The following is a 53,660-nucleotide window of genomic DNA, read 5'->3' on the forward strand; positions in this document are numbered from 1 at the left end:
TTCAACCCTTGCAACCCCTTTTTTTCAATTTTTTGAAAAATATTTTTTAATTGATTATTTTTTAACTGCTCCTAGATAGTCTAGATAGTAAAGTGCGGTCGAAAACCAACCTATTTCCGACCGTACTTTAACTTGCTAAACCTGAGTGAATTAAATTATTTGCCCACCTGGCTTCCGATTAAGCCACCTAATGCCGCGCCACCTAGTGTTGCTCCGGTTGAGCCACCAATCATGTTACCGGCAACCCCGCCTACCGCCGCACCGATAGCCGTGTTTTTCTGGGTTTTACTTAAATTACTACAAGCACTTAATGCTACTGCTAGTGTCACAATACCTAAAAATTTAACTGTCTCTTTCATATGTAACCTCATGAGTTATAAGTTAAACAAGTAATATCTTCACGATTACTCACAAGATTAGACGCATTTTTTTCTCGAAAGTTTTACTTTTTCCGTAACGAAACTTCGCCTGCATTAAAATATTGCACACCCTTTTCTGTCATGAGACATAAATGACCTTGTGCATTAATCCCCTGTTCAATACCTGAAATGGTGTTTTTTTCGCTTATCACATTCACTTCTGTGCCTAAATAGGCATCATATTCCAGCCACTGTTGTTGCATTTCCGCATCAATGCCGTGCTGTTCAAAACGCGCTAAATAACGATAAATAGTATTGACCATTTGTATAATCAGTCTCTCACGATCAATATGTGGGAAAAATTCCGCCAACTCTGCCCAGGGTTGATCGATTTGTTTTTCTTGTCCAAGAGAAACATTCATGCCAATGCCAACAACCAAATTGAGTTTACCGTTAGGGCGATTAACAATTTCCACCAAAATACCGGCAAGTTTTCGCTCATTGACCAAAATATCATTCGGCCATTTGACTTGAAATCCGTACATGTCCAATTCAACTAACGCCTGCACAATCGCCAAGCCAATCACGGTACTCAACCCATCTAAAGGTTTACGAGGATCTAATTGCCAGTAAAAACTCATGATAATTTGCCCGGCAAAAGGCGAAATCCATTGCCGCCCACGACGGCCACGCCCGGCGGTTTGATATTCAGCCAAGCAAAGGGCCCCTTTTTGAAGGTGAGCAACATTCTCTAATAAATATTGATTGGTTGAAGAAATGACCGGTTTAACCACCACATGATAAGGCTTTAACGCCTCCGCCAGACGTTTTTCATTTAATAAAGGTAATTTGGGGATCAAATAAAGATGATCATTTTCTAACGTAAAATACAGTCCTTGTTGCTCCATCTGGCGCACTTCTGCGAATAATTCCTCTTTGCTGCAAGCTAAAAGTGCGGTCAAATTTTCCAACGAATTTTCTACATCGCTTGTCAGTAATTCTAATAATTTCGCCATAAATTTTCCTGTTTTTCAGCGTTTAAACGGTGGTTATCATACGCTAAAAACGCAAATTTTTTATCATTTTTTCTTTTCAAAGACAGGATGGATCTGTATAATCCGCTCGCAATATTTTTTCATCATTTTAACTTAAAGAGAGATATTGCAATGGCATTACGCATCTTAAAAGAAGCCCTCACATTTGACGATGTTCTTCTTGTTCCAGCTCACTCCACTGTGTTACCTAACACAGCTAACCTTTCTACTCAATTAACCTCAACGATTCGCCTAAACATTCCTATGTTGTCAGCTGCAATGGATACGGTAACCGAAACGAAATTGGCGATTTCCCTTGCACAAGAAGGCGGTATTGGCTTTATTCATAAAAATATGTCCATTGAACGCCAAGTGGATCGTGTGCGTAAAGTGAAAAAATTTGAAAGTGGTGTGGTTTCCGATCCCATTACGGTAACGCCAACATTAACCATCAGCGAATTAAAAGCCATTGCACAGAAAAATGGCTTTGCCGGCTATCCGGTTGTCGATGCTGAAGGTAATTTGGTCGGTATTATCACCGGTCGTGATACCCGCTTTATTTCAGATTTAAACAAAACCGTTGCCGATTTCATGACACCGAAGTCTCGCCTTGTCACCGCCAAAGAAGGGGCAAAACGTGAAGAGATTTTCCAATTAATGCACGAACATCGAGTAGAGAAAGTGTTAATTGTTGATGATAACTTCAAATTAAAAGGCATGATTACCTTAAAGGACTATCAAAAAGCAGAACAAAAACCGAATGCCTGTAAAGACGAATTCGGCCGTTTACGTGTAGGCGCAGCGGTTGGCGCAGGCCCAGGCAACGAAGAACGGATTGATGCCTTAGTCAAAGCGGGCGTCGATGTCTTATTAATCGACTCTTCTCACGGTCACTCCGAAGGCGTATTACAACGTGTACGTGAAACACGCGCAAAATACCCGAATCTACCGATTGTTGCCGGTAACGTCGCCACTGCAGAAGGCGCGCTCGCCTTGGCAGACGCAGGTGCTAGCGCAGTCAAAGTGGGAATTGGCCCAGGCTCTATTTGTACCACCCGTATCGTCACCGGCGTGGGTGTGCCACAAATTACCGCCATTTCTGATGCGGCTGAGGCCTTAAAAGATCGCGGTATTCCGGTCATTGCCGATGGCGGTATCCGTTACTCCGGCGACATTGCGAAAGCGCTTGCGGCAGGTGCAAGCTGCGTCATGGTCGGTTCTATGTTTGCCGGTACAGAAGAAGCGCCGGGCGAAATTGAATTGTATCAAGGTCGTGCGTTCAAATCTTATCGCGGCATGGGCTCTCTTGGTGCCATGGCGAAAGGCTCAAGCGACCGTTATTTCCAATCCGATAATGCTGCCGACAAATTAGTGCCAGAAGGCATTGAAGGCCGTATTCCTTATAAAGGTTTACTCAAAGAAATTATTCACCAACAAATGGGCGGATTGCGTTCTTGCATGGGCTTAACCGGCTGCGCCACCATTGATGAATTACGTACAAAAGCACAATTCGTGCGTATCAGTGGCGCGGGTATTCAAGAAAGCCACGTACATGATGTCACCATCACCAAAGAAGCCCCGAACTATCGTATGAGCTAATTGGGTTTCATTTTTAACAAGAAGTGCGGTCGATTTAAAAAACGTTTTGAAAATCGACCGCACTTTTTATTTTCTCTTCTACTCCTTTTTAATAAACATAAAATATTTTTTCTCAACATAAAAGCAATCGTTTGCGCAGCATCATAAAATTCACTAAAATACCGCCCTCTTATTCTCCTAACCCCAGCGTATCTAAGGATCATTTTATGGAACACGCTCAACACCAAACAGAGGAAGCGGATTTAGTCTATCGTCTCGAAGATAAACCGCCCTTTTTCAACGCACTAATTAGTGCAATTACCCATTTATTAGCCATTTTTGTGCCGATGGTTACCCCTGCCCTGATTGTCGGGGGCGCGCTCAATTTACCGGTACACATGACTGCCTACTTAGTGTCCATGGCCATGGTGGCATCCGGTATCGGTACCTATATTCAAGTACATCGTTTCGGTTTTATTGGCTCCGGCATGCTTTCCATTCAATCGGTCAATTTCTCTTTTGTCAGCGTCATGATTGCGGTGGGTTTAAGCATGAAAGACAATGGCATTGACGAACACACTATGATTTCAACCTTGCTTGGTATTTCTTTCGTCGGTGCTTTTTTAGTTTGTGGTGCGGCTTGGATTTTGCCTTATTTAAAACGTGTCATTACCCCAACTGTAAGCGGTGTCGTCGTATTGCTCATCGGTTTAAGTTTGATCGATATCGGCATTACCGATTTTGGCGGTGGTTTCGGTGCCAAAGGAACAGAAGCCTTTGGCTCACTACAAAACATCGGTTTAGCGGGTTTAGTGCTGGTTGTTGTGTTAATTTTTAACTGCATGCGCAATCCGTTTTTACGCATGAGCGGTATTGCCGTCGGCTTAATCGCAGGCTATATCGTTGCGTTATGCTTAGGCATGGTCGATTTTTCTCCATTAAAAGACGTGGACATCTTTACCATTCCGGTGCCATTTAAGTATGGTTTTGCTTTTGACTGGTCAGCATTTTGGGTCGCCGCCATCATCTATTTATTAAGTGTTTTTGAAGCGGTGGGCGACTTAACGGCAACAGCAATGGTTTCCGGTCAACCTTATGAAGGTGAAGAATTCCGCCAACGTTTACGCGGCGGCGTGTTTGCCGATGGCTTGGTGTCTGTGATTGCCACTGCTTTAGGTTCTTTACCGCTCACCACCTTTGCACAAAATAACGGCGTCATTCAAATGACCGGCGTGGCTTCCCGTCATGTTGGCAAATTTATCGCGGCCATTTTAGTCTTATTTGGTTTATTCCCAATTGTAGGTCGCGCTTTCACCACAATTCCAAGCCCGGTACTCGGTGGCGCAATGGTATTAATGTTCGGCTTAATCGCCATCGCCGGTGTGCGTATCATCATGACTCACGGAATCAATCGCCGTGAAGCGGTTATCGCGGCCACAGCGGTCGGCGTGGGCTTAGGAGTCGCTTTTGAGCCGGAAGTGTTCAAAATGCTGCCGGATGTTTTCCGCAATGCCATTGCGGCTGGAGGGATTACGGCTGTGGTATTAAACTTAATCTTGCCAAGAGATGCGCAAGATAAAAGCATTTACTTAAGCGAAAAATAAAAAGGATCGCAAGAAAAGGCGGTGTAAGAAAAACACCTGTAAAAAACACCGCACTTTTTATGATCAACCTCAAAATTTCAAATTAAAGCCGTTTACAACGGCTTTAATTTTTCGCTACATTCAGGCATCTATAAAATACAACCTAAGGAGATATTATGGATTTAATTATCGGTCTAATAGCAATCGTGCTCGTTGCGTATTACATCGTAAAAGGCTATTCCGCCACGGGCGTGTTAATGTTCGGCGGTTTGGTGTTGTTACTACTTTCCGTGCTAATGGGGCATTCCATTTTGCCTGAAAATGTAAAAAGCACAGGTTCAACCTATTTAGACATTATTGAGTATGTAAAATACTTGCTGTCTAACCGTAGCGGCGGCTTAGGGTTAATGATCATGGTGTTATGCGGTTTCTCCGCTTACATGACGCATTTAGGCGCAAACGATATGGTGGTGAAACTTGTTTCCAAACCACTCAAAAATGTACGTTCCCCTTACGTTTTAATGATCTTTGCTTACTTTCTCGCTTGCTTAATGTCTTTTGCTGTGTCTTCAGCAACAGGCTTAGGCGTGCTATTAATGGCGACGTTGTTCCCTGTGATGGTCAACGTGGGTATTTCCCGCGGCGCGGCGGCGGCAATCTGCGCCTCACCGATTTCCATCATTTTATCCCCGACCTCCGGTGATGTGGTGTTGTCTGCGGAAATCTCTAAAATTCCACTGAGCGAATTTGCCTTTTCTACCAGCTTGCCGGTTTCCCTCTTTGCCATTTGCGGTATCGCCATTGCGCATTTCTTTTGGCAACGTTATTTAGATCGCAAAGAAGGCGTGGTAACCACCACATTAGATGTAGCCGACATCAAAACCGATGTGCCAACCTTCTATGCAATTTTACCTTTACTGCCAATTATCGGCGTATTGCTCTTCGACGGCCAATGGGGCTTACCAAAATTACACATTGTCACCATTATCATTCTTTGTTTCATCATCACGGCGATAATTGACTTTGCCCGTAATTTCAGCGCGAAAAAAACCTTCGATAACCTAATCGTTGCTTATCGTGGTATGGCAGATGCCTTTGCCGGCGTGGTGATGTTATTGGTAGCCGCCGGTGTCTTTGCACAAAGCTTAAGTACAATCGGCTTTATTACGAACCTCATTGATTCTGCCCAAGCATTTGGTGGCAGTGGACTTATCATGATGTTGGTACTCGCCGTCATTACGATTTTGGCAACGATGGCAACAGGTTCCGGCAACGCAGCCTTCTACGCGTTTGCCGAATTAATTCCGAAACTTGCCACTCAAATGGGCGCTAACCCGGCTTACTTAACCATCCCGATGTTACAAGCGTCTAACCTAGGTCGTGGTTTATCACCGGTCTCCGGCGTTGTAGTTGCCGTATCCGGCATGGCAAAAATTTCACCATTTGAAATCGTAAAACGTATGTCTGTGCCAATGATCGTCGGCTTTATTTGCGTCATCATCGCCACTGAATTCTTCATTCCAGCCGTTTAATACGACATAAAGTGCGGTCGGTTTTCAACGCGTTTTAAAACGCAGAAAAAATCCACCGCACTTTTGTTATAATCTCGCCCCTTATTCTTTTTAATCAGTTATAACATCTATGCAATCAAATCGTTTTGCCGCCACCATGTTGGTTATCGGCTGTATCTTATTTGGACTCGGTAGCCTTATCGTTAAATTTGTTCCCGTTGGAGCCTATGCTATCGCCTTTTGGCGGTTGCTAATTGCATCAGGAGTTTTTTGGGTTTTAATGAAGCTTTATCGCAACCCCTTGCCAAAACAACCTAAAGCTTTATTTTGGGCAATCGCTTCAGGCGTATTTCTCGCATTTGATTTAGCCTTTTGGCATGAAAGCATTTACGCTGTCGGACCGGGTATTTCCACCCTATTAAACAGCTTACAAATCTTCTTTTTAGCATTTATTGGTTGGCTATTTTTTAAAGAACACCAAAGTAAATTACAGCTTGTAAGCCTGCTTATCGCGACTGTTGGTGTAATACTCATTGCTAGCCCCGAATTACAAAATAACATCGAAGCGAGCTACGGTATCCTTATCGGATTACTTTCCGGCGCCTGCCTCGCCGCATCTATGGCATCGATTCGCCAAGCTCACAGCATTGAACCAATTTCTATTTTTCCGCTCATGTGGCTTATCAGTATTAGCGGTGCCTCCGCATTAATTCTACCGGCACTGATATTCAACGGCGACTCCCTTTATCCAATGACTCTCACAGACATCGGTTTAATTCTGATCTACGGCGTTGTTATGCAATGCATCGCCTGGGGCATGATTGCCTACACAATCCCTTTGCTCAGTCTAGGCTTAACCGGATTATTGTTACTTTCCGAACCTGTCGCTGCACTCGTTATCGACGCATTTTTATTACACAAACCCATCAACGCATGGCAATGGCTCGGCGCCTTTTTAACCTTAGTCGCAATTTATTTGGGATCGTTAAAAAACAAATAAAAAAACGACCGCACTTTATGCCACAAAACGCTGCAATCGTTTACGTTAGATAGGGGAAATGGTAGAATGCGCCACAGTTTGGGCGCGCGATACAATACAAATTTATTGTCATGACAGTGCGACCGAAATTCAATCTATCCCAGCATACATAGAAATTGTTAGAGAAAACTATGACCAACATCCACAATCATAAAATCCTCATCCTCGACTTTGGTTCCCAATATACCCAACTTATCGCCCGTCGTGTACGTGAAATCGGTGTTTATTGCGAACTTTGGGCGTGGGATGTGACTGAACAACAAATCCGTGATTTCAACCCAACCGGGATTATTCTTTCCGGCGGTCCAGAAAGCACCACGGAAGAAAACAGCCCACGTGCCCCGGAATACGTTTTTAACGCGGGTGTGCCGGTGTTAGGTATTTGCTACGGCATGCAAACCATGGCAATGCAACTTGGCGGTTTAACAGAAACCTCTGATCACCGCGAGTTCGGCTATGCTTCCGTTTTAATGGAAAATACCACCGCACTTTTCGCCGATCTCAATGACAGCGATAACAAATTGGATGTGTGGATGAGCCATGGTGATAAAGTCACCCGCTTGCCACAAAACTTCCAAGTGACCGGTACAACACCAACTTGTCCGATTGCCGCAATGTCTGATGAAAGCCGTCATTTCTACGGTGTGCAATTCCACCCGGAAGTTACCCACACTAAAAAAGGCTTGGAATTACTAACCAATTTCGTGGTAAACATTTGCGGTTGCGAAACCAAATGGACCGCCGAAAACATCATTGAAGACGCCGTTGCCCGCATTAAAGAGCAAGTAGGCGATGACGAAGTGATTTTAGGTTTATCCGGCGGCGTGGACTCTTCTGTAGTCGCGTTGTTACTACATCGCGCCATCGGCAAAAACTTACATTGCGTGTTTGTCGATAACGGTTTATTGCGTTTAAACGAAGGCGATCAAGTCATGGAAATGTTCGGCAATAAATTCGGTTTGAACATCACCCGTGTAGATGCAGAAAGCCGTTTTTTAGGCGAACTTGCCAGCGTATCTGATCCTGAAGCGAAACGTAAAATTATCGGTAAAGTATTCGTGGACGTATTCGATGATGAGTCGAAAAAACTAACAAAAGTAAAATGGTTGGCACAGGGCACCATTTACCCTGACGTTATCGAGTCTGCTGCGAGCAAAACAGGCAAAGCACACGTGATTAAATCCCACCACAACGTAGGTGGCTTGCCGGATTATATGAAACTTGGCTTAGTCGAACCGTTGCGTGAATTGTTCAAAGACGAAGTGCGTAAAATCGGTCTAGCCTTAGGTTTACCGGCTGAAATGATCAACCGTCACCCATTCCCTGGCCCGGGTTTAGGCGTGCGTGTACTCGGTGAAGTGAAAAAAGAATACTGCGATTTATTACGCCGTGCCGATGCCATCTTTATCGAAGAATTACGCAACAGCGGTTGGTATGAAAAAACCAGCCAAGCCTTCAGCGTGTTCCTGCCGGTGAAATCTGTCGGCGTGATGGGAGACGGACGTAAATATGACTGGGTGATTTCCTTGCGTGCCGTAGAAACAATTGATTTTATGACCGCACATTGGGCACATTTGCCTTATGATTTACTCGGCAAAGTTTCCAACCGTATCATCAACGAAGTGAACGGCATTTCCCGCGTCGTATATGACATTAGCGGCAAGCCACCAGCAACGATTGAGTGGGAATAAAAAACCTGCTTTTCATAAAATAACATATCATTTCAAAAATAGCCTTAAGCCCTGTAAATACAGGGCTTTTCTATTTCATCTTATTTCATTGTATTTCGTAGTAGTTTGTTTTTCTATCGGTAAATTTGACGGTAAAACCTTGAGCTCGTCAGAAAAAAGATCGAAAATACCGTCAAATTCATGACGGTAAAAGTGACGTAAAATGCTAACAGATACAAAAATCAAATCTCTTAAACCTAAAGACAAAGTTTATAAAGTGGCAGACCGTGACGGGCTTTATGTGTCCGTCTCCACCGCCGGCACTATAACCTTTCGCTATGACTACCGAATCAACGGCAGACGGGAAACGCTAACCATCGGTAAATATGGTGCTGACGGTATAAATCTTGCAGAAGCCCGTGAGCGTTTAATGATCGCCCGCAAGCAAGTAAGCGAAGGAATATCCCCCGCCACTGAAAAACGTGCAGAACGTAATAAAATTCGCAATGCAGATCGCTTTTGCGTATTTGCTGAAAAGTATCTTGCCGATGTTCAGTTAGCTGATAGCACAAAAGCTTTACGTGTAGCAACTTATGAACGAGATATTAAAGATACATTTGGTAACCGCTTAATGACAGAAATCACAGCAGATGAAATTCGTAGTCACTGTGAAAAAATTAAAGAACGTGGTGCGCCATCTACAGCAATTTTTGTGCGTGATTTAATTGCTAACGTTTACCGCTATGCGATTCAGCGCGGCCATAAGTTCGCAAATCCTGCGGACGAAATAGCAAATTCATCTATTGCTACATTCAAAAAGCGGGAACGCGTTCTAACTCCAAGGGAAATAAAACTCTTCTTTAATACACTTGAAGAAACACAGTCGGATTTTGCGTTGAAAAAAGCAGTGAAATTTATCTTGCTCACCATGGTTCGTAAAGGCGAATTGGTTAATGCTACATGGAATGAAGTGGACTTCAAAAATAAAGTGTGGACGATCCCAGCCGAGCGCATGAAAGCCAAACGTGCGCACAATGTGTATTTGTCAGAACAGGCACTTGATTTAATTATTGCATTTCAAATTTATTCGGAAGGCTCACCGTATCTTTTGCCAGGTAGGATTAATCGCAGACAGCCAATAGCAAATAGTTCATTAAACCGCGTGATTGCTAACTGTATTAAATTTATCAATAAGGACGAACAGCGCATTGATGAATTTACGGTCCATGATTTAAGACGTACAGGCTCAACGCTTTTACACGAGATGGGCTTTAATAGTGATTGGATTGAGAAGAGTTTAGCACATGAGCAACAAGGCGTGCGTGCTGTTTACAATAAAGCGGAATATGCCGAACAACGAAAAGAAATGATGCAACGGTGGGCAGATCAGGTTGATGAATGGATAAATGATAATAGTCTCTAAAAAAGACGGCGGAATTACCCGCCGTTTTTGCTGACAATCACAAACCGTCCACCTTTGATGCTTAGCTTACTGATTGCTGCTGAATCGTTTGATATCCTTACATATTTTGCTTGCTCCGGCACTTTGTCGTATGTTTGAGACACCATCGTGCCAAGTGGATTTTTATCGGCATCGTAATAACATGAGTACGATGTTGAGCCGTTAATCATACTCAGATAATCAAAGCCCTGAACATCTACATAGTTTGTGATGCTCCAACCGCGGTATGGTATGTCTTTACCACTGACTCCTGTATAGATATCCGGTATTAGCTCATAACTTAATGCAATCTCTTGTTTGTCAACTCTAAAGATGTCATTAGGCTCAACATCTTTTGCCGTCTTAATTTGCGCAATATCATCGGGCAAATTGGCAATATTGCCCGATGAATCAACGCCTTTTGCTTTTAATGCTTGGATAATTGCCGGCATAAAGGGCTTGGATTTATCCACCGTAATTATTTTTTGCTCTGCGTTGCCAGGAGGGATTAATTTAACATGATGCACTGGTTTAGCGCGTAATTTTACGTTGATAACACTCATCATTAATCCACCACTGTTACATCCGGGATTAACGTAAACTCACCACCGCAAATTGTGCGCACTTTTTTATCGTTATCTGTAAGTTGTAGATCCCATTGCGCAGATTGCCACTTAACGTTTTCCGTTTTGTCGTGCGATACCGATACGTAGATAATATTACCTTTTATTTTAATCTCGCCTGTTGTGCTTGACAGCTTAATAACCTCGCCTTTAGCCGGCTTAATATGTAAATCAATACGATAACCGTCAAGATCTACTATGCCGTCGTCATCGGAGACATCAAACGCCCAGCCGTCATCATCTCCGCGCACAATCTCTAAATCAATTTGTTCCATTATCACTCCAATAAAAAAGCCCCATAAAGGGGCTTAGTTGATTGCTCAATATTATTTAGCTCTATTCCTGAATCATTAAAACACTTCCGATGAAATCGGCGTCTCCGGCAAAATAAAGAAAAGGAGATTGATTTTTATCTAAAACTCCTATGTCGGATCCGCCCTCTCTTTCTTCATCTGTGGTTAATTTTCTTGTTCGTATGCTTCCATTGAGAATCTCAATACATCTCCCTTCGTACGATTTTTTAGGAAAATAAAATGCTAATAATTTAAAACCGGAAATAGACATTTCTTTATCTTCTCGCATGTCAAAATCTAGTTTAATTAGTTGTTTTGGCGCAGCGGTTAGTACCTTCCCGCTTATGTTTACTCCATAATTCGATGTGGCTGGCGGATCTTCCATTCTTAAAATGTTAAACCCGATCTTTGTTCCACCTCCGCGCGGATTCCAGTTAAGAAACGTTTCACCAAAGACGACGTCATTCTCATTTTGGTAGAAGGTAATTGAATCGGTAACATAGTCATCATTTCTATCATCATATCTCGTCCATGATAAGACAGTTCCCGATGCACTCCACCCTTCTTGCGTTGGTTCCGTTATGCTGTTTGGCGAATAAGGCGAATAAACAGATAATAAATACTCATTAGGCGCAAGAGTAAAGCATTTCGTGATTCCGTAATTAAAAGGCTTCTCGATCTCTCTTTTAACAAGTGAGTAATGATACAATCCGTCTAACCCTTTGCCATCAACAACTACAGAGTAGTTACTGCTAGCACCATTAATCTTTTCAGTGATTAATGCCTTTGTTTTTTTGTTGCTAAATGCGATGTCTCGCATAGTGTTGCCTGTTATTTTTACAGCATTATCATTAACCCGTAACTCATCACCAAACACCTTAACGCCGTATGACATATTTCACCCCTTAAATGTGGACTTTTTTGATAAAAATGCTTTAATCTTGATTAACAACTTCATTAGTTTGTTTCCCTTCTGTTATTAATGACAAGATTTCCTCTCCGCGGAAAATTGAGTCTTGATTAATTGATAGTAATTGCATTGCGGATAAAACAATAGCGCTGTTTTGGGGCAATGACACATCATCAATCAATAATCCTGTTATTAACCCGTTTTTCATATTGATAAAATCTGATTCGGTTTCAAAACTTGCGATCTGCACCTCCAGTTCGTTATTGATAAAATCAACCCTTATTTGCGATATAGTATGATATTTGCGCACATTTGATGTGATACCACTCAACATACTGATTTCTTTTTTAAAAAAATAAATCATGATAATTTACCTAGCCTTACCCTTAGATTTCCTGATTCGTCATATACATCAATTCGATCATTTGTGATAACCATTCCGACATTCCCGCTGTTAGCTCGTATAGTCACGCCACCAGACCCATTAACAATAAATCTATTATTAATATTTAGAGATCCTCCATTAATAACAGGAGATTGGATAGTCTGGTTAGATTTGATATGTTGACCAAGGATTGTGCCATCTGCGATTAAGTCACCGCTCAACGCTAACTGATTATTAGCAACAGTAAACACATTGCGAACAGTGCCATCGGTAGCGCTTTTAACAACGCCGAATTTGTCAGCCATCACAATGACAGATGATTCATTTTCGTTGGCACCCAATGAGATTCCGGCTATCGCCGTTTTTCCACCATTGATAGCCTGCGTGCGGATAGTGTGCATTGAACTAACCTTGTCGTTAAGACCTGCAACCGTACTGCTCATTTGCGTTACGGTAGACTCTGCCCCATCAATACGCGCGGTTAATGCGCTAATTTGCTGAGCGTTAGCATTATCACTATTAGCCTGCGCTTGTTGTACGGCAGTTATGCCGGATAATGCGGATTCCGCCTTGGCCGTTGCAGTTGTAATGCGTTGCGCTTGTTGCGTATCAACTTTTTTAAGCTCGTTAATTTGCGCTCCACGCGTTTTTGCCTCTTGCTGTATTTGCGCAATAGCTTTTTTCGCAATGTCTTTCGCCGCTTCCGCCGCTTCGGATTTACCGCTGATCTCATCGATTAACTCTTGCGTCAATGCGCTTTTGTTAATTTGTCCGTGGATATAATCAACAATCTTTGTTGCATCACGCTCAGTTACGCCCTCGATGGCATCCGTAAATTTACCCGCGACACCTTTACTCACCATGCGCGCCCAAAAATAGAATGTTTCAGAGACACCCAAACCGGTGTAACTGTAACTATTTGTAGGGTATGCGAGAGTGATTAATTTACGGGCATTTGCAAAGTTATTATCTTTACTTACCCAAATTTCGATTGCCGCATTCGTGTTCGCAAAAATCGGGTTCCGCCAATTCAGGTCGATGCCCATTACCTTGCTTACGGTGACAAGCTCTTTAATATCAAAATTAACACTGAAACTCTTTGTAATCGGCTCGGATAACTGCCCCACTAGATTTTTCGCGCGAATTTCAGCGATATAGTCGCCGTCCGGCAAGTCGCTAAACGCGATAGACGGCTGATCCAAATCGTCGTAAACGTTAAATAAATTACTGTTACGATAGAGTTTTACTTGATATTTAAGACCTTGACCGACAAAGTTTGCCGGCGGCTTAAAACTCAATGAGATTCCGCTGCCGTCCGCGTTTACTTCGGCGTCGCTTACTGCCGACACCCCGGCTTGATGTAACGTTGTATTACGAGACTCAAAACTTGCTGAGTTATCAACAATCGCTTGTTTTTGCGGTTCATGTTGTAACGCCGTGATCGTATAATTGCCGTCGTTTTCAGAGATGCCGATAGCACGGTATAATTCCGTGCGCACTAACGGCGTTTGTAGTGCCCAGTTGTCGTCAGGGTTTAAGTTTTCCGGTACGCTCTCCAAATTAACAACATTTCCAGCGACACTTAGGATTTTAACCCGTTCTGTGCGCTGTCCGTTGTTATCTCTTACAACGTAAGACAGATAACTGCCACCCTCAATCTTGATTTCGCGGTCTAATTCGACCGCACTTTTATTGATTCCGACAACGCGCCCGCCGAGGTTTGTTTTAGCCCAACTATTGTCCGCAACTTCGATTATATCGCCTGGCAAGTGGTGTAACCCCTCGCGCCCAACGGTAAATGTAATAGTGCATTGCTCCAATTTAGAGGTGACAAGTACCCATTTCCCGTAACGGCGCGCCTGCCCGCGTGAGGTACAAGCGAACGCAGTGATTTTTTTAACGTTATAGCCGTAACGTGCCACCATCTCATCATCGACAACATACTCGATAGCTTTTTGATACATGTTGTTTTTGTCGGCGTATTCCACTTCCACGGCAGTATAAATGGATTTCAATGGTACATATTGACGAGCAAATTTACCGTCAATTACGTTTGCTTGAGAGTAAGTGCAGACTGGATCTGTTGGTCTATCTTGGATTGCCAACATCTGCATTCCGTTCCACGCCACGATCGCGCGGAAAACGGATGACATATCGTTTAATACTTCGTATGCCGAGCGCTGCTCCGTAATCCAAATTCCCGCCGTCATTCTCGGTTCTTTGCCACCGTAGCCATCCGGCACAAGCTCGTCACAATACTGCGCAATTTGATAAAGCTGAAATTTATTAAGCCCATATTCGCTTATGCGTTTCCCAATTCCTACATCGGGATTTGTCGCTAAGTCGTAAAAAATCCAAGCTGGGTTTTCTGTCCATTCTTTTTTAAAATCCCCGCGCCAAATTCCCGGCGCATAAGCGCGTGTTTCAGGATCGTAAGTGGACGGCACGCTGATAATACGGCCATCCAGGAGCGAATTTACATTCGGGAAATTGGGGGTGTGTCGGGAGTCAGTTTTAATGCCGATCATTGCAATGTTTGGATATGACAGTTTGGCGTCAATAATCTCCGTGTAACTGCTCCAAACGATAGCATTTTGTAAGCGTTGGCTTTTTGAGTCCGCTGTAACCCGTCTAACGGTGACATTAAACGGCTTAGGAGGTAGCTCATCGATAATATAGCTACGGTAAAAACGTGAGGATGACTTGCCGTTGATAGAGTAACTTTTGTAAAGGTTACTGTTTATTAAAATTTCAAACTCTACAGATGTTCCGCTTGTGTCGCCTTGATCATTTTGGCTAAATAATGCATTAACACCAATTGTCACGCGTAATCGATCAACATCAGGATCGATAATCGAACGAGTGATCGGAAGTTCTTTTTTTACTTCAATACCAATAGGCACTTCACGTTGGCTGCTATCAAACCCAGTCATTGGCAACTGATCTTGAGTTCCCAGCGTGTACTGGATTTCCATGTTTGTAAAATTAAAACTATCTACGTCATCATCATCCTTACCGCTCGCGTTTTGGATTGGTGTATTGTCTAAATAAGTTGATTTCCACTTATTCACCGGCCCCTTGATTGGTCCGAGTGATATAATCCCAATTGCGCTCAATCGCTGTGATGATAGCAGGGAATCCGGCGCTTCCACCGGAGTATGTCCGCCGCCACCGCCTTTTTTACCGCCCATATTTACCCCATAAAAAACCGCACATAAAAGTGCGGTCTGTTAATTACGTTTTAATCTTCTTCTTTTCCCGGTTACGTCAGCTTGCGTGTTATCAGCCTCAGGTGCATCGTCGTACGCTTCCGCGCCTTGCGATACTAAAACAAGACTTGTCATCATACGCCCATAAAGTAACGGTATTGGTCGCCCTTGTGGGGTTAGATTTTTCAGATTGCTAAATGAGGTGCTTTGATTTTTTTCGCCCTCTTTTATTTTCTGATCACCCATGCTTGGCGTAGGTGTCAAAAGCGAAATTGCACCACTAACGATTAGCGATGCGCCAACGGTAAAAGCCATCGTAGCACCTGCAAAACCCTGCGCCCCCAAATAAGACCAACCGGCAGCACCGCCCGCATACCACGACGCGGCAATCAACACCACGCCTACAATGATTTGACCAATGCCAATACCTTTTCCGGCACCAGCAATTACCGGGGTAAAATGGATAGTGCAATCAGCCTTAAAGTCTATGTCGGCTTTAACTTGGCTTTCCTCAAGATAAGTGTTTTTCCCGATTCTAACTTTATAGCAACCTTTTTTGAGATGCTCGCGCAACCCCTTAATTTGGGTTAAAAGCCCGCTCATTAACTCAGAAAAAGAATCAACCTCAAGTTCTACCGGCTCACGCACAAATCGTTTAAGATCGCCGTAAAATTTAACTTGTACCATTCTTTGTGTCTCCAAACAGAGTGTGTGTTATTAAGCCAAAAACCATCATAAGGCACGCGGGCGGATAGCCTATCTTGGCTATGATGTAACATCATTTGATTGCCAAGATACACCCCGGCATGATTCGCCACTTTACTGCCGACTTGAATTAAGACAACATCGCCGATCTGTATATCTGCTTCATGCATCACCCTGTAAAAACCACACCGTAACAGCCCTTCTTCATAAAGATTCTCTGTTTCAAACCACTCAAACGGATACTTTGAGTTGTCCGGCAGATCAATCCCTGCAAGCATATAACTGTCTAATACAATATTCCGGCAGTCTTGTTTGTTGTTTTCAAACTGCCGCCCGATTAATGGCGGGACATTGCGAAAACACTTAATGTCACCGTCAACCACGAGCCAAAAATCCAAACCTAATCGCACTTGGCAGGCGCGATCTGATGCAGATAAATAAGGCAATCCGCGCATATAGTCGCTGTCTGGGTGGGAGTGCACCAGCGCAACAATCTCGCCTTGCTCCTCGGCTTTGATAAATTCTTCCGGTGCAATTTCGAAAAAATTTACCGGGTCGGAAGCAACATTAGTACACGGGTAATAATACAAATCCCCACGCACAGATAAAACAAACCCGCAAGATTCCTGCGGGTGACATTTCGTGGCGTGGGCTAATATTGCCCGTTTTAACTCAAAATCAATCATATTAATTACCAAATTGGGTTGTGCTTGGGAAACCACCGAACGGCAATACCGCATTCTTCCCCCAACGCAATTTACATCCGCGCAAACAGTGTGAGCATTTATCTTTTTTAGGGTCGGTTGTCGGCTCGTCGTATTCATCCGCCACCGGACCGCCCGTGTAACCGCACTGCGAGGATCTGTATTGCCAGATACAAGTGTCAGATGTAATCATCAATAAAGGAATTCGGGCGCCGTCTGTTTCAATCGGCAATGCCAGCTCAAATGTTGCAGTGACATCATCAAGCGACTTTAACTGCTCAATAACATACAAACTGACTGCTTCCTGCATCGGGTCGGCATTTGGATTTCCTCCAGCAAAATTTACCGCATCTAAAAACTTGGCGTAAACTTGGCGCCGCACGACTTTACCGCCGATACCTTGCCCAAAATCCGCAACAATACCCGTAACCAGCCCGTAAAGATTGGATAGCGTTAGCGTAGGGCGGTTGCTTGGACCACTGCTTGATAACTCAAATCCCTCGGCGTTAATGGGGTATGCAGCGTATTCATTACCTTGCCAGATAAGGTTTTTGCCCCCCTGCGTTAATCCGTTATGAAAACGGTATATTTCGCCTTTTTTATCGGGCGAGCTATTAGATGGGATTTTACTTAAATCAATTTCCCATAATTCAATCAGTGCGCCTTGCTCGAGTTTGGATAATTCCGACAACATTTTATTCGGGGTATCTTTTGGCATTACATCACCTCTTCAAAAGTGCAGCTAATTTCGGTGTATTTTTTATCTACAGTTTTAGACCATTTAGGACAAACCGCCTTGATTAATGCACCGCCCTCATACTCTTTAAATAAAAACGGAGTTACCCCGCTATGCTCCACAAAAAAGCGGTCTAATTCGACCGCACTTTTATGATTGAGCTTGTAAGTCAGGCTAAATTTACGCAATAGCGGACTCAGCCCGTCAACCATCCTCTGTTCGTAGCCGTCGCCAAATTTATTTACTTTTCGGCGAGGTTCGCTTTCCACGGTGTATCCGGGTTTCGGACAAAAATTAATTGTTCTTAACGCCACAATTTACCCCTAGTTCAAAAGACCGCCATCGCGCCCACGTTGTTTTCGCATTACTTCCAGCACTTTTACCGTGATTGCGTCGGATAACGCCTTACTTTGCGCAATCTGCTGCTCTACCGTAACATCCTCTTTACCATCTTTAGCAATATTGATTGTGATGCTGATCTCATTGTGATCCCCCTCACCACCATTGCTGCTAATTCCTGGATAACTCGGCGAACTACCACCGCCCACGCGCCCACCACTAGCAAAGCGCGGTAATCGTCGCTGATTAAGCGCATTCATAAATGCCACCCCGTAGTGATCCACGGTACGGGATGTCATTACAAATTCGTTATTGGATAACCAGGCGGGGATTGAGTCGCTTGTTCCGGTTCCTGGACCTTGTACATGACCGCCGGTAGCAAACGCTGCAACGCTGGTAATTTGCGAGATTAAGTTAACCCCGGCACTTGCCACAGCTGCCATATTCGCAAATTTTTGTGCTGGTGTAAGCGCGGATGGATCAGCCATTGCCTGTGCGATTGCTTGTGATAGTTTTACTGTTGCCTCGGCGATCGCAAATGCTTTCGAGATAGCAAACATCGCTTTATAAGCTGCTGACTGTTTGCCGGCAGATTGTTCCACCATCGACGCCAAACCATCAAATGCACTTCCAAGGTCGTTCAACCCAGTAGCATAGTTTGTCATATCGCGCTGAAATTCGTCGTTTTTGTATTTGTCGATGATTTCTTGACGGCGTTGCTGAAACTCCTCCTCAGTAATAAGCTTTTGCTCATTAAACGCTTGGAGTTGCGCTAGTTCCTGCGTTTGTTTATTTTTGGTCTCTTGTAAAGGGTCGTAAATTGCGCGAACTTGGGCTAACGGATCGACCGCACTTTGCGACACACCTTGCGCATAATCAAACTGCGCCCGTTGTGCGGCTTTGGCAGCTTCCGCTTGATTTAGTTGCCCTGCGTTATAAAGCTCCTGAATCGACTTTAAGTCATCATTCAAATTCGCTTTCAGCAGTTTTTCCGGCGCATATTTACCTGCAAGCTCCAACCGTTGACGAGCAAAACGTTCGGCGATGGCAGTTTTTGCCGTTTCATATTCTTGGTAAGACACTACACCTTTCTTATAATGTTCTTCCAAACGTTGAAACATTCGCGCTTGCTCTAATTCAATTTCACCAAGGCTTGAACTGTTTTTCTTGCGAATTTCATCGTAAAAGTTAAGCCAATTTTCACGAGCATTATCTGACGACTTATTCTTTTTGAGACTTGTTTCAATGGTGGCTACCTTAGTATCTGTATCAAATAACCCCTCAATCTTTTTACCCATGTCGAGCATGGTTTGTAATTGTTCGGCGGATAAGTTGATCGCAGCTGCGGCCGCCTGTGCTGCCGCTACGTCACCATTGGCAATAGCATTAAGAACCTTTGAGTATTCAGCGCCTTTAACACCAAGCACTTCATAAAGACCTGCCAACACATAAGATGCCTTAGCATGACCTTTATTTTTAAGCTCTAACACCTCTAATTTAGCGCGTAAATCATCAGATTTTTTAGTAAGTTCATCCTGTGCTTTTTTAAAATCAATCGTTGCGCCGGTAGCTTCATCTGTACTTGCCTTGGCGGCATCAAGACCATTTTTTACATCAGCAATAATCTGTTCGGCCTTTTCATTGCTTACATTAAAAAGGGATAGTTTCTGTTTAATTTCATCAAGCGATCGTCCTTTGCTCTGCATTGTCTGCACTATCGCGTGTAATTGATTATCAAAAACCTTACTTTTTGCTGTCGCTACTTCCATTCCGGCGCGATAATTAGCGGTTGCTTTTTCTACATCTTCAGCAGTATCAGCAAACAACCAGCCACGACGATTGCTAAACTCAGATTGGATCATTGCGTTGCCAAGGCTTTTTAACTGCGCCTCCTGCTCTTTCATTGCATCAATTTGTTCAAAGATTTTTGTGGTTAAGACAGCTTCACTCAACCCCTCATAACTTTCCTTGAGCTGTTCATTTGCCGCTTTAGTGTCTATAGCTGACTTTCTTGCTTCTTCGGCTTGTGAATGGAAGTAATACAACGCACTCGCTGCGATTGTAATCACACCTGCGGGACCGCCCAATAATCCCATAACATTTCGCAAGCCAACTGCCGCTGCGCTAGCAAGTCTGTTTGCCGTAGCTAAATTGCGCTTAGCATTCGCTTCGGCATTAACCAATGCTGTTATTTGAGCCACTTGCGCTTTCATTTGCTCACGCAACGCAAATCTTGTTTTTTCTGATTGGGCCACTTGTAATTGTGCGGACAAGGCGGACATTTCAGCTTGTGCAGCAATCCTAGATGCCGTAGCTTTGGCATAAAGTGCTTTAGCTTCGTTATAGTGAGATAACGTATTTTTGGCGCTATTAATTCCGGTTTGTAGGAGTGCAGTTGAGTACTTTCCAATTTGCCCGATCGCTAAGGCACCAGTAAACAAAACAGCAGCTTGAATCGCACTATCCAAATTGGCTGCAACAAATTCAATACTCTCTGCAAGTTTTGTTGTCACGCCGACAGTTTGATCGAATCGCCCAACAGTTTGAATAAATGCGGTTTCTAGATTGGTTAAAGACCCAGATACGGTTTTGATACGACTATCAAAATCGCTATCAATTTGCTTACGCACTTTTCGCAGTGCAGTGATAACTTGTTGGGTGCTAAGCTCACCATCTGCCCCCATTGCTTTCAGTTCGCCTGTCGTTACGCCCAAACCTTTTGCAATTGCGTCTGCCAATCCCGGTATTTGTTGCATTACCGAGTTGAGATCTTGCCCTTTCAATGTTCCGGTAGATAAAGCCTGCCCGAATTGGATTAACCCAGCCTCAGCTTGTGCGGCAGTGGCGCCTGACATCGCAACAGCTTTCGATACAGTTTCGGTTATAGACGCGACTTCACCTTGACTTAATTTTAACTTTTCAGCATTTTGCGCAAATTTTTGATATACCGTTGATGTTGCGGCTACTGATTGATTAGTACGCAAAGAAATGTCAAATACTGATTGAGTAGCAAAAGCGAGTTCGTTGTTACCGTTAGTACTTAACTTTAAGCGGTTAATTAACTCAGTATTAGCGTCAGCGTATGAAAGTGCGGCCCTTCCAACACGAGCGAACATATCTTTAGCCAAAAGTAAGTTCGTTAATTTTGAAGAACGATTGAGAGATTCCATCGCAGAATCAATATTATTCAAATAACGCTGAGCTTCAACCGAAAATCTTTTTGTTCTTTGTTGAGCTTTCGATAACGCGTCTTGATATTTAACTTGTTCTAACTCAAGCTGAATACTCAGCTTGCCTAAAGCGCCAGACATAAAAATCTCCCATAAAAAAAGCACTCCGAAGAGTGCTTTAATAAAAAATTAAAATTACTGCCGTTATCGAATCGGCTTTTTGAAGTATTCGATCACACCAAACATGATTGACACTGCCGCAATAATGACGACATACGGCAAACCGCCCCAAGAGAAGAATCCGGTAGATAACACGCCCATGAAATATAGTGCGGCAAAAGGAAGAATCACAAAAACACCAAAGGCTTTAGCAAACCACTTAATTATGTAAAGTGCATTCATTTATTACCTCCTTCCGTTATTTTGTAAGCAATTACGTTATAATAAAAACCATCTTGAGTGTCAAGGGGCTAGTTATTACATTGGTAATAATCTTGGTCTGCGCCAAGGTCCCAAGCTAATCCTGAAAATATTCTCTTTGTCTTTTTTAATAACCTGTTTCTCTACTGCTGGATTAAACTGGCCTCCGCATAAACCTCTACCGAATGGGTCTCCAATTACCGCAAAATTATATTCACCTTCTGGAATATAAAAGTCAGCCTTTTCTTCAGGATCAAATCGAGCCAACAATGTTTGTCGATACATCACGCCAAGATAACAGCCGCCACCTTGAAAACCAGCATCACGAACAATGGTTACCTTAGCATAGTTAGGGTTATATTCGCCTTGAGCTAAAATTCGCTCTGGAGGAACTTGTTTTGCTTGTTGAAGGACTACAGGAGATGTCCCTGCACAACCAGACAAAACCGCAGATATAATGCCAATCAATAATAATTTTTTCATTTTAGGTTCTTCTTTATTGTGTGATAAAACTCGCACATTCTAAGGTACCTAAATATATTCTGTAAGTTTTCGGATGAATTTATTTCAAAATTGCGACGCGGATCGCAGATTTCTACAATGAAATTCGACCGCACTTTCTTTCATAGATATTCTCTGCGCACATTCAACAACGGAGAATATCTATGAAAAAACAATTCATGCAGTGGTTATTGAGACAAAATGAACTGATCAGCACTAATGCGAAATACATTGCCGCAAGACTGGACGAAAACTTAAAAATCCAGCCATGCGGCGAACGTAACCGAGCAACACAAGAAGAAAATGTAATAATCAAAGGACTAATAGACGAGTTTAACGATTCGCTAAATACTCAGTAACGCCGTCATCTTCTTCGTCATTTTTGACCGTACTTTCTTTGTAAAACGGCATAAAATCGGACAATTCAGGCGGCTTAGCTTTTGAGTCTCGGTTTATCATTGCCAATAGATGACTAATTTGCGCCGTACGGTAATCTTCACGCCAAAGCCCGAATGGTTGCTCGCGGTAAAACAGCATATATTCGGAAAAATGACGTTCAGGCATCAACTCAATTTCTTCTAACGTCTTCCCCAGCGCCAAAGATAGGGTTACTTGGAATCTTCGGCGCTCGGTAAGTTTTTTGGTTCAATATCAGCAATTGCTTTGCTTAATTCTTCAAACACCGACTTATCTAATTGAGATAATTGCTCAAGATCTGCGTCATTATTTGGATCAAACAGGTTTTCGCCTTTTTCATCGCATAAGCGTGTAGCTAAAGTGCGTGCAATTTGATACGGGTCATAGACTTGAGCAAGCTGTTTTGCCAACGCTTCCTCATTGTCAAAATTCAACTCAATACCTTGTTCTTGAGCAATTTTGAATAATGCTTGTTGTTGGCCATAAACCGCTTTATTCATGTCACCGACCGTAAATTCACGGTAAAAATAGGTAATATCACCAATTAAAAATGACCGAACTTTTGGCTTTGTTGCTAAAAGTTTTTCACGTAAACTCATTTCAATTCTTCCATTCATTCAAAAAAAAATGACCGCACTTTTTAGGTGCGGCCGCACAGATTAAGCTACCGGCAAATGGTAGTCACGTTTTGCTTTTTTAATGGTTACACCGGAATCAAACTTACCTTTAACTTCACCGCTCCAGTTTTGAGAAGTTTGGATAAAGCCGGTACCATAAAGCGAACCTTGATTATTTTTCAAAATCATCATCCATGGGAAGGTTTCTTTACCGTAGAATTTTTTACGTAAATCCCGTTGCATTGGAGTGTCAGGGGCATAAAAGAATGTCAATTTGATTGAGCCGTACTCAATTTCACCCGCTTCGGTTTCAGTCCCTTCGCTACACATGGTTGTAACATCTTCTTCACCAAGCGTGTCACCGTCGCCTTCAATGTTTTTGATTGCGCAGAAGTTAGATGACCATTTAACGGTTGCCACTTTTGCCGTTGTGAAAGAGGTCGGCGCGTCTTGGTTACTCCAGTCCACTTCATCAGCCAACGTAATTTTTTCGTTTGTAACGGATTTCACCGGATAATAACCATCAAGAGAGCCAAGACCAGTTAATTTGACAAAATCACCGGCTTTAGCACCGTGACCGGTTACGGTAATTGTCGCATTCGGCTTTACCGTAACAGCTGTAACGGCTTTTTCTTCGTTTAAGCCGATACCTAAATAAAATTTAGTCCCTTGGAAAGGGGTTGTTTGTGTTGCCATGTTTTATTCTCCATAAGCAATTTGATAATTGATTACGCGACGATGTAGCTTTGTATCCGCTTCATAATCGCTAAAATCATTCATGCGCTCCGCAAAGTCGAACGCCGCCGAAAGTGCGGTAAAAATCTGTTTGCGCAGGCTAAAAATGTCATCAGGATTTGGGCTGTAAATGTCAATCTGCACCTGATAGTCATCAAGATCGCCATCTTCCAACGCCGAATTTGGTGAAATGTTCGGGAATTGATACACAATCACCGGGAAAGCCTTGTTTGTTTCCGGAATCAGCCCATAAAAACAACGCCCCGACACCAAAGGCGACAGGGCGCTAAAAAGTTTCTTCTGGATCATGTCATTTGCCAGCCTCCGCAATTATTTCTTGTTGCAGTGTGTCAATGATGGCTTGCGCCGCCTGTTCCTTCGATTGCTGAAAGGCGGGTCGCATAAACGGTCGCGCGGGCATTTTAGATGTGCCAAATTCAAGATAACGCCAGTAAAACGGATCGCGCGGATTGTACGCACTGGATTTACCGCCCTTTCCCTTGAATTTCAGCACTTGCTTGGTCGAAAGCCCCTTTACCCAAATATAGGCGTCAGTTCTGCCATTTTTGCCGACTTTCGTACGGCTTTGAATGGATTTTCTTAATGTACCTGCACGTCTGTGCGGCACGCTTTCTTTCAAGACTGGTGCGAGCGAACGCGCTTTGTCACGCACAATTGCACCGCCTTTACGCATTGCTTTAACGGCAATACGGTTAGAAGTCTTTCGCCCAAGGCTTTGCATTGCTTTTTGCAACTCTTTCAAGCCATCAACGCGGACCGTTACGCTACCCATTAATCACCTCTTTACACATAAGCTGCAACGATACATTGCGCTCCTGCGTATTGAGTACCGACACAATCTCTAAAGTACGCTTACCGAACTTAACCCGCATTGTCGGCATAATCCCGTCAAGATAACGGAGCCAAATTTGCGTAGTCACTTCCGATTGCACTTGTTGGGCCGAGAAATACTCGCGCCCGGATAGTGGACGCACATCAGCCCAAACAGTCGCAACGTTTTTCCACGTCGTCACCGCCGCGCCGTAGTCGTTTACGGTATTGACCTGCTTCTGCAATGTGATTCGATGCCGTAATTTTCCGATGTTCATATGTGTATAAACCGATAACGTTCAATGATTAGCCTTACAGTCGGCGGTAAATCAAAATTGCTCACGCCCTGCCCTTCATTCCATCCACCACGATTTTCAAACATATATGCCACCAACATTAATATCGCTATTTTCAGATCTCCAGTGATCTCTTGAGCGTTATCAGGTGGGCTATCCGGTAGCGTTTCGTAAAGTTTGCGGTTGGTGTAGTTTTCGATTGTCGCCTTGGCGGCTTCAAGGTAAACCTGAAGCAAATCGTCTTGATCGTCGCTATCAATTCGGCACTGCAATTTGATTTCATCAAGTGTGATATTCATCACGCCCCCGAAAAAGAAAAGTGCGGTCGAAATTAACCGCACCTATTGGTTATTTACCGATTAACGCTTTAATTGCTGAGGTATCTTCAAGCACGCAGTCAAAGCGGTGGAACGCTAAGAATGCGGTTTGGTCGAATTCGGCATAACGTTCAACCAAGCGTTTCAATGTCATGTACGCCACACGACGCACCACGAAGCGGTTGAAGTCACCGAAATACAAGAATTTTGCGTCTTTGGCAATGTCGGCGATGCCTTGATCGATAACGTATTGCTTACCAAGAATGGTAGATGGTGCCACGCCGGCAACATCAGGCAACCATAACGGGCGGTTTTGAGCGTCAACCATTTCTTTCAACACTTTAAAGGTGTTGTCGTTAAAGGCTAAACGGGAATTACCCACGTTACGGTAAGCCGGATCAACGGAGTGCAATAATGCGTTAATATCCAACCAGTCCACTTTACCCGCTACTTTAGCAGCGGTGGTGCCGGTAACACTTGCTGCCAACCCTTTAGGTTGTGCCGGTGTGCCTGCGCCGGTGCCTTGGATTAAATATTTTGCTTCTGCGCGTCCGATACGTTGTGCGATACGATCAGCCAAATAAGATTCGATGTTAATCGCGGAATCTTGCAATAATTCGTTAGATACGCGAATAATTTTGGATGATAATTTTTTCGCACCAAGGTTAGCGATGCCGAATGAAGTATCTGCTTCGGTTGCGGCAGTGTTTTCACCGATTAACTCACCTTCTTCGGTTGTGCCGTCGGCAGTGATCCATTCGATTGTACGACCGTCGGAGGTTGTCAAAATCTGCGCCACGGACGCGATACCGCCATAGGCTTTCATCTGCTCAACAATTCGTGCTTGCATTTCTTTCGGCACGGTATAACCGCCGTGATCGTTCACGCCTACGCCTTGGGCGCGCATTTCGTTTAATGCTTGACGTTCTTCCGGCGTTAAATTGGTAAGACCGTTACGTAAAAATGCGTTAAACGCCTGACCGCGACGCTCATCAACGGATAAAGTTTTTTCACCGTCTTTTTGGGCGCGTTTTTCAGCTTCCGCAGCTTCTTGTTCTTTGACGAATTTTTCATCCATCGAACGAAGTTCTTCTTCACGCGAAATTAAGGCATCTACTCCGTCCAATTCGGTTTTCATTTTGTTCCATTCAGTGCGTTGCTCGTCGGTCCAAGCGTTATCACCGATCTTGTCGTGTAATGTGCGCATTTGCGCGGCAATATTGCGACGTTTTTCTTGTAGCTCATGTAATTTAGCCATTATGTTTTCCTCTAGAGATAAAAAAACCGCACTTTTTACGGTGCGGTCGGTTTAATTAAATTGGTTTACTTGCCGGAGATTAACGATAAAAAACGTTCTCGGGCGGCTTTCTGATGTACGGCTTTTTGAATATCACCGTTGTTACGGGCCTCTTTCCACGCATCCAGCGATCGCGCCGTACTGCTTGCCTCTTGATATGCCGGATAAGTCACCGGGCTAACATCATAAAGGCGTGAAATTTTATGGATTTCGCGGATTACTACACCCTCATCATCTTCGTACCACTCGTCACCGTTGCGGGCGACGTTAAACGCAAATGATGATTGGGTAATATCTCCGCGCTGTAGCGGGGCAATAACAAGATCGCGAATGGTCGGCGTATCGGGTGCGATAATGTCATAACGCAACCCTTTATCATCAACGCTTAGCGATAATGTCCCCGCTTTTGAACGCCCTAAGATAAAATTCGGGTCATGGTTAAACAATCCACGCACGTCATCATCTAGTACGTCATCAAACGCACCCGGCATGATGATTTCGCGAAAGCCCCACATTAATTGCGAACGGGTATTAAAAACCGAGCCGTACCCAATGATGTGAGTTGGTTCGGAATCTTTACTTTCCGCCCGAACTTCGCCAACGTATGATCGTTTTTCAATATCACTCATCGGGTTCGTTCTCCTTTTTCTGATCTGATTTGACTTGCTGCGCCGCGTTGACACTAACAAGATATTCATCCAGTCCGTCAACCGGGTTCATATCTTCGAGTGTGCGGGCTTCGTTTCGTGACATCCAGCCATCAGTAATCGCGTTGTGATAAAACTGCGCTCTTTCAGTCGGTGTGCCACGCATGATTCCGCCGAGGTTAAATTTCACAAAATAGCCCGCCTTGCGTTCGGCTTGTGTAAATACCTTGCGGTTAATTTCCTGCTCCCAGTTCACGATCCAAGGCATTAAGCTGTAGCGGATAAACTGGATGGTTTGTTCCGAAATGTTTGAAAATGTCGCTTTTTCCAAGTCGTTAATCATGTGCGCAGGAACGTTAAAGATCCCAGCAATTTCCGAACGGTTGAGCTTCATCATTGATAACAGTTCGGTATCTACGGGTGATACCGTGAGCGCTTTATACTCAAGCTCACCCGGTAAAAGCACTGTTTTATTTTCTTTACTTTTCAGTTCCGCGCTGGCTTTATCCCAGAATTTCTTAAAACTCTCCCACGCTTTTTCATTAAGCGGCGTTTTTACATTGACAATCCCGGCGGGGCGAGCGTTTCCAAGAAAGAAACTTCCCGCAAAATCTTTCGCGTTCAGCCCTAGCCCGATCGTTTCGGCGTGCTGTTGGATAACAGATTTCCCCATTTTTAGGGAGGTCCCAAGGGCTTTTATGTGGATCATGTCATCAGGCGTAATTGATAACGTCTCATCATCGCCGTAATAGCCGTAAACATAACGGCTACCATTTTTAAGCAACTGCACCATCCACGGCTCACGGGTTTCAATCGATTTAATTTCACCATTTCGGCTGCGGACGATGTGTAAAAATGAATTACCGTGTAAAAGTACCGCACTTTGTCCGTACTCCCGCATTTTGTACGACGTTTGCCAAAAATTCGGGCTGTCGTGGAGCAGGTAAAATAACGGGTGGTCGCGCGCAGGCTCAATGTTTTTACCGTCTTTGCGCATAACGTGTAACGGCAATTGAGCAATGGCGCTTGATAGCACATAAACGCACGCGTAAACCGCGCTTAGCTTCATCGCCGTGTCGGCATTAACTGTGCGTGATTGTCCGCCGCTGAATAACTCATCATAAGCCCCCTCGGCGCTCAACGGCGTTTTCGGATTTTCAAGGGAGCGCGTAGCAAATAATTTATCAAAAATCATTTATGCCCCCGAGATGAGATAATGGCGTATAACAAGCAAAGCACGCCGCCAACAATACAAGTATCAGCGACGCCATATTGTAGGTAAACGCCGGTACATAATGCGCCAAGTCCAGCCAAACCGACCAGATCAATAAAAAATGTTCTCATAGCGTTAATACCTCGTCCGGGATAAAAATCCCGTCATCTTCATTTAGCATAATTCGACCGATTGCCATCATTAACGCAACCGCGCCATCAATTTTGTTTTCTGGAATTTCTTTCACCGGTCTAACGATGTCATCATTCCCGGCGGCAGTTTTCCCGACCACATTACCAATACACCAAGTCATGATAGGGTTCCCGTCATGGTGAAAACGGCCTGATTCGATAGCCGCTTCAAGCTCTTTCATCGGATCTGATAAGTTGGTGTAGTTCTGTGTGATGGTTATCGGGTTTAATCCCTCGTCCGCCATATCGTGAGAGATGGCGATCGCGCCGTGTGGGTCAATTGCAGCACAGTTAACCTGATGCTCCCTGTTTGTGTCTTTCACACATTCAAGGATTTCGCGATAGTCCACCTCTGCGCCGTCGGTTGCGATTAAATGCCCGCTGACTACCCATTTTTGGTATTTATCCACCACTCGTTTTAAAGCAGTATCAGTACTAAAAACAGTGTCTTCCGGCACAAAAAACAATGGAGAAATACAGTAATAATGACGTTTACCATCAATAATTCGACTAAACACCCGCACAAGTGAGTTCATATCGAGCTTTCGCGCCATATCCAGGCCGAGGAAAACTTCTTCACCTTGGAAATCTTCAAGGCTTAATGTTTCGTCGTAACACTTCTCCCAGCTCACCATGTTGAAATAGGATTCTTTCGCTGATACCCAAACATTCAGGTGCTTTGTTTTGAATTTATTCGTAAAGCGTGGATTATTGATCGCCTGTTTCTGCTGACTTATCAAATAATCCGCATAAACCGAAACGTCAAAATTCGGGTTAGCTTTTTGTAGCACTTCCGGACTTGTCCAGTCGTCGCCCTCGTCGATTGTGTAGATTAAACCGAACAATTCATCATTCGGCACCGTGCCATTCAGCATTTCAATCACTTCGCGGCGCTTGTCGTAACAAGGACCTTCAATGTTGTAACCCGCCGTCGTGATAATCCACATCAACGGCTGGCGACGTGCGCCCATACCGGTGAGCATTGTTGTATAAAGTTCGTCGTCTTTATGCTCATGGTATTCGTCCACGATCGCACAACTCGGCGACGCACCGTCCCCGGGGTTCCCGATTAATGGTTCAAAGCGTGATCCGTCGGCGGGGCGGTTAAGATTGGATGCGTTAACTTCAATTTCGAATGTTTTACAGAGCAATTCTGTTTTCTTACACATTAACCGGGCAGGGCGGAACACCTCCCACGCTTGCTTCTCGGTTGTTGCCCCCGAATAAACCTCCGCGCCGAACTCGCCATCTACGCAAAACATATACAACCCAACACCGGCAGAAATAGCCGATTTTCCGTTTTTACGCGGGATTTCGGTATAAACTTCACGGTAACGGCGTAATCCGCTGATTTTCTTGATCCAGCCGAAAGCGTTTGCCACTGCGAATAATTGCCACGGCTCAAGCGTAATTAGCTGTCGTTTTAACGCCCACTCGCCTTTAGTGTGCGGCAAAAGTTGAATAAATTTACAAGCCCGTTCCGCCAGTTTTTCATCAAAGCGAAAAGGAAAATCTTTGTCTTTCTGATTTTTCAGATCGTCTAAATGCCGTTGACAGGCTTTAATCACCAGTCGGCAAGCGGGGATTTTTCCGGAAACAATGTCCTTTGCGTATTTGTTCGCTTTTTTCACATTGTCGGTCATTGGAATAACTCCGCAAATGGATTGCTTGATTGCGTATCAGCATTGCTCATTAGTCGGCTCCGGCTACTTGGGTCAAGTCCAAGCAACGAGCCGAATTTTGCCATATCAGCCAGTGCTTCTTTCAGGGTCGTGTAAGCAGGGTTCCGCTTTAATCCACTTTCCGTCTCAATAGTTCCACCGAATTTTTTAATATCAGCGTTAGCGGCTTTTCTGTTCTGATACGCAATGCAATAGTTAGCAACGGTTTCTAAGTCGGTTTTCAAAACTATACCCTGCGGGCAAAGCTCTTTTAACACAAAGTGCCACATTACAATGCCATCATCATTCAAATCATCAGGCGGCGGGGTGTCGATCGTTAATTGTTCAGAAACCAATTCATTTTCGTTTAATTTTCGTTTGCCGGGGTTGCCTTGCCGTTTCTTAACTGCCGTAGGCTTAGGCTTGCGCCCACGCCCCGGAACAAGTGCTTTCCCTGTCATTTTGGCGTTTACCTCAAAATCTTAATTTCGCGGTTGTGAAAATTGAGTTGAACGGGCGGTATCCATAGATGAAACCTATAGAGATTTACCCACCCCCTCCCCGTGTAGAATTGACCGCAATTTAAACGCTATCTCAAGCGCTCTCTTGCAGTTTTAAATTTATGACATGAATTACATAAACTTTGTAAGTTTGAAAGATTGTCACTGCCACCATGTGCTTTAGCTATGATGTGGTCAACGGTTGTTGCTGTAACATATCTACCTTTTTTTAAACACTCTTGGCATAGATACTTGTCACGCTCTAAGGCGACGGTGCGCAACGCTCGCCACTGTGAGCCATAACCGCGTTGGCTTGCCGTCTTGCCTTGCTGGTGTCGTTGCCATCCGCAACCTAAATGCAGTTCACAATAACCGCTTGAATGCGTTGTTGTGTTCTTACATCCCTGTTTTCGGCATGCTTTAGGTATTCTTGCGGGCATTTCCATTCCTATTGTGTACATACAACAAAGGGCGCTTGTTTTAACGCCCTTTAATTTTCTATTTAGTGCTGAGTGTTCTCAACTTGCCACTCGCGGATCTTATCAATACGATTTAAGCACATGTCGCGCTCACGCTTAAGGATGACTGAGTATTGAGTGATGTCTCCGTATGTGTTGCCGTTAAACCCTGTTCTGTCTAAGTGGGCAATGTAGGCAGATGGCAATGCAGGACAACCGGCATCTTGTGGCTTACTTCCGCAAGAACTCAACAACATTACGAGGAGCGGAAGCATTATAAGGATGGCTTTGTTTAATATCTTGTGGGATGGATTTAATAACTTCATCTGATTCGCTCCGTGCTTCTGCTTCTTGTTTCGATAGCTCTAACATGATGCGCTGATTTTCAGCCGCTTCGTCTTTTAGCCTTGTTATCTCTTTTTCTTTTTGAGATAACGCTTGCGCCTGCTCTTTGTTGTCGGCTCTTAAGTCAATAATAGTGTTGTACTGGTACCGCAAAACGCCGAGCAGGCACAAAACCGCAACGACACCAACACATATCGCACCAAACTTAATCCGCTTAATTAATTGTTCACCGGGGTTAAACATAAATCACGCTCTCTTATTCTGCGCTTCATAATTGACGGGTGTGGCTTTCCGTTTACGCCGACATAGTTCGTAAATGTGTTACACATACGCACAAAATCTTTATCTAAAGCCGCTTTGTATAACTGAGTTTTAAGACGCTTACCCGATTTTTTGTCGTAGTAGTAACGAGCACCGCCACAGCCTAAATTATGAATAACAGACCCTAAAGCATCTATTTGATTTTGATTCATGTCTGCACCGTTAAAGTAAAGCATGATGCAATCACCTGATTTCTTGAGATCTTTGGCATATTGCTCCGCTATTTCTTCATCGGTGTAGCGCTTATTTTCAAGAATCATTGTTCCGCCAGTAACGGCTGCGCCAATACCGTAAGTTAAAACATGAGCCGAACAGCGGTAAGGGTCACGGCGACAACCTTCTTCGTCGCCAATAGCTTGGGCCCCCTCTTTGCTGATCACAAGGTCATCCGCATAATCAGTGTAAACCTTGCCGACAATAACACTTACCAAACACACCGCGCCGGCTAACGTTTTTTTAACTGTTTTGTTCATTAATCAGATTCCCGTTTTTGTCGCGGATTCCCGCTCGAATTTCTTCAAGCTCCAGCATACGTTTTTTATATCTTGATTCCCGCCAATAGCCGCAAACCGTCACAATAATACCTATCAATATAGCCCATTCAGACAATGTGAGCGCACCGATAAATCCTGTAACCCAACCAAGGACTTGAGACTCAATCGGCATATCCTTAAACACTTGCATTTTTGCCATACCCCACCCCGCTTTCCTCGAGGCAATAAAAAACCCCAACTGTTACCAGTCAGGGTTTGTTTAAATCCACATCTATTAATTTCATCGGTGAACATCACTTACACGACGACCACCATATATTCAAATGATAGGACAAGATGACAAGGTTTGTCAATATATAATTTTGATACTTTTTGCATTTTGTCGCCCAGTTCGAAGAATAACGAAACCGGTTACAAGCAGTTCGTGAATTATCGCTTTTGCCAATTTCAATTCTTTTTCAACATTCCGCTTCACTGTTTTAAGGCTCGGAATGCGAATATCTGACTTACCAGCGCACGGCTGCATTTTCATCTCTCCACAGTTTTCACGCAGTTTAACGGCTATGCGATTTATCGTGTTTTTGTTTACGTAATACGAAAACACGATATAGTGTAAAGTGCGGTCGTTCTTGAAGAAGAATTGCTCGATAAGCTCACTAATCATCATGCCTGTTTCATCATCACACACAGGTTCGCTTGGTTCTGCCGGAATCACGCTTTTCATTAATCTAGCGATGATATTTAGCCCTGGTTTATCTAATCTACCTAATCTAATCCACGCACCCCATGGGTACATGTGCTTATCAACAAATTCTTCCTGTTCCTCGGTTAGTTCTAATTCGCTAAATTTACGCATCGATACCTCTAATTTTAATGATTGACTTACCTTTACTTACTACGCCTTTTTCCTCGATTGAGTATTTGCGGATGATTTTGCGGTTATCGTCTTTGATTAATCCGGCGCCGACCAAGCTATCAAAAATCCCTTTAGGTAAATTATCAAGGTCACGTGGGCGGTTGTCTGGGAAGTAGATTTCCATCTTGATTTCAACCGCACTTTCAAACGGATCGAACTGCGAACAAACCTCAGTAGCAATGCGTTTAAATTCCCGCCCTGCTTTTGATATGTAATGCTTACCTTGTCTTGTGTGCTTCCAGTAGTGGTTTACACTCGGCGGGTACGGTAGGCAGATTTCAAGCCAATCACTCATAACTTGCCCTCGCGGATTAAAATTGCCTGAGTGCGTGCCATACCCTCCAAATGAGCCAGTAACAGTTCGTCCTTGGTGTAACCGATCTTTGTTCGTAAATCGATTGCGTCGTGACAGCTTGAGCACGCCCACGCCCCTAATTGGTCGGGCGCTTTTTGCCCTGCTCCAGTAATGCCAGCGGCGCGTATGTGTGCTAATACGGTTGTTTCCGGGTTATAATTACAAACACCAACTAACCGCACTTGGCATTCTCGCCCTTTAGCTTCTTTTCGATAGTCTATTTTTCCCATATTTTCACCTCTAAAATTGATCGCACTTTTTTTTGTTTGAACTGTAAATTATTGGTTGACGGTTGCAGCTCAACCGCCAAACCCTATTAATTGATTAATCTTGTTATCCAGTGCCGCTTCGTCTTCATAGATATTACAAAGCGTTTCGTTCCAGATGACGCCGTACACCGTTTTATACACATCGTTGAATCGTTCCTGGCTCATGTTCGCGAATGAGATTGACCAACGCTCTTTAACGGTTCCCCCGTCTTGTGCCGGTTTGATATCGTAAAATCCCGCTTTTTTCATCACATGATCGAGATACGATTCAAGGGTTTTCATTCCCTCATAATCCAATTTTGATTCACGATTCAACCGCACTTTTGCCAGCACGCTATCTGCTATCGGTTTAGTTACGTTCTGATACAGATTCTCATCGTTGGCCGCTACTGCGATTTCTCTTGCGACTGCCTGCGCTATCCATTCTTCGGCTTGGGTCAGTACGCTAAATTCAGGCTGCCAATATTCAAAACCTGCATCAAGAAGCGCGAAAAACTTCTTGTGATGTTGGTAATTCCGATTGTTACCGATGGGTGTAATTTTTACCGCACTTCCAACCGGCAACCCCTTGAGTAAATTGCGGTCGTAGTCTGTTTCCGCTACAACCGCACCATTCGCATATTTAACCGCGTGGATTACCGTTTTTTTCGGCTTTTGGCTCGCCATTCGAGTTCACCTAAATCATCGATGTGGACATGACGGATAACTTGCCCCATATTTCGGTGACGCGGGTCAAATATCGCTAAGTGATTACCACGACAGACATCAGTCCATAACCCCGTTTGAGGACTTAAAAACTTAATGCGGCCACCAACAATAAAACGGATTTCTGTCGCTTTTTGAGTGATTAAGGAAAACCATTCTGTGCTAATGTCAACCGGTAACAACATAACCACTAAGCAGTTGTAATTTTCGAACAACTCGACAGAGCGCTTGATAAAACTTAATGGATCGCTAAACGGCGGATTGATGAAAATACGCTCGTTTTGTAGCGGGTAAGTTAAGTAATCCATTTCAGGCGTTACATATCGCTCAAGTTTTGCGTTGTGCGGTAGTGCGGCACCATCAATCGTAAAGCCAAATTCAGCATGAATCGGGTTAAATAGCGAAAGTGATGTTGGGTATGTGTCCTTATCAAATTTTCGCTCTGTCATCTTTTCATTCCTATAATCTGTTTAAGTTTTGCGATGTTTTCTGCGGCTTTTTCCGGACTGGTTGGCACGGTTGTTTGTGTCGGTAGTTGTTTTCTGCGTGCCGGTATTGTTTCGCCGCTTTCAATTCGCTTTGCTATTGCCTTGAGTGCCTGTTCGCACTCTTTTTTAAATTCCGTCGGTGTCCATTGGTCACGACGACCGCGGCTGCACAAGTCGGTTAATAACCAGTATTCTGCGTCCGATAAATAATTAAATTTATCCTCACCGTCCGTGCAGTAAACCGCTTGAAATTTACTTACTCGCGCCGGCAATTCGTCAGGTGTTGGCAAACCAAGAGTGGAGTAATCCGTTATGTTGCACCATGCGATGAATTGACCTACTGACGGGAAAAACGCGCTTGCTTGTGTGGCGGCAATATCAAGTCCACGTTTGAGTTTTAACGGGGTAACTACGCCGGCTTTGAGTAATTCTTCAAGCCAAATTTGCTTTGCGTAGTTGTAATCTTCGGTGGTAGCAAACGCTTGTTTCCATGCGGGGTGTAACGCTTTCAGCCGCTGGAACATACGATCAACAAGTTTCGTTGCGTTGTCAGAAATCCGCGCTTTTTCCACCGGCGCGCGATAGTTTGGCTCGCTACCGATGACCTGCGCTAAGTTTGCTACGGTTCTCATATCATCGACCCTCGCGGCACATTGACCGTGCGACCGATAGCCCAGCTGCCGTCATCGGCGAAATCATCGCGTTTTTTGCCTTTCGCGCCGGACAGGTTTTTACACCAATCAGCCCGAAAACCTTGCCAGTTTTGGCAAATAGCGATTTCGATTGCTTCGGCAAGCGGAATGCCTGCCTTGTCGGCTTCGCGCTGAAATCCCTCAAGTGCGGTCCTCGTAATCGCCGCTTTTTTCGATTTTCGGTGTTCGGCAAAATCATCAGCAAGCTGACCGGTAATACCGAACTCGGCAAGCAGCGAAAGTGCGGTATTTTTTTGCGAAGTTTTTTTAATTGTATTTAATGGTGTATTTATATTGTTTTTATGTGAGGTACATTTTTTGCTACTGGTACTAGGTACATTTTTTGCTACTACCCTAGTGGCATTTTTTGTCACTGGTTGTATTTCTTGTAACTGGGTACATTTTTTGCTACTGGTACTAGGTACATTACGAACCAAATAAAATTTATTTGTTATGCCTAATTCGCGCTCAGTAATAATCAAGCCCGCTTGCTCTAATTCGTCGATAACGGCGTAAATCGTGCGCTTATCCTTGATCTTCGTTTTCTCTTGGAATTGAGATACGGAAATGTAATCGCTTTCCCGCTGCCAGCCTGTTGTTTGACGCGCGATTAATAAATAACACTTAACGGCGTTCCCTGATAAATCAGCAATCAATTCATCAACAAACGCATTGGGGATTTGGAAAGAATTAACGATAAAATCACTCATTACGCCACCGTCTTATCTTGTTTGAAATTACCATTCCAGTTTGCTTTCATCGGTAATTGATTTTTCATGTACCAGTCATAGATTTTTGCTGCGCCCTTTTGCAGCAAAACCGGCTTGTAAAAAATACGCACTTCTTGACCGTGTTCGGCTACCTGTGTGTTTTCTTCGGTCAGATACACATCGCGCGCACGGGATGTTACGCGCCAGCCGTATTTATCCTTGTAAACCCAACCTTTACGAGCCAAGAAATCATTGATCTGCGAAGAATTAGCACCGTTTAACCCTTTTACAAACTGAGGCGCGCTCATACCGTGGCGGAAATAGCTCTGCATTGATTCAATCTGTTCTGATTTCTGTTTGCTATCCAATAAAGCGCGTTGTTCACCCTCTTTTGCGTCAGCCCATGCGCGAGCCGCTGCAACCGGATCAGAAAAGTCAGGTAAAAGTGCGGTCGAATTTTGATTTGTTACCGCCCTATCAAAAGTGCGAATAACGTATAAGTGGAATTTAGGACTAATCCACATTGCGTAAGCGTAAACAAGTTCTTTACTTACGAATGTTCCAAGTCCTTGTTTTGTAAGGATAGACGGAAATCCGTCTTTTGAAATTTCGCCGATTAATTCTTGCGTTTGCTGATTTGATAACCAGTAAGCAGGGCGATGACGACTTTCACCACCGCTTGCTTGATGTAAATCATTTAAGCAAAAACGCCCTTGTTCATCTTGGCGAATTTGTGTATCATAAAGCTGTATTTTGGTTTTCATAAAAAATTCCTTCGTACAGAACCACTGTTGCCGCCGTGGTTTTTTATTTGCCCAAATATTTCTCGCGCAACCGGTCGTCAAAGCCTTTTGCCGCCAATAAAAGCAGTTCCAACTCTGATTTCTCAATTGCTACGTGAGAATTCACATCGAAAACATCAAACCCGTTTGCCGCAATAAAATTAAACGCCTGATTAGCGTCTTCATTGCTGACAAAACGGCTCAACGTGGACGGCGAACATTCCATTTCGTCCGCGATCTCGCATTGTTTCTGTTTCCAGTATTTGTTCATAACCCGATCTGAAAGTGCTTTTGCGGATCGGGTGAGTTTATTGCGTGCCATTGCGCTTGCCTGTTGTTAGATTAATTCCATACATCGGGACGTAATTCAGCTTTCTTTACGGCTTTTTCGGTGACAGCCTCAATTTTTCTAGCCAAATAAATAGGCGTTTTTGCTTCGCCTGTTTCAATTTGTCTTAAAAAAGATTTTGAAATACCAATTTTTCTTGCAAAGTCAGCTTTAAATCCGCGGGGGCGATCAGCTAAGTAGTTTTTAAGTTCCATTTCACCTCCGATATTAAAAACTAAATATAGTTTAGCATTACCTAAATACAAAAGTAAATAAAGTTTATTTTTTGCTAGTTTAGCTATTGCTAAATATCATTAACAGAATGGGAGGGATGTATGAATCTAGATAAAAATGCGATCACAAAAGTACGGAGAGAAAATCTAAAGAAATGGTTTTCAGATAAGACCGTACCTGAAAAAGATAGAAGTTTTGTTTCTCAATTGATAAGCGGAAAAACTCCATCATTTGGGGAAAAGGCTGCAAGAAGATTGGAAAATGAAAATAATATGCCTCCGTTCTACTTAGATACTCCCCAGTCAACTGAAAGCATAACATCAAACGTAAAAGAAGTAGGCGCGTTTGACTTATGGGATCGCAACACACCACTAAATAGCGATGAATACGCAGTTCCGTTTTATCAAGATATTAGACTTGCTGCTGGAAATGGCTTTGCTGATGATATTGCCGACTATAACAACTTCAAATTGCGTTTTTCCAAAGCAACACTACGTAAACAAGGCGTACAGTACGAAAATGCGGTATGTGTGATTGCTGATGGAAATTCAATGGAGCCTGTAATCCCTGATGGAACTACTGTAGGCATTGATATGGGAAATAAAGTGATTCGAGACGGCAAAATCTATGCCATCAATCATGGTGGGTTATTGCGAATCAAACTGCTCTACAATATGCCAAACAATCAAATAAAAATCCGTAGCTATAACACTGACGAGTACGACGACGAAATAGCCAGTCTTGATGATGTTTCCGTGATTGGCAAGGTGTTTTGGTACTCGGTGTTGTTGTAGTGAGCATAGAAGTTATTTGTAAATACTCAATAAAGTCTAATAAAAATGAACAAAAAAAAGAATAATAATTCCCCAATAAAGTTTAGGGCACCCTACAAATCAGGAAAATATCATATATTCCCAACACCAAACATACTTAATATATATAATGAAGAATCCTATGAAAGCACAGTAAGATACATTAACTCACTAGACAGTATAATAAAGAATAAGTATAAAAATGTAATCATTAGCTTTGTTGATTGTGAATACATTAAAGCAGCAGCAATGATGATTTTTTATGCAAAAATAGAAACTATCCTAAAAAAATCCGATGTAAATATATCTATAAAAATGAGCCTAAACAATGAAATTAATAAGTTTATAAAACAAGTAGGTTTAATTTTTTTATGTGCCAATAGATGCTCAGAAAATGATATTAGAAAAACAAAAGATGGCTATCCAATTATTAATGGAAATGAGGGTGAGTTCAGAGATGATATTATTGATTTTATAAAAAATGAAATATATCAAGGAGTGCTAACTGACGAAGAAGAATACACTCTTAGTGACGCAATCCAAGAAGCGATGAGCAATGTTTATCGTCATGCCTACCCCAAACATACCCCCAGCAATCAAAGACCTTGGTGGTGGATGTGTACAGTTGTAGATGATCAATTATTTCTTCTATTGTACGATAAGGGGCAAGGAATTCCCTCTACTTTTACCAAAGGCAATAAGTTATTTGACAAAATTGATTGGGATAGTAGCGACGTAAAATCTGTAATAACGCCGACACTAAAACAATATAAATTACCAGAATCTACCAATATAGCAGAACTAATCAAAAATACTAAAGTCTCAGACTCTATTATAATAAGTCTAGCAATGTCTGATGACATAACAAGAATGACTGGAAATGACAAATATAAACACGGTCAAGGTAGTAAAAGTATAAAAAAACTTGTTTCTGACAATAAAAATGGTAAGTTATGGGTGTACAGTAATAGAGGATTACTTTTCTATCAAGATGATAGAACATTGCCTGAACTGTACAATATGAGAAATTCAATTGAAGGCACTTTAGTGCAATGGAACATAAGGATAAAAAATGATTAAAACCATTACCATAGTCAATGATTTTTCCCAAAGTCCTTATGGGCGTAACGAAGACGATGTAACTCCTGAAGAATACAAAAATACAGGGAAAGCATTTAGAGAAACGCTGTTAGCTCCCGCTTTAAGAGATAAAAGCAATGATAAAGTAATCGTCGTCCTTACTGGATATAACCGATATGGTCGTTCATTTTTAGATGAAGCATTCGGAGGATTAATTAGAAAAGATGGATTTACCTATCAAGAACTTCTAAAACGCTTGGAATACAAACATGATACTGTAAAAAGTATAGTCAACTTGATTAGTGAACGCCTTGTTAAAGCGGCCAAAGATTTGGGACAGCTTCCAGATGAAGATATTTAAGGCTAAGCATATCATATCAATAGTGCTTATAATGGCAGTTATTGTTCAATTGACAATATATTTTGGTAAATTACTAGATTTAAAAGATAGCATTACTGTATTCACATCATCTATTGTTACTGCCGCCGGTTGGTATTGGGCGGCACATTTAAATCATAGAACATTTGAGAGAAGTGAATTTATAAAAAACAAGGATAAATTAACTAATCTTGTCGATTCTTGTTTTGACAAACTTGATGAATTATTCTCTAAAAGAGAAACTACACCGGAAGACATAGAGATTTTTATAACAGAAAAGACAACTGAAATAGAAAATAAAGCATCCCAACTGTCTAGAGTATTTAAATCTGAAATTATTTTCCTTACCACAGACACTCTAACAAAGATGAAAAGCTACCCGTTAGATTTATTTGAGAATAATAATACGTTCCATGAGAAAAAATCTAAATTACAAAAATTTAGAACTGATGTTCTTGAAGAAATAGATCAAAATTATGAAGAGTGGTTAAAGAAATTATAATTTTTATTTAACCTCCATGACCGCCCTCGAGGCGGTTTTCTTTTGCCCATCTACCACCAAACTCCCCTCATGTAAATCTATATAGATCTGATTTAGATCTAAATAGACCTAAAACACCGCACTTTTCTACCACACTTTTAAAAGCCCTACTTCTCCACTTTCTTTTTTTGTGATCTAGGTCACAAATTCAAAAATTAATCAAAAATAAATTCATTTAGAAATCAAGATTTTACTAAATAAAAGCAAAAATAAACTAAATTTTACTAAACAAACCCTTTACTAATTATTTAGTATTTGCTAAATTATAGCCATCAAAACGAGATGCACAATCTCGACGCTCTTTAAAAATTTGAAACAGGTTAGTGATGGGAATTCATGCTCTTATCGAGCTCAGCAAGAACAACATTGCGAATAAGTGGATTTAACTCATATTTATCATTAGTCCAGCCGTACGAAATAAGTTCTTTTGACAAGAGTTTTTCAATGGCTAGCTGAGTTCTGTTATCTGGGAAAATAATTCGCTCATTAAGGCAGGACATTGCAAGAACATGTTGCTCTTCTGTTGATAAATTATGAAGTAGATTGATTAATCTAGCTTGCTCTGAATTAGTTTTTAATGATTCACGCAGTTTTGAAATAATTGATTTGGTCGATTTAGAAATAAGAATCCAAATCATCGTAGAAACCAACGCAAATATCAAAGAACCAAAATTGGCAAGAGTGAACCAATCAGGAAAGAATGCCGGTGTTTTAGCGTTGAGATACAACGTTAATTCGGGCGGAATGAACGTAAAGCCAACAAACAAGAAAACGAAGAACATAGTCATGTGATTAAAAACTACCTTGGTAAGTATGGTATTAAGTAACTTGGCGTACTCTTCCATGATGTTCCTCTGATTAAATTGTAGTCGCAGAGAGCATTATATTCCTCGTTGTAGTCGCATACAAGAGGGCTTGAGCCTTACAAGCATAAAGAAAGGCGCTCATCATTAACCTGTTTCGAGTTTTAGACAATTTGATCTCATGCGGGATATAAATTATCGGCTGATTTAAGTCGAGTAACCCCCAAGCAGAAAACTGTGTCGCGTGTTTAACCGAAAAGAGGTGGTTGGTGAATCAAGGGCAGCGCTGTTTATATCTTTAAGCAATCCTTCGAGGATATGAGGATGGTCGGGGAAACGGCAAACAAGCCCACGGACCAGTTAATGTCGCAGTAGTTACAACCGATAGAACGGCGGACTTTTAATCCGTGCGATGGTGGTTTGAATCCACCCTGCGACACCAATTCAAAGCGCATTCTACACAGACCGATCTAATGAGTGCGCACGGTGAAGGGAATGTTCTTGAGTGCGCTTTGAAATGGCAAACATAAAATAAATGAGGTTAAAAATGGAATATGTAACGATTTCCAAATCTGAACATGATTTCTTGGTTACCCAAGCCAAGCGAATGAAATTTATTAGCGGTTACAGACCGACACTGATGGAAGAAACGGACACTGGAGAATACTCAATTACTGTAAGCACCATGGGAATTATTGACACGCTACGATACAGCAAAGGTATTGAGTGCATCGATCTTGCGATTAAAGATATTCGAGAAATGCAGCAAGTATTTTGGATTTTTGAACCTACGGAAATCTACGCTGGGCGCACGATTGAAGAAATCCTTAATGAATTTTTTAGCGAAGAAGATCGAAAAGAAATTTTGAAAGACAATCTTTACGGCCCGGTTGATTTAAACGAAAAATTCCCAGTCAAGGAAGATATAGGAAGTATCGCAGTAGAAAAGACTATCAAAGAACTACTTGATGAAATGGTGGTTTTTCCTGACGTGGTACTAAGTTCTTATTCATAATTTTAATGGCTCTTGTGTTTGCTAATTTCAACGGGAAATTAGCAGGTTGCCGAAAAGGCGTAACGTTTAATAAAAAAGCGACTTGCTGTTAAAGATTTAGAGGGTTCGATTCCCTCCGAGAGCTAACCAATTTTTTAAACATCAACAACGGAGTAAAAAAACATGAAAACTATCGCAATTTTATTAATGACGATAATTATGATGGCTGGATGTACGCCAATCCAGCAAATGACGTTTGATTTAAACGGCGAAAGATACACATACAACTGCGTAACATACACTTATCAATCTTGGTCTAGCGTAATGCCTGTGATGTACTCCGATTTTAATCCAATATCATTACACGTGAAAAAATTGTGTCACGGCAATTAATATTAATCTTTATCGGTCTTAACAGGGGTTGTTAAGAGGGTCGCGCTGATTTAGTCACAGCGGACACCGCTCAAGACGAGCTTACTTAATTGGGATGACTACCCGCACTTTTGTTTACTGTCTTAGCCGAGCATGAAGGCTTAAAACTTATGCAGTTTTCATAACTTGGTTCCTTAGGTTTGCCCGCTGAAATATGCGGGCTTTTTTAACTCCCTTAAGGAGGGCGTAATGAAACTCAAAGAATGCTTAATCTTTTTGCTTGCGATCAACCTTAACCCGCTCGGATTGTGGCTTAATAGCCTTGTAGTTAATAATTTTATCAACCAACAAGACCATAATATCCAAAATGATGAAAAACACTTGCCAAGTACAAGTTGCAACAGTCAAAAGGAACACGTAAAACAGTACGTAATCAGGTAATGCTGGAAGCGGATGGGTGAGCAAATAATCTATCACCCTTTCCGGCATAGTTAGCCAACACAGAATAAATGATAAGAACCAAGTACAGATACGCAAAATAACCTCGTCAAAATGAGATTTGAGGACAGAAAAAATGGAAGAAAGTAACGCTTCCCACATATTAAAGCTCCTTTTTTGTTGTGGATAATGACTGGACATCGTTATTTTAAACAACATTAAGGGAGCTTCAAAATGTGATATTGACACCGCCTCCGTTTATGGCGTGGCTTACGAATATCGCAGTACTCTCCGTCAGGCGCATAACGTATTGACACGCATTACAGAGCAATTTGAATGCGAGCAAGGTAATAACTGGCGCGTCCTAAAATATCTTAGAGCTTACGACCCTAAAGCAACGGGTTTTCAGCTAGACATCCTATAAAACACCGCAAAATCCGACCGCACTTTTGAAAAATCGCGTGGCGGATTGTTACATCCAAAATTCAGCAAATTGATTAAAAAGGAAACAAAAAATGAAACAACAACGATTTACTACCGCACTTTTAAATCAACATCCAAGCCGAAAAAAACAAATCATCCAATGGCTTGATGAATACCTACACTGGATTGTTTGCGCAGTGATTACCGCTTGCGTTTGGGGAATTGCGCTAATTGGGCTATCCCTATCACGCCCTACCCTTACCGTTGATACTGACTACAACAATAACGCGGTAAGCGAGCAAATCTCCCTGGAGTGGGAGCGTAAGGCAAAGGCTGAATGGGCTTCAGAATTTGGCGATGCACCGCCGAATTTGAGCGCGGAAGCTCAAGAATATCTTGAGAAACAGACCGTCAGAAAACAAGCTGAGTTAAATCAAAGAAAGGGTAAAGAAAATGGGTGATATGGGTGAGGCATTCCGAGAGCTTACGAAAGCTCGAAAAGAAAAGAGAAAGTTTAATTTAAAAAGAAGCACACAACTATTGGAATGCTTAAATATTCCTTTCGTAAAACACAATGCAGGATTTCATCTTGTTGTTTCTTACAGTGGAAAGGTTGTGGATTTTTACCCGTCCACAGGGTTATGGGTAGATAGAGAGAATAAAAACATAAAACGCCGAGGTGTAAGAGGTTTATTGGTTTATATCGGAGCGGCGCAGGAAAAACGCAATGTCAAAAATTAGGCGTGGGTCGGTATGGGATTTTGATAATCCTGATGACTATTACGAGCAGTTTGAGGCGCAACTGCAGAGCGATGATTTTGATGATAACGCACAAGACATCGATGATGACGATTGCGAATATTGGAAAAGTGGTTGCTATGGGAGAGGATGAAAATGACAACCGAATTTAATTTAGTTTTAACAACCGAAAGTAAAGTGTTATCCACAAATATTGTGGAGTTTGAAAAACAAGCCGAGCAATTTCTTGCAACACTCACGAGCAAGTTTGAGACAGATGATGACTTTGCGGCCGCAAAAGAAGAAGTCAAAACTTTGAAAGAGGTTGAAGATAAAATCCGTGCAGCGATTAAGTCGGCACAAAGCGGTGAGATTGCGGCATTAATTACCTCCGCTGAAAACATTGCGGAGCGGTTTAGACAAGAGCGCTTGGCGCGCGATAAGCTGGTTAAATTAAAAGAATCAGAAATTAAGCAAAACATTATCGATGGCGCGCTTGATGAAATTTCGGAAATCCGTAGTAAGTACGAAAGTTCGGTCTCTCTTGCGCTTGAGCAAACTATGCCGAAATCAGCGATAACAAACCGCCTCGAAGAAGCGACAAAAAACAAAAGAACGCTCGATGGATTAGTTAAATCGGTTAATGCCGAAAAAACGTTAATTCTTGCCGAATTGGCGCAAGAATCCGCTCGAATTACAGAGCGCTTAAAAATGATTCCGATTGCCTACGAGCATTTATTTAGAGATGCACTGCAATTAGTTGCCGGCACGGACGACCTTGAGCCAATTATTGCGGAGCGAGTAAATGCCGAACAACAGCGTGAGGCAGAGTTAAAAGCAAAAGCCGAAGAAGATGCCAAAGCAAAAGCGGAATCGCAAGCCGTTGCGTCCGAAACAGAAACACAAAGTGCGGTAGAAAAAACACAAGAAAATTCGACCGCACTTTCTGACGAGCCGACATTTAATTTCGAGGTTCGTATTGCATTTACCGGCACGCAAGAACAAGCAATCGCCTTGGCTCGCAAAGTTAAAGTGCAATATGGCGATAACGTATCCCTAAGAAAAATGAATTAAAGGATAAATAAAATGACATTACCAGCAAACATTCAAACCGCTCTTAAAGAAAGAAATATCGATCTCGCTGTTTGGAGTACGTTACAAAATAGTGTATTTCCCGGTGCTAAAGATGAAAGCATTATTCTTGCGGTAGATTATTGTAAGGCTCGTAAGTTAGACATTCTGAAGAAGCCATGCCATATCGTACCAATGCAAGTAACCCTTTCCGGCGAGAAAGAAAGGGGATCCGATGGTAAGCTTTACGATAAAAAAATATGGCGTGATGTGATTATGCCGGGCATTTACGAGCAACGCATAACAGCTTTTCGCACAGGACAAATGGCAGGGCAAGATGAACCGGTTTTCGGTGAGACTATATCTTTCAAAGGAGTGGATGCTCCTGAGTGGTGTCGTGTTACTGTATATCGCTTTATTAACGGAGAGCGTTGCGCGTTTTCGCACACCGAGTATTTTAGCGAAGCCTGCGCGACAACCAAAGAAGGTAAGCTAAATTCAATGTGGAGCAAACGTCCGCGTGGTCAATTAGCCAAGTGCGCAGAAGCTGGAGCGTTACGAAAAGCGTTTCCTGATGAGCTTGGCGGGGTGATCACCGCCGAAGAAGTAAACGAAGATCAGGTTAATCATCAAGAAAATAAATTTTCGCCTGAAAACTCAAATATTATCAACGGACAAAGCATCGAATTGGTTACGGATGAGCAAATTGAACAGATTAAAAATCTGGTTGAAGTTACCAATTCTGACACAGTCGGTTTGTTAGCCGCCGCCGGTAATGCACCAAGTATTGAGCAAATTCATAAAATTTATGCCGAACGCATAATTAATAAACTGCTAGATAAGCTAAATAAGCAACAAGCCAAAGATGATAATTTGGGTAAGGACATCCCGCTATGATTGACGGTCTAATAACGCTTGATTGCGAACAAGGCTCGGAAGAATGGTTAAAAGCCCGTTTAGGTATCCCCACCGCAACGGGCTTTGAAAATATTGTGACGGCAACCGGTAAAAAATCAAGCGCGCAAATAAAGTATATGGCCGAGTTGATCGAAGAAAGCATTCTTGGCTTACAAGATGGCGCATTTAAATCTAAATTTATGGAGCGTGGAAATCAACTTGAGCCACTTGCTAGATCGGCTTATGAGTTTATTACCGGAAACACAGTTACTCAAGTTGGCGGCGTGTACTTAGATGACAAAAAAGAGGTAATGGTTAGCCCTGATGGGCTAATCCCCGAACTCAAAAAGGGCTTAGAGATTAAATGCCCGAAAATGAGTACGCATATTCGATACTTGTTAGAAGGCGGCGTTCCGTCCGAATACATTATCCAAGTGCAGGCTAATTTATGGGTAACTGGATACGAAACATGGGATTTCGTGAGTTATTGCCCGGAATATCAAAAGCAAACAATTTTTATTCATACGGCAGCTCGTGATGATGTATTAATGAAGGCTTTTGATAAACATATCCCTCAATTTTTAAAAACGCTGGCGGCGTATAAAAATGGCTCCTGTTCCAGTTGCAATCCAAATACACACGTGGGAGTTTATTAAATAGGTTGAGGTGAATAGAAGATTAGAGTGTAGGCAGGGTTTACCGCCAAATCATTAGTTGCGCTACCGGTATTTGAAATACAAGACGTATAAAGGCGATTAAATAGTTCAATAAAGCGCTTGTATAATATTATAATATTAAAAGTTATTAATGTATCTAAGGATAATTCATTATGTCTGTTAGTATTATTGAAATGTCTGAGCGAGACTTTGAAATATGTAATGAGGAATTGTCAAGCTTCAGATGGAGATATATCGACTTTCAACCATCAGGAAAACCATTACTATTCTCAATATACAGCGAACAACATTTAGTTGGGTATGTTCATATTATTCTTATGAAAAATGCACCTGACGAAGTAGCTGATGGAGAGCTTTATAAGATATTCATCTTTCCTAAATATCAGAAGAAAGGGTATGGGAAGAAAGCGGCTAAATTAGCGATAGATTGGATATATCAAAACTGTAATGAGCTGTATCTAGAAGTTGTAGATGATGTCATTGACTTTTGGGATAAGATTTTGGGCGGTTATTCAGAGCAGTACTCTATACGGCTGGAAGACCCAGCAACATCAAATACAACAAAATACATTTTCAGTAAAAATTAATGCACATGACTGACAATGACCGCCTTACGGGCGGTTTTTTATTGGAGCAAACATGAATGACTTATTTTTTTGGTACTGCGTGATTGTGTCTGCCGTTTTACAGTACGCCGAATGGCGAGCTAGGGCGGCGAGAATCAAACGCCAAGAGGAAGTATTTATTTTTAATTTGAAACTATGGCTATTGTTGAGGGGTGTAAATGTTTTTTAGAAACGAATTACAAGTAATGGACGGTAAACGCTACATCGTGCTTGAGTGTGAACTTAAGCGTGAATGGACTGTAGTACGAGAATCAAAGCACACGGTCACACAAGGCGAAGCATTAGAAATCTTCCAATATTGGATTAAATACAAGAATGTAAAACCCGAACAGTTAAAAGTAATTGAAGTGCCCGACATATTAAAAGGATAGATATAATGGAACAACAACCAGCATTATTAAGCAAAGCTCAAGTGATTGAAATTACCACCTTGAGCCACACAACAATTTGGCGTATGATGAAAAAAGGAACATTTCCAAAAAGCGTAAAAGCGTCTATGGGTCGTGTAGCATGGCGCAAATCTGACATCGATAATTGGCTAGACGAACGCACATAAAAGCACTTTCTTCTACTGACGGTAAAAATGACGGTAAAAATCAAATAGCATTATCTTTACTCCCTTCTATTTCAATATGTTATCTTCTGAGTTAATAATCGAGTGGGAATAACTTAGTAAAAAAGCCTTGAATTCTCAGGGCTTTTTTATTTCTATAATAATGCCTTTTTCAAGGATAGAAAAACAACTGATCCAACATCTGTCAGAATAAATATCGAAATTAACTAGAAATGAAACTTAGGATTGGGTGGTGAACTAAGCAGAATTGGTCTTAACAGTAAGCGGTATACTGCGTCGCATCCCTGCGGGTTTCTACCTAGTCCACCATTGACTGATGATGGTTTGTAGTTTGCGACATAAAACTGATACTAAAAGTGTTTATACCTTCAGCCCGCTTATTTCAGGAGACCAATCCTGACCTTCAGACATCTTATCTTGAAAGTGAATACATAATAAAATCGTTTTAGCTGATTGTCAATTGGAGCATAACTCGATATTTCAGTCATTTTTTTCATTCTTCCTTTATTCGACAAACACCATAAATTACTTTGATTACATAGCCTTAGCTGGTGTTACCAGATTAAAATTTATGACTTTTATGAAAAAAACACATAAAATATCCCGTCTGATTGCACCCACTCTAAAATCTTGTTAAAGTGCGGTACAAATTTTTCATAAAATTAGGAATTAAAAATGAGTCAAGAATACTTAGATTTTGAATTACCCATTGCCGAACTTGAAGCGAAAATCGAATCTTTACGCGCCATGGCAAACCAAGATAATGACATTAATCTTGATGATGAAATTGCTCGCTTACAGAAAAAAAGTATTGAATTAACCGAAAAAACTTTTGCAAATTTAGATGCGTGGCAAGTTTCTAAAATGTCCCGTCATCCGAATCGCCCTTATACTCTTGACTACATCGAACATATTTTCACCGAATTTGAAGAACTTGCCGGCGATCGTGCTTTTGCCGATGACAAAGCAATCATCGGTGGTTTAGCCCGTTTAGACGGCAGACCGGTCATGGTTATTGGTCACCAAAAAGGCCGTACCGTCAAAGATAAAGTAAAGCGCAACTTTGGTATGCCGGCACCGGAAGGCTACCGCAAAGCATTACGTCTCATGCAAATGGCGGAACGTTTCAAATTGCCTATCATCACCTTCATTGACACCCCGGGAGCTTACCCTGGTGTAGGCGCGGAAGAGCGCGGTCAGTCAGAAGCTATCGCACGTAACTTACGCGAAATGTCCCTCTTAAAAGTGCCGGTGATTTGTACCGTTATCGGTGAAGGCGGTTCCGGCGGTGCGTTGGCTATCGGCGTGGGTGATAAAGTCAACATGTTGCAATACTCCACCTACTCCGTTATTTCTCCGGAAGGTTGTGCGTCTATTTTGTGGAAAAGCGCCGATAAAGCCTCCACCGCAGCAGAAGTAATGGGTTTAACCGCCAATCGTTTAAAAGAACTTGGCTTGATTGACAACATCGTTCGTGAGCCGTTAGGTGGTGCACATCGTAATTACGCTGAAATGGCGAAAAACTTGAAAAAACGTTTACTTGAAGACTTAGCTGATTTAGACGTGTTAAATCAAGAAAATCTGTTGGATCGCCGTTATCAACGCTTAATGAGCTACGGTTACGCATAGAAAAGAAAAACAAATAAAAATCCCACCGCACTTTCCGGCGTAGTCAAAAGAGAAGAAAAGGAGAAAAGGCAATGAAACACGTACTTTCAATTCAATCTCATGTGGTTTATGGCTACGCCGGCAACAAGTCGGCAACCTTCCCAATGCAATTGCACGGTATTGACGTTTGGGCGTTAAATACCGTGCAATTTTCCAATCACACCCAATACGGCAAATGGACCGGCATTGTCATTCCGAAAGAACAAATCGGCGAAATTGTACGCGGCATTGATGAAATTGGTGCCTTGAAAAAATGTGATGCGGTGGTTTCCGGTTATTTAGGATCTGCCGAACAAATCGATGAAATCATCAACGCTGTTCATAAAATCAAAGCCATCAATCCTCATGCGCTTTATTTGTGCGATCCTGTGATGGGACACCCTGATAAAGGCTGTATCGTGGCAGACGGTGTACGTGAAGGTCTGATTAACATTGTTTCAGAAGCGGATATTATTACACCGAATTTGGTGGAACTCCGCGAATTAAGCGGACTACCGGTTGAAAACTTTGAACAGGCACTGGCTGCCGTACAAGCCATTTTGGCAAAAGGGCCGAAAAAAGTCTTGGTCAAACATTTAAGTAAAGTGGGAAAAGAAGCAACACAATTTGAAATGTTGCTGGCGACCGAACAAGGCATGTGGCACATTTCCCGTCCGTTGCATCCGTTTGATCGCGAACCGGTCGGCGTAGGTGATTTAACCGCCGGTTTATTCCTCGCCAACCTACTCAATGGCAAATCGGATGTAGAGGCGTTTGAACACATGGCAAACGCCGTCAATGATGTCATGCAAACGACGTTAGAACGGGGCGAATATGAATTACAAATCATTGCCGCTCGAGATCTCATCCTCCATCCGTGTAGCCACTATAAAGCACAAAAAATTGCATAACTCTCAACTTCCTCCCGTCCAACGGGAGGAAATTTTATCCGCCTATGCTTCTTGAACAATTTTCACAGCAAATCCACCAACTTGCGCCAAACCAAACTCAATTTCTTATCGGGTTCAGCGGTGGTTTGGATTCCACAGCACTGCTCGCTTTATTTGCAAAACTTCGTGAAAAACAACCGCACTTTCAGCTTCGCGCAATCCATATTCATCACGGATTAAGCGCCAATGCCGATGCTTGGTCAGCCCATTGTCAACAAATGTGTCGTCAATTCCATATTCCATTACAAATTCAACATGTTAACGTCAGCACAGAAAACGGCATTGAGGCAGGTGCCCGCCAAGCCCGTTATGAAGCCATTGCACAGCAAATTTTACCGACTGAATGGCTCGCCACGGCACATCATCAACAAGACCAAACGGAAACATTTTTCCTTGCCCTAAAACGCGGCAGTGGCGTGCAAGGCTTAGGCGCCATGCCGTCGAAAAGCAATGTTTACAGCGTGCCTATTTTTCGTCCCTTATTGAATTTTAGCCGCCAACAATTACTGGCGTTTGTACAACAGGAAGGGCTAAGTTGGATTGAAGATGAAAGTAATGAGGACAATCAATACGATCGCAATTTCCTGCGTAACATCGTGTTGCCTGAATTGCGCCAACGCTGGGCGCATTTTGATTCGGCAGTGCAACGTTCCGCGCAACATTGTTATGAACAACAGCAACTGCTTAATGAGCTGTTAGCGGAAGAATATCAAAAAAACATCGTAAAAAATGACCGCACTTTTCAGCTACAACATTTCGCCAGCTATTCCTCTGTGAAACAACGCGCCTTGTTACGCTTATGGTTGCAAGATTGGGGCGTTACCCTCCCCTCTCTCGTGCAATTAGAACAAATTATTTCGGATGTCATTTTCGCGAAAGACGATGCACAACCACAATTTCGCCTAGACAATAACATTGTCCGCCGCTATCAACACCGTTTATTTCTCACGCCAATATTTAACGATATTTCACAGGAATATGTTGAGGCAACATTTGATCACCCTATTTCCTTGCCGGATCATTTAGGCACGTTATTACTAAAAAAAACACGCGAAAAAATGACCGCACTTTGGCAGGATGAAAACGGCAACACAAATAAAGAAACCTTGGCTTTACCGTCAGAGGGAACGAAAGTTTGGATTCGATTTCGTTATTCGGGCAAAGTGAAATTAACCCCAAACGGCGTGAATAAAGACATTAAAAAAGTGTGGCAACAGTTGAATGTCGCCCCTTGGCAACGCCAACGCATTCCGCTCATCTTCTACGATGATAAGCTACAAAGTGCGGTCGGTTTTTTCACTGTTTTTCAAAATTAAGGCAAACAAAAAGGCGCATCAAAATGCGCCTTTGTTGTCTTTATTGGCTGAATTAAATCGCCCAACCGCAAGCGTAGAAAGCCACTAAAACAACGGCAATTACAACGGTGCCGATATTTAAGCGTTTGAAATCGCCACTCACCACACGGCCAATCACCAATGCAGCAAAGCCCAACATGATGCCGGTCACGATATTCGCCGTTAACACGATAAAGACCGCACAAATCAAGCCGCTCATAGCGCCAACGAAATCATCAAAATCCAATTTGCTGACGTTGCTTAGCATCAATAATCCCACGTACATTAACGCCGGTGCTGTCGCATAGTTCGGCACCAAGAAAGCTAATGGTTGGAAGAACAACATCAACAGGAACAATACGCCAACAACGATGGCGGTGATACCGGTTTTACCGCCGGCGGCAGTCCCTGCTGCGGATTCGATATACACGGCTGCCGGTGCCGTGCCGAAAATACCGGAGAATAAGCTACTTACGGAGTCGGACGTTAAGGCTTTACCGCCATTAATGATTTGACCGTCTTTGTCCAATAAATCCGCTTGCCCTGCTACTGCACGGATGGTACCCGTGGCATCAAATACCGCGGTCATCACTAACGCAAACACCACCGGTAAAATCGCCGGTTGTAATGCGCCCATGATGTCTAATTGCAAGAATAAAGACTCTTCGCCGAAACTTGGCATTTTGAAGACTTGGCCGTTAAAAGTGACATTTGGATCGAAAATTAAGCCGACCACAGTAATGGCGATAATCACCCATAAAATGCCGCCTTTCACTTGCATTTTTTCTAAACCGATAATTAACGCCAAACCAATTAATGACATCATCACCGGAAACGCAGTGAACTCGCCCAATTTTACCGGCAAGCCGGCTTGGTTACTCACCACAAGCCCAACGCCATTTGCAGCAATTAAAAGCAAGAATAAACCGATACCGATTCCCGCACCATGTGCAATACCCACTGGTAAGTTACGCAAAATCCAAGCGCGAATCCCTGTGGCAGAAATCAGGGTGAAGAAAACCCCCATTAAAAAGACCGCACCTAAGGCGACTGGGATGCTCACTTTTTGTCCGATAACCAAGCTAAATGCGGTAAATGCCGTTAAAGAAATAGCACAACCAATTGCCATTGGCGCATTCGCCCAAAAACCGATTAAAAGCGAGCCCAAGCCTGCTACTAAGCAAGTTGCAATAAAGACCGATTCCGCCGGAAAACCCGCCGCACTTAACATGTTCGGCACAACGATAACGGAATACACCATGGCAAGGAAAGTGG

Annotated in this window: 69 protein-coding genes, 1 tRNA gene and 1 pseudogene (1 of these 71 cut by a window edge); 26 read left to right on the plus strand and 45 right to left on the minus strand. The window is 42.7% G+C overall.

Features of this window, described 5'->3' with window-relative positions:
- Positions 1-155: 155 nt before the first annotated feature.
- Positions 156-359, minus strand: coding sequence for a glycine zipper 2TM domain-containing protein (locus HMPREF9064_RS03940; RefSeq protein WP_006718567.1), 204 nt, complete (start codon positions 357-359; stop codon positions 156-158).
- A gap of 83 nt (positions 360-442) precedes the next feature.
- Entirely contained in the window at positions 443-1,375 is a 933-nt protein-coding gene (gene birA / locus HMPREF9064_RS03935; RefSeq protein WP_006718569.1) for a bifunctional biotin--[acetyl-CoA-carboxylase] ligase/biotin operon repressor BirA, read from the minus strand.
- Positions 1,376-1,525: 150 nt separating this feature from the next.
- Between birA and guaB the strand changes: the two genes are divergently transcribed.
- From guaB to HMPREF9064_RS03905, 6 genes are all read left to right on the plus strand, one after another.
- A complete protein-coding gene (gene guaB, locus HMPREF9064_RS03930) occupies positions 1,526-2,992 on the plus strand; it encodes an IMP dehydrogenase (RefSeq protein ID WP_032997903.1) in 1,467 nt (488 codons plus the stop codon).
- 206 nt (positions 2,993-3,198) lie between these two features.
- On the plus strand, positions 3,199-4,575 hold the full coding sequence (locus tag HMPREF9064_RS03925) for a nucleobase:cation symporter-2 family protein (RefSeq protein ID WP_006718572.1): 1,377 nt from the start codon (positions 3,199-3,201) through the stop codon (positions 4,573-4,575).
- Between the two features lie 155 nt (positions 4,576-4,730).
- Positions 4,731-6,086, plus strand: a complete 1,356-nt coding sequence (dcuC, locus tag HMPREF9064_RS03920) for an anaerobic C4-dicarboxylate transporter DcuC (RefSeq protein WP_006718574.1) — start codon at positions 4,731-4,733, stop codon at positions 6,084-6,086.
- Between the two features lie 109 nt (positions 6,087-6,195).
- Positions 6,196-7,065: a DMT family transporter gene (locus HMPREF9064_RS03915; RefSeq protein ID WP_006718576.1), complete on the plus strand. Its 870-nt coding sequence runs from the start codon at positions 6,196-6,198 to the stop codon at positions 7,063-7,065.
- 170 nt (positions 7,066-7,235) lie between these two features.
- Entirely contained in the window at positions 7,236-8,795 is a 1,560-nt protein-coding gene (gene guaA, locus HMPREF9064_RS03910; RefSeq protein ID WP_006718577.1) for a glutamine-hydrolyzing GMP synthase, read from the plus strand.
- Positions 8,796-8,997: 202 nt separating this feature from the next.
- Entirely contained in the window at positions 8,998-10,197 is a 1,200-nt protein-coding gene (locus HMPREF9064_RS03905) for a tyrosine-type recombinase/integrase (RefSeq protein WP_006718580.1), read from the plus strand.
- A gap of 14 nt (positions 10,198-10,211) precedes the next feature.
- On the opposite strand, the gene HMPREF9064_RS03900 is transcribed toward HMPREF9064_RS03905, so the two are convergent.
- The 12 genes from HMPREF9064_RS03900 to HMPREF9064_RS03855 form a co-directional block, all read right to left on the minus strand.
- Positions 10,212-10,778 (minus strand): hypothetical protein, encoded by a 567-nt coding sequence (locus HMPREF9064_RS03900; RefSeq protein ID WP_155811789.1) that lies wholly within the window; start codon positions 10,776-10,778, stop codon positions 10,212-10,214.
- 2 nt (positions 10,779-10,780) lie between these two features.
- Complete coding sequence (locus tag HMPREF9064_RS10020) at positions 10,781-11,113, minus strand: hypothetical protein (RefSeq protein ID WP_006718584.1); 333 nt, start codon at positions 11,111-11,113, stop codon at positions 10,781-10,783.
- 61 nt (positions 11,114-11,174) lie between these two features.
- Positions 11,175-12,026: a hypothetical protein gene (locus HMPREF9064_RS03895; protein WP_006718586.1), complete on the minus strand. Its 852-nt coding sequence runs from the start codon at positions 12,024-12,026 to the stop codon at positions 11,175-11,177.
- Positions 12,027-12,066: 40 nt separating this feature from the next.
- Positions 12,067-12,405, minus strand: a complete 339-nt coding sequence (locus HMPREF9064_RS03890) for a hypothetical protein (RefSeq protein WP_006718588.1) — start codon at positions 12,403-12,405, stop codon at positions 12,067-12,069.
- Positions 12,402-15,617: a TipJ family phage tail tip protein gene (locus tag HMPREF9064_RS03885; RefSeq protein WP_006718590.1), complete on the minus strand. Its 3,216-nt coding sequence runs from the start codon at positions 15,615-15,617 to the stop codon at positions 12,402-12,404. Before HMPREF9064_RS03885 ends, HMPREF9064_RS03890 begins: the two co-directional genes overlap by 4 nt.
- Before the next feature lie 39 nt (positions 15,618-15,656).
- Entirely contained in the window at positions 15,657-16,322 is a 666-nt protein-coding gene (locus tag HMPREF9064_RS0109480) for a tail assembly protein (RefSeq protein ID WP_006718591.1), read from the minus strand.
- Positions 16,268-17,026 (minus strand): C40 family peptidase, encoded by a 759-nt coding sequence (locus tag HMPREF9064_RS03880; protein WP_006718593.1) that lies wholly within the window; start codon positions 17,024-17,026, stop codon positions 16,268-16,270. Before HMPREF9064_RS03880 ends, HMPREF9064_RS0109480 begins: the two co-directional genes overlap by 55 nt.
- A 1-nt stretch (position 17,027) precedes the next feature.
- On the minus strand, positions 17,028-17,762 hold the full coding sequence (locus tag HMPREF9064_RS03875) for a phage minor tail protein L (RefSeq protein WP_006718595.1): 735 nt from the start codon (positions 17,760-17,762) through the stop codon (positions 17,028-17,030).
- The gene (locus HMPREF9064_RS09905; RefSeq protein ID WP_032997904.1) at positions 17,762-18,094 is read right to left on the minus strand and encodes a phage tail protein; all 333 of its coding nucleotides are present in this window, start codon (positions 18,092-18,094) and stop codon (positions 17,762-17,764) included. The genes HMPREF9064_RS03875 and HMPREF9064_RS09905 overlap by 1 nt, the downstream gene beginning before the upstream one ends.
- A gap of 9 nt (positions 18,095-18,103) precedes the next feature.
- Complete coding sequence (locus tag HMPREF9064_RS03865) at positions 18,104-21,430, minus strand: tape measure protein (protein WP_006718599.1); 3,327 nt, start codon at positions 21,428-21,430, stop codon at positions 18,104-18,106.
- A gap of 63 nt (positions 21,431-21,493) precedes the next feature.
- On the minus strand, positions 21,494-21,691 hold the full coding sequence (locus HMPREF9064_RS03860) for a hypothetical protein (RefSeq protein ID WP_006718602.1): 198 nt from the start codon (positions 21,689-21,691) through the stop codon (positions 21,494-21,496).
- Between the two features lie 75 nt (positions 21,692-21,766).
- Positions 21,767-22,192 (minus strand): hypothetical protein, encoded by a 426-nt coding sequence (locus HMPREF9064_RS03855; protein WP_006718604.1) that lies wholly within the window; start codon positions 22,190-22,192, stop codon positions 21,767-21,769.
- A 182-nt stretch (positions 22,193-22,374) separates the two neighbouring features.
- Here HMPREF9064_RS03855 and HMPREF9064_RS03850 point away from each other — a divergent pair, with 182 nt between their 5' ends.
- Entirely contained in the window at positions 22,375-22,569 is a 195-nt protein-coding gene (locus HMPREF9064_RS03850) for a hypothetical protein (protein WP_006718605.1), read from the plus strand.
- On the opposite strand, the gene HMPREF9064_RS03845 is transcribed toward HMPREF9064_RS03850, so the two are convergent.
- From HMPREF9064_RS03845 to HMPREF9064_RS0109495, 28 genes are all read right to left on the minus strand, one after another.
- Positions 22,544-22,810: a DUF4035 domain-containing protein gene (locus tag HMPREF9064_RS03845; RefSeq protein ID WP_006718607.1), complete on the minus strand. Its 267-nt coding sequence runs from the start codon at positions 22,808-22,810 to the stop codon at positions 22,544-22,546. The genes HMPREF9064_RS03850 and HMPREF9064_RS03845 overlap by 26 nt on opposite strands.
- 8 nt (positions 22,811-22,818) lie before the next feature.
- Entirely contained in the window at positions 22,819-23,244 is a 426-nt protein-coding gene (locus tag HMPREF9064_RS03840) for a hypothetical protein (protein ID WP_006718609.1), read from the minus strand.
- Positions 23,245-23,286: 42 nt separating this feature from the next.
- The gene (locus HMPREF9064_RS03835) at positions 23,287-23,940 is read right to left on the minus strand and encodes a hypothetical protein (protein ID WP_006718611.1); all 654 of its coding nucleotides are present in this window, start codon (positions 23,938-23,940) and stop codon (positions 23,287-23,289) included.
- A gap of 3 nt (positions 23,941-23,943) precedes the next feature.
- The gene (locus HMPREF9064_RS03830; protein WP_006718612.1) at positions 23,944-24,288 is read right to left on the minus strand and encodes a DUF3168 domain-containing protein; all 345 of its coding nucleotides are present in this window, start codon (positions 24,286-24,288) and stop codon (positions 23,944-23,946) included.
- A gap of 1 nt (position 24,289) precedes the next feature.
- Positions 24,290-24,772 (minus strand): HK97-gp10 family putative phage morphogenesis protein, encoded by a 483-nt coding sequence (locus HMPREF9064_RS03825; protein ID WP_006718615.1) that lies wholly within the window; start codon positions 24,770-24,772, stop codon positions 24,290-24,292.
- A complete protein-coding gene (locus HMPREF9064_RS03820) occupies positions 24,765-25,088 on the minus strand; it encodes a phage head closure protein (RefSeq protein WP_006718616.1) in 324 nt (107 codons plus the stop codon). The genes HMPREF9064_RS03825 and HMPREF9064_RS03820 overlap by 8 nt, the downstream gene beginning before the upstream one ends.
- A complete protein-coding gene (locus HMPREF9064_RS03815) occupies positions 25,085-25,405 on the minus strand; it encodes a head-tail connector protein (protein WP_032997907.1) in 321 nt (106 codons plus the stop codon). The genes HMPREF9064_RS03820 and HMPREF9064_RS03815 overlap by 4 nt, the downstream gene beginning before the upstream one ends.
- Positions 25,406-25,454: 49 nt before the next feature.
- On the minus strand, positions 25,455-26,681 hold the full coding sequence (locus tag HMPREF9064_RS03810; protein WP_006718619.1) for a phage major capsid protein: 1,227 nt from the start codon (positions 26,679-26,681) through the stop codon (positions 25,455-25,457).
- Between the two features lie 65 nt (positions 26,682-26,746).
- Positions 26,747-27,349, minus strand: coding sequence for an HK97 family phage prohead protease (locus HMPREF9064_RS03805; protein ID WP_006718621.1), 603 nt, complete (start codon positions 27,347-27,349; stop codon positions 26,747-26,749).
- Positions 27,342-28,562, minus strand: coding sequence for a phage portal protein (locus HMPREF9064_RS03800; protein WP_006718623.1), 1,221 nt, complete (start codon positions 28,560-28,562; stop codon positions 27,342-27,344). The genes HMPREF9064_RS03805 and HMPREF9064_RS03800 overlap by 8 nt, the downstream gene beginning before the upstream one ends.
- Entirely contained in the window at positions 28,559-28,711 is a 153-nt protein-coding gene (locus HMPREF9064_RS09975; RefSeq protein ID WP_006718625.1) for a hypothetical protein, read from the minus strand. Before HMPREF9064_RS09975 ends, HMPREF9064_RS03800 begins: the two co-directional genes overlap by 4 nt.
- On the minus strand, positions 28,708-30,414 hold the full coding sequence (locus HMPREF9064_RS03790; protein WP_006718628.1) for a terminase large subunit: 1,707 nt from the start codon (positions 30,412-30,414) through the stop codon (positions 28,708-28,710). Before HMPREF9064_RS03790 ends, HMPREF9064_RS09975 begins: the two co-directional genes overlap by 4 nt.
- Entirely contained in the window at positions 30,411-30,893 is a 483-nt protein-coding gene (locus tag HMPREF9064_RS03785) for a phage terminase small subunit P27 family (RefSeq protein WP_006718629.1), read from the minus strand. Before HMPREF9064_RS03785 ends, HMPREF9064_RS03790 begins: the two co-directional genes overlap by 4 nt.
- 128 nt (positions 30,894-31,021) lie before the next feature.
- Complete coding sequence (locus tag HMPREF9064_RS09795) at positions 31,022-31,393, minus strand: HNH endonuclease (protein WP_407641378.1); 372 nt, start codon at positions 31,391-31,393, stop codon at positions 31,022-31,024.
- Between the two features lie 41 nt (positions 31,394-31,434).
- Entirely contained in the window at positions 31,435-31,716 is a 282-nt protein-coding gene (lysC, locus tag HMPREF9064_RS10130) for an Rz1-like lysis system protein LysC (RefSeq protein WP_456151145.1), read from the minus strand.
- Positions 31,622-31,978 carry a DUF2570 family protein gene (locus tag HMPREF9064_RS03780; RefSeq protein WP_006718636.1) on the minus strand — a complete coding sequence of 119 codons (357 nt, stop codon included), beginning with the start codon at positions 31,976-31,978 and terminating at the stop codon, positions 31,622-31,624. The genes lysC and HMPREF9064_RS03780 overlap by 95 nt, the downstream gene beginning before the upstream one ends.
- The gene (locus HMPREF9064_RS03775; RefSeq protein ID WP_006718638.1) at positions 31,954-32,529 is read right to left on the minus strand and encodes a lysozyme; all 576 of its coding nucleotides are present in this window, start codon (positions 32,527-32,529) and stop codon (positions 31,954-31,956) included. The genes HMPREF9064_RS03780 and HMPREF9064_RS03775 overlap by 25 nt, the downstream gene beginning before the upstream one ends.
- Positions 32,513-32,749 (minus strand): HP1 family phage holin, encoded by a 237-nt coding sequence (locus HMPREF9064_RS03770; protein WP_231957916.1) that lies wholly within the window; start codon positions 32,747-32,749, stop codon positions 32,513-32,515. The genes HMPREF9064_RS03775 and HMPREF9064_RS03770 overlap by 17 nt, the downstream gene beginning before the upstream one ends.
- 150 nt (positions 32,750-32,899) lie before the next feature.
- Positions 32,900-33,406, minus strand: coding sequence for an antiterminator Q family protein (locus tag HMPREF9064_RS03765; protein WP_006718641.1), 507 nt, complete (start codon positions 33,404-33,406; stop codon positions 32,900-32,902).
- Positions 33,399-33,761: a RusA family crossover junction endodeoxyribonuclease gene (locus tag HMPREF9064_RS03760; protein ID WP_006718646.1), complete on the minus strand. Its 363-nt coding sequence runs from the start codon at positions 33,759-33,761 to the stop codon at positions 33,399-33,401. The genes HMPREF9064_RS03765 and HMPREF9064_RS03760 overlap by 8 nt, the downstream gene beginning before the upstream one ends.
- Positions 33,758-34,051 (minus strand): DUF1364 domain-containing protein, encoded by a 294-nt coding sequence (locus HMPREF9064_RS03755; RefSeq protein ID WP_006718649.1) that lies wholly within the window; start codon positions 34,049-34,051, stop codon positions 33,758-33,760. The genes HMPREF9064_RS03760 and HMPREF9064_RS03755 overlap by 4 nt, the downstream gene beginning before the upstream one ends.
- A 69-nt stretch (positions 34,052-34,120) precedes the next feature.
- Positions 34,121-34,756, minus strand: coding sequence for a DUF1367 family protein (locus HMPREF9064_RS03750; RefSeq protein ID WP_006718650.1), 636 nt, complete (start codon positions 34,754-34,756; stop codon positions 34,121-34,123).
- Positions 34,726-35,244 carry a DNA N-6-adenine-methyltransferase gene (locus HMPREF9064_RS03745; protein WP_006718652.1) on the minus strand — a complete coding sequence of 173 codons (519 nt, stop codon included), beginning with the start codon at positions 35,242-35,244 and terminating at the stop codon, positions 34,726-34,728. The genes HMPREF9064_RS03750 and HMPREF9064_RS03745 overlap by 31 nt, the downstream gene beginning before the upstream one ends.
- Positions 35,241-35,915, minus strand: a complete 675-nt coding sequence (locus tag HMPREF9064_RS03740; protein WP_006718654.1) for a replication protein P — start codon at positions 35,913-35,915, stop codon at positions 35,241-35,243. The genes HMPREF9064_RS03745 and HMPREF9064_RS03740 overlap by 4 nt, the downstream gene beginning before the upstream one ends.
- Positions 35,912-36,685 carry a replication protein gene (locus tag HMPREF9064_RS10025; RefSeq protein WP_006718655.1) on the minus strand — a complete coding sequence of 258 codons (774 nt, stop codon included), beginning with the start codon at positions 36,683-36,685 and terminating at the stop codon, positions 35,912-35,914. The genes HMPREF9064_RS03740 and HMPREF9064_RS10025 overlap by 4 nt, the downstream gene beginning before the upstream one ends.
- Positions 36,685-37,449 (minus strand): KilA-N domain-containing protein, encoded by a 765-nt coding sequence (locus HMPREF9064_RS10055; protein WP_006718657.1) that lies wholly within the window; start codon positions 37,447-37,449, stop codon positions 36,685-36,687. Before HMPREF9064_RS10055 ends, HMPREF9064_RS10025 begins: the two co-directional genes overlap by 1 nt.
- A 43-nt stretch (positions 37,450-37,492) precedes the next feature.
- Positions 37,493-37,789, minus strand: a complete 297-nt coding sequence (locus tag HMPREF9064_RS03730) for a hypothetical protein (RefSeq protein WP_006718658.1) — start codon at positions 37,787-37,789, stop codon at positions 37,493-37,495.
- A 20-nt stretch (positions 37,790-37,809) separates the two neighbouring features.
- Positions 37,810-38,010 carry a helix-turn-helix domain-containing protein gene (locus HMPREF9064_RS0109495; RefSeq protein WP_032997910.1) on the minus strand — a complete coding sequence of 67 codons (201 nt, stop codon included), beginning with the start codon at positions 38,008-38,010 and terminating at the stop codon, positions 37,810-37,812.
- 120 nt (positions 38,011-38,130) lie between these two features.
- Here HMPREF9064_RS0109495 and HMPREF9064_RS0109500 point away from each other — a divergent pair, with 120 nt between their 5' ends.
- Genes HMPREF9064_RS0109500 through HMPREF9064_RS03715 form a run of 4 tightly spaced genes read left to right on the plus strand, consistent with a single transcriptional unit; the run spans position 38,131 to position 40,802 of the window.
- The gene (locus HMPREF9064_RS0109500; protein ID WP_006718662.1) at positions 38,131-38,823 is read left to right on the plus strand and encodes a S24 family peptidase; all 693 of its coding nucleotides are present in this window, start codon (positions 38,131-38,133) and stop codon (positions 38,821-38,823) included.
- A 45-nt stretch (positions 38,824-38,868) separates the two neighbouring features.
- Positions 38,869-39,921 (plus strand): sensor histidine kinase, encoded by a 1,053-nt coding sequence (locus HMPREF9064_RS03725; RefSeq protein ID WP_006718663.1) that lies wholly within the window; start codon positions 38,869-38,871, stop codon positions 39,919-39,921.
- Positions 39,914-40,282, plus strand: coding sequence for an STAS-like domain-containing protein (locus HMPREF9064_RS03720; RefSeq protein WP_006718664.1), 369 nt, complete (start codon positions 39,914-39,916; stop codon positions 40,280-40,282). Before HMPREF9064_RS03725 ends, HMPREF9064_RS03720 begins: the two co-directional genes overlap by 8 nt.
- 31 nt (positions 40,283-40,313) lie before the next feature.
- Complete coding sequence (locus HMPREF9064_RS03715; protein WP_155811790.1) at positions 40,314-40,802, plus strand: hypothetical protein; 489 nt, start codon at positions 40,314-40,316, stop codon at positions 40,800-40,802.
- Between the two features lie 359 nt (positions 40,803-41,161).
- Here the strand turns inward: HMPREF9064_RS03715 and HMPREF9064_RS03710 are convergent, their stop codons facing one another.
- The gene (locus HMPREF9064_RS03710; protein ID WP_006718666.1) at positions 41,162-41,686 is read right to left on the minus strand and encodes a hypothetical protein; all 525 of its coding nucleotides are present in this window, start codon (positions 41,684-41,686) and stop codon (positions 41,162-41,164) included.
- A 323-nt stretch (positions 41,687-42,009) separates the two neighbouring features.
- On the opposite strand from HMPREF9064_RS03710, the gene HMPREF9064_RS03705 reads away from it, so the two are divergent.
- Positions 42,010-42,086 (plus strand) — tRNA-Lys (locus HMPREF9064_RS03705).
- 105 nt (positions 42,087-42,191) lie between these two features.
- A complete protein-coding gene (locus HMPREF9064_RS03700; protein ID WP_032997911.1) occupies positions 42,192-42,659 on the plus strand; it encodes a hypothetical protein in 468 nt (155 codons plus the stop codon).
- A gap of 618 nt (positions 42,660-43,277) precedes the next feature.
- On the opposite strand, the gene HMPREF9064_RS03695 is transcribed toward HMPREF9064_RS03700, so the two are convergent.
- A complete protein-coding gene (locus HMPREF9064_RS03695) occupies positions 43,278-43,610 on the minus strand; it encodes a hypothetical protein (RefSeq protein WP_032997912.1) in 333 nt (110 codons plus the stop codon).
- 88 nt (positions 43,611-43,698) lie between these two features.
- On the opposite strand from HMPREF9064_RS03695, the pseudogene HMPREF9064_RS09805 reads away from it, so the two are divergent.
- The 13 genes and pseudogenes from HMPREF9064_RS09805 to tilS form a co-directional block, all read left to right on the plus strand.
- Positions 43,699-43,872: pseudogene (locus HMPREF9064_RS09805) on the plus strand (P22AR C-terminal domain-containing protein); the annotation flags it as partial.
- Between the two features lie 91 nt (positions 43,873-43,963).
- Positions 43,964-44,332: a hypothetical protein gene (locus tag HMPREF9064_RS09690; protein ID WP_006718670.1), complete on the plus strand. Its 369-nt coding sequence runs from the start codon at positions 43,964-43,966 to the stop codon at positions 44,330-44,332.
- Positions 44,325-44,612: a hypothetical protein gene (locus HMPREF9064_RS03690; RefSeq protein WP_006718671.1), complete on the plus strand. Its 288-nt coding sequence runs from the start codon at positions 44,325-44,327 to the stop codon at positions 44,610-44,612. Before HMPREF9064_RS09690 ends, HMPREF9064_RS03690 begins: the two co-directional genes overlap by 8 nt.
- A complete protein-coding gene (locus HMPREF9064_RS09980; protein WP_006718672.1) occupies positions 44,599-44,763 on the plus strand; it encodes a hypothetical protein in 165 nt (54 codons plus the stop codon). Before HMPREF9064_RS03690 ends, HMPREF9064_RS09980 begins: the two co-directional genes overlap by 14 nt.
- A gap of 2 nt (positions 44,764-44,765) precedes the next feature.
- Positions 44,766-45,683 carry a hypothetical protein gene (locus HMPREF9064_RS03685; RefSeq protein ID WP_032997913.1) on the plus strand — a complete coding sequence of 306 codons (918 nt, stop codon included), beginning with the start codon at positions 44,766-44,768 and terminating at the stop codon, positions 45,681-45,683.
- 12 nt (positions 45,684-45,695) lie between these two features.
- Positions 45,696-46,577 carry a phage recombination protein Bet gene (gene bet / locus HMPREF9064_RS03680; RefSeq protein WP_006718674.1) on the plus strand — a complete coding sequence of 294 codons (882 nt, stop codon included), beginning with the start codon at positions 45,696-45,698 and terminating at the stop codon, positions 46,575-46,577.
- The gene (locus HMPREF9064_RS03675) at positions 46,574-47,233 is read left to right on the plus strand and encodes a YqaJ viral recombinase family protein (RefSeq protein WP_006718675.1); all 660 of its coding nucleotides are present in this window, start codon (positions 46,574-46,576) and stop codon (positions 47,231-47,233) included. The genes bet and HMPREF9064_RS03675 overlap by 4 nt, the downstream gene beginning before the upstream one ends.
- A gap of 173 nt (positions 47,234-47,406) precedes the next feature.
- Entirely contained in the window at positions 47,407-47,841 is a 435-nt protein-coding gene (locus tag HMPREF9064_RS03670) for a GNAT family N-acetyltransferase (RefSeq protein ID WP_006718677.1), read from the plus strand.
- Positions 47,842-48,038: 197 nt separating this feature from the next.
- A complete protein-coding gene (locus tag HMPREF9064_RS03665; protein WP_006718681.1) occupies positions 48,039-48,251 on the plus strand; it encodes a hypothetical protein in 213 nt (70 codons plus the stop codon).
- Positions 48,252-48,256: 5 nt separating this feature from the next.
- Positions 48,257-48,436: a helix-turn-helix transcriptional regulator gene (locus HMPREF9064_RS03660; RefSeq protein ID WP_006718684.1), complete on the plus strand. Its 180-nt coding sequence runs from the start codon at positions 48,257-48,259 to the stop codon at positions 48,434-48,436.
- 693 nt (positions 48,437-49,129) lie between these two features.
- Positions 49,130-50,083 (plus strand): acetyl-CoA carboxylase carboxyl transferase subunit alpha, encoded by a 954-nt coding sequence (gene accA / locus HMPREF9064_RS03655; RefSeq protein ID WP_006718686.1) that lies wholly within the window; start codon positions 49,130-49,132, stop codon positions 50,081-50,083.
- Positions 50,084-50,154: 71 nt separating this feature from the next.
- Positions 50,155-51,012, plus strand: a complete 858-nt coding sequence (pdxY, locus tag HMPREF9064_RS03650; protein WP_006718688.1) for a pyridoxal kinase PdxY — start codon at positions 50,155-50,157, stop codon at positions 51,010-51,012.
- 44 nt (positions 51,013-51,056) lie between these two features.
- On the plus strand, positions 51,057-52,367 hold the full coding sequence (gene tilS / locus HMPREF9064_RS03645) for a tRNA lysidine(34) synthetase TilS (protein ID WP_006718690.1): 1,311 nt from the start codon (positions 51,057-51,059) through the stop codon (positions 52,365-52,367).
- Between the two features lie 52 nt (positions 52,368-52,419).
- On the opposite strand, the gene HMPREF9064_RS03640 is transcribed toward tilS, so the two are convergent.
- Positions 52,420-53,660, minus strand: partial view of an NCS2 family permease gene (locus tag HMPREF9064_RS03640; RefSeq protein WP_006718692.1) — the 3' portion only. 91 nt of this gene lie beyond the right edge of the window; 1,241 of the gene's 1,332 nt are visible here — the last part of the coding sequence; its start codon lies off the right edge, out of view — the gene reads right to left on this strand; it ends in the stop codon at positions 52,420-52,422.

It is taken from the genome of Aggregatibacter segnis ATCC 33393 (assembly GCF_000185305.1).
GTDB lineage: Bacteria > Pseudomonadota > Gammaproteobacteria > Enterobacterales > Pasteurellaceae > Aggregatibacter > Aggregatibacter segnis.

What these genes read in the sequence shown, in the direction of transcription:
- HMPREF9064_RS10020 (WP_006718584.1), bottom strand. Translation starts at nt 11,113, where the DNA reads ATGGAACAAATTGATTTAGAGATTGTGCGCGGAGATGATGACGGCTGG.
- HMPREF9064_RS03810 (WP_006718619.1), bottom strand. Translation starts at nt 26,681, where the DNA reads ATGGCTAAATTACATGAGCTACAAGAAAAACGTCGCAATATTGCCGCG.
- HMPREF9064_RS03820 (WP_006718616.1), bottom strand. Translation starts at nt 25,088, where the DNA reads ATGAACATCGGAAAATTACGGCATCGAATCACATTGCAGAAGCAGGTC.
- HMPREF9064_RS03710 (WP_006718666.1), bottom strand. Translation starts at nt 41,686, where the DNA reads ATGGAAGAGTACGCCAAGTTACTTAATACCATACTTACCAAGGTAGTT.
- HMPREF9064_RS03850 (WP_006718605.1), top strand. Translation starts at nt 22,375, where the DNA reads ATGAAAAAACAATTCATGCAGTGGTTATTGAGACAAAATGAACTGATC.
- accA (WP_006718686.1), top strand. Translation starts at nt 49,130, where the DNA reads ATGAGTCAAGAATACTTAGATTTTGAATTACCCATTGCCGAACTTGAA.
- tilS (WP_006718690.1), top strand. Translation starts at nt 51,057, where the DNA reads ATGCTTCTTGAACAATTTTCACAGCAAATCCACCAACTTGCGCCAAAC.
- HMPREF9064_RS03835 (WP_006718611.1), bottom strand. Translation starts at nt 23,940, where the DNA reads ATGGCAACACAAACAACCCCTTTCCAAGGGACTAAATTTTATTTAGGT.
- HMPREF9064_RS03875 (WP_006718595.1), bottom strand. Translation starts at nt 17,762, where the DNA reads ATGCCAAAAGATACCCCGAATAAAATGTTGTCGGAATTATCCAAACTC.
- HMPREF9064_RS03825 (WP_006718615.1), bottom strand. Translation starts at nt 24,772, where the DNA reads ATGGGTAGCGTAACGGTCCGCGTTGATGGCTTGAAAGAGTTGCAAAAA.
- HMPREF9064_RS03770 (WP_231957916.1), bottom strand. Translation starts at nt 32,749, where the DNA reads ATGGCAAAAATGCAAGTGTTTAAGGATATGCCGATTGAGTCTCAAGTC.
- HMPREF9064_RS10025 (WP_006718655.1), bottom strand. Translation starts at nt 36,685, where the DNA reads ATGAGTGATTTTATCGTTAATTCTTTCCAAATCCCCAATGCGTTTGTT.
- bet (WP_006718674.1), top strand. Translation starts at nt 45,696, where the DNA reads ATGACATTACCAGCAAACATTCAAACCGCTCTTAAAGAAAGAAATATC.
- HMPREF9064_RS03760 (WP_006718646.1), bottom strand. Translation starts at nt 33,761, where the DNA reads ATGAGTGATTGGCTTGAAATCTGCCTACCGTACCCGCCGAGTGTAAAC.
- HMPREF9064_RS0109495 (WP_032997910.1), bottom strand. Translation starts at nt 38,010, where the DNA reads ATGGAACTTAAAAACTACTTAGCTGATCGCCCCCGCGGATTTAAAGCT.
- HMPREF9064_RS03745 (WP_006718652.1), bottom strand. Translation starts at nt 35,244, where the DNA reads ATGACAGAGCGAAAATTTGATAAGGACACATACCCAACATCACTTTCG.
- pdxY (WP_006718688.1), top strand. Translation starts at nt 50,155, where the DNA reads ATGAAACACGTACTTTCAATTCAATCTCATGTGGTTTATGGCTACGCC.
- HMPREF9064_RS03775 (WP_006718638.1), bottom strand. Translation starts at nt 32,529, where the DNA reads ATGAACAAAACAGTTAAAAAAACGTTAGCCGGCGCGGTGTGTTTGGTA.
- HMPREF9064_RS03755 (WP_006718649.1), bottom strand. Translation starts at nt 34,051, where the DNA reads ATGGGAAAAATAGACTATCGAAAAGAAGCTAAAGGGCGAGAATGCCAA.
- HMPREF9064_RS03765 (WP_006718641.1), bottom strand. Translation starts at nt 33,406, where the DNA reads ATGCGTAAATTTAGCGAATTAGAACTAACCGAGGAACAGGAAGAATTT.
- HMPREF9064_RS03690 (WP_006718671.1), top strand. Translation starts at nt 44,325, where the DNA reads ATGGGTGATATGGGTGAGGCATTCCGAGAGCTTACGAAAGCTCGAAAA.
- HMPREF9064_RS03800 (WP_006718623.1), bottom strand. Translation starts at nt 28,562, where the DNA reads ATGATTTTTGATAAATTATTTGCTACGCGCTCCCTTGAAAATCCGAAA.
- HMPREF9064_RS03890 (WP_006718588.1), bottom strand. Translation starts at nt 12,405, where the DNA reads ATGATTTATTTTTTTAAAAAAGAAATCAGTATGTTGAGTGGTATCACA.
- HMPREF9064_RS03840 (WP_006718609.1), bottom strand. Translation starts at nt 23,244, where the DNA reads ATGAATGGAAGAATTGAAATGAGTTTACGTGAAAAACTTTTAGCAACA.
- HMPREF9064_RS09690 (WP_006718670.1), top strand. Translation starts at nt 43,964, where the DNA reads ATGAAACAACAACGATTTACTACCGCACTTTTAAATCAACATCCAAGC.
- HMPREF9064_RS0109500 (WP_006718662.1), top strand. Translation starts at nt 38,131, where the DNA reads ATGAATCTAGATAAAAATGCGATCACAAAAGTACGGAGAGAAAATCTA.
- HMPREF9064_RS03815 (WP_032997907.1), bottom strand. Translation starts at nt 25,405, where the DNA reads ATGAATATCACACTTGATGAAATCAAATTGCAGTGCCGAATTGATAGC.
- HMPREF9064_RS03785 (WP_006718629.1), bottom strand. Translation starts at nt 30,893, where the DNA reads ATGACAGGGAAAGCACTTGTTCCGGGGCGTGGGCGCAAGCCTAAGCCT.
- HMPREF9064_RS03905 (WP_006718580.1), top strand. Translation starts at nt 8,998, where the DNA reads ATGCTAACAGATACAAAAATCAAATCTCTTAAACCTAAAGACAAAGTT.
- HMPREF9064_RS03790 (WP_006718628.1), bottom strand. Translation starts at nt 30,414, where the DNA reads ATGACCGACAATGTGAAAAAAGCGAACAAATACGCAAAGGACATTGTT.
- HMPREF9064_RS03885 (WP_006718590.1), bottom strand. Translation starts at nt 15,617, where the DNA reads ATGGGCGGTAAAAAAGGCGGTGGCGGCGGACATACTCCGGTGGAAGCG.
- HMPREF9064_RS10055 (WP_006718657.1), bottom strand. Translation starts at nt 37,449, where the DNA reads ATGAAAACCAAAATACAGCTTTATGATACACAAATTCGCCAAGATGAA.
- HMPREF9064_RS03860 (WP_006718602.1), bottom strand. Translation starts at nt 21,691, where the DNA reads ATGAATGCACTTTACATAATTAAGTGGTTTGCTAAAGCCTTTGGTGTT.
- HMPREF9064_RS03855 (WP_006718604.1), bottom strand. Translation starts at nt 22,192, where the DNA reads ATGAAAAAATTATTATTGATTGGCATTATATCTGCGGTTTTGTCTGGT.
- HMPREF9064_RS03685 (WP_032997913.1), top strand. Translation starts at nt 44,766, where the DNA reads ATGACAACCGAATTTAATTTAGTTTTAACAACCGAAAGTAAAGTGTTA.
- HMPREF9064_RS03720 (WP_006718664.1), top strand. Translation starts at nt 39,914, where the DNA reads ATGATTAAAACCATTACCATAGTCAATGATTTTTCCCAAAGTCCTTAT.
- HMPREF9064_RS03805 (WP_006718621.1), bottom strand. Translation starts at nt 27,349, where the DNA reads ATGAGTGATATTGAAAAACGATCATACGTTGGCGAAGTTCGGGCGGAA.
- HMPREF9064_RS03780 (WP_006718636.1), bottom strand. Translation starts at nt 31,978, where the DNA reads ATGTTTAACCCCGGTGAACAATTAATTAAGCGGATTAAGTTTGGTGCG.
- HMPREF9064_RS03880 (WP_006718593.1), bottom strand. Translation starts at nt 17,026, where the DNA reads ATGATTGATTTTGAGTTAAAACGGGCAATATTAGCCCACGCCACGAAA.
- guaA (WP_006718577.1), top strand. Translation starts at nt 7,236, where the DNA reads ATGACCAACATCCACAATCATAAAATCCTCATCCTCGACTTTGGTTCC.
- HMPREF9064_RS03895 (WP_006718586.1), bottom strand. Translation starts at nt 12,026, where the DNA reads ATGTCATACGGCGTTAAGGTGTTTGGTGATGAGTTACGGGTTAATGAT.
- HMPREF9064_RS0109480 (WP_006718591.1), bottom strand. Translation starts at nt 16,322, where the DNA reads ATGGTACAAGTTAAATTTTACGGCGATCTTAAACGATTTGTGCGTGAG.
- HMPREF9064_RS03830 (WP_006718612.1), bottom strand. Translation starts at nt 24,288, where the DNA reads ATGATCCAGAAGAAACTTTTTAGCGCCCTGTCGCCTTTGGTGTCGGGG.
- HMPREF9064_RS03670 (WP_006718677.1), top strand. Translation starts at nt 47,407, where the DNA reads ATGTCTGTTAGTATTATTGAAATGTCTGAGCGAGACTTTGAAATATGT.
- lysC (WP_456151145.1), bottom strand. Translation starts at nt 31,716, where the DNA reads ATGAAGTTATTAAATCCATCCCACAAGATATTAAACAAAGCCATCCTT.
- HMPREF9064_RS03915 (WP_006718576.1), top strand. Translation starts at nt 6,196, where the DNA reads ATGCAATCAAATCGTTTTGCCGCCACCATGTTGGTTATCGGCTGTATC.
- HMPREF9064_RS03700 (WP_032997911.1), top strand. Translation starts at nt 42,192, where the DNA reads ATGGAATATGTAACGATTTCCAAATCTGAACATGATTTCTTGGTTACC.
- HMPREF9064_RS03675 (WP_006718675.1), top strand. Translation starts at nt 46,574, where the DNA reads ATGATTGACGGTCTAATAACGCTTGATTGCGAACAAGGCTCGGAAGAA.
- HMPREF9064_RS09795 (WP_407641378.1), bottom strand. Translation starts at nt 31,393, where the DNA reads ATGTACACAATAGGAATGGAAATGCCCGCAAGAATACCTAAAGCATGC.
- HMPREF9064_RS03660 (WP_006718684.1), top strand. Translation starts at nt 48,257, where the DNA reads ATGGAACAACAACCAGCATTATTAAGCAAAGCTCAAGTGATTGAAATT.
- HMPREF9064_RS09980 (WP_006718672.1), top strand. Translation starts at nt 44,599, where the DNA reads ATGTCAAAAATTAGGCGTGGGTCGGTATGGGATTTTGATAATCCTGAT.
- dcuC (WP_006718574.1), top strand. Translation starts at nt 4,731, where the DNA reads ATGGATTTAATTATCGGTCTAATAGCAATCGTGCTCGTTGCGTATTAC.
- HMPREF9064_RS03730 (WP_006718658.1), bottom strand. Translation starts at nt 37,789, where the DNA reads ATGGCACGCAATAAACTCACCCGATCCGCAAAAGCACTTTCAGATCGG.
- HMPREF9064_RS09975 (WP_006718625.1), bottom strand. Translation starts at nt 28,711, where the DNA reads ATGAGAACATTTTTTATTGATCTGGTCGGTTTGGCTGGACTTGGCGCA.
- guaB (WP_032997903.1), top strand. Translation starts at nt 1,526, where the DNA reads ATGGCATTACGCATCTTAAAAGAAGCCCTCACATTTGACGATGTTCTT.
- HMPREF9064_RS03725 (WP_006718663.1), top strand. Translation starts at nt 38,869, where the DNA reads ATGAACAAAAAAAAGAATAATAATTCCCCAATAAAGTTTAGGGCACCC.
- HMPREF9064_RS03740 (WP_006718654.1), bottom strand. Translation starts at nt 35,915, where the DNA reads ATGAGAACCGTAGCAAACTTAGCGCAGGTCATCGGTAGCGAGCCAAAC.
- birA (WP_006718569.1), bottom strand. Translation starts at nt 1,375, where the DNA reads ATGGCGAAATTATTAGAATTACTGACAAGCGATGTAGAAAATTCGTTG.
- HMPREF9064_RS03900 (WP_155811789.1), bottom strand. Translation starts at nt 10,778, where the DNA reads ATGAGTGTTATCAACGTAAAATTACGCGCTAAACCAGTGCATCATGTT.
- HMPREF9064_RS03940 (WP_006718567.1), bottom strand. Translation starts at nt 359, where the DNA reads ATGAAAGAGACAGTTAAATTTTTAGGTATTGTGACACTAGCAGTAGCA.
- HMPREF9064_RS03715 (WP_155811790.1), top strand. Translation starts at nt 40,314, where the DNA reads ATGGCAGTTATTGTTCAATTGACAATATATTTTGGTAAATTACTAGAT.
- HMPREF9064_RS03695 (WP_032997912.1), bottom strand. Translation starts at nt 43,610, where the DNA reads ATGTGGGAAGCGTTACTTTCTTCCATTTTTTCTGTCCTCAAATCTCAT.
- HMPREF9064_RS03865 (WP_006718599.1), bottom strand. Translation starts at nt 21,430, where the DNA reads ATGTCTGGCGCTTTAGGCAAGCTGAGTATTCAGCTTGAGTTAGAACAA.
- HMPREF9064_RS03665 (WP_006718681.1), top strand. Translation starts at nt 48,039, where the DNA reads ATGTTTTTTAGAAACGAATTACAAGTAATGGACGGTAAACGCTACATC.
- HMPREF9064_RS03925 (WP_006718572.1), top strand. Translation starts at nt 3,199, where the DNA reads ATGGAACACGCTCAACACCAAACAGAGGAAGCGGATTTAGTCTATCGT.
- HMPREF9064_RS03750 (WP_006718650.1), bottom strand. Translation starts at nt 34,756, where the DNA reads ATGGCGAGCCAAAAGCCGAAAAAAACGGTAATCCACGCGGTTAAATAT.